General features: G+C 69.2%; 57 protein-coding genes and 1 tRNA gene (2 of these 58 only partly in view). 28 read left to right on the plus strand and 30 right to left on the minus strand.

Going from position 1 to position 53,428, the window contains the following annotated elements; all coding sequences use genetic code 11:
* From ftsB to ACO2TI_RS17045, 9 genes are all read right to left on the minus strand, one after another.
* A protein-coding gene (gene ftsB / locus ACO2TI_RS17005; protein WP_423286138.1) for a cell division protein FtsB crosses the window boundary here: on the minus strand, positions 1-153 show its 5' portion. It extends 123 nt beyond the left edge of the window; 153 of the gene's 276 nt are visible here — the first part of the coding sequence; the start codon lies at positions 151-153; its stop codon lies beyond the left edge, outside the window.
* Positions 154-186: 33 nt separating this feature from the next.
* On the minus strand, positions 187-1,470 hold the full coding sequence (eno, locus tag ACO2TI_RS17010; RefSeq protein ID WP_423286139.1) for a phosphopyruvate hydratase: 1,284 nt from the start codon (positions 1,468-1,470) through the stop codon (positions 187-189).
* A gap of 31 nt (positions 1,471-1,501) precedes the next feature.
* Positions 1,502-1,807 (minus strand): DUF1330 domain-containing protein, encoded by a 306-nt coding sequence (locus ACO2TI_RS17015; protein ID WP_423286140.1) that lies wholly within the window; start codon positions 1,805-1,807, stop codon positions 1,502-1,504.
* Between the two features lie 14 nt (positions 1,808-1,821).
* Positions 1,822-2,679, minus strand: coding sequence for a 3-deoxy-8-phosphooctulonate synthase (gene kdsA / locus ACO2TI_RS17020; RefSeq protein WP_423286141.1), 858 nt, complete (start codon positions 2,677-2,679; stop codon positions 1,822-1,824).
* A 30-nt stretch (positions 2,680-2,709) separates the two neighbouring features.
* Positions 2,710-4,374, minus strand: a complete 1,665-nt coding sequence (locus tag ACO2TI_RS17025; RefSeq protein ID WP_423286142.1) for a CTP synthase — start codon at positions 4,372-4,374, stop codon at positions 2,710-2,712.
* A gap of 190 nt (positions 4,375-4,564) precedes the next feature.
* A complete protein-coding gene (locus ACO2TI_RS17030) occupies positions 4,565-5,470 on the minus strand; it encodes an alpha/beta hydrolase (protein WP_423286143.1) in 906 nt (301 codons plus the stop codon).
* The gene (locus tag ACO2TI_RS17035) at positions 5,463-6,338 is read right to left on the minus strand and encodes a peptidase (RefSeq protein WP_423286144.1); all 876 of its coding nucleotides are present in this window, start codon (positions 6,336-6,338) and stop codon (positions 5,463-5,465) included. The genes ACO2TI_RS17030 and ACO2TI_RS17035 overlap by 8 nt, the downstream gene beginning before the upstream one ends.
* Positions 6,335-8,947, minus strand: coding sequence for a DNA mismatch repair protein MutS (mutS, locus tag ACO2TI_RS17040; protein WP_423286145.1), 2,613 nt, complete (start codon positions 8,945-8,947; stop codon positions 6,335-6,337). Before mutS ends, ACO2TI_RS17035 begins: the two co-directional genes overlap by 4 nt.
* Before the next feature lie 16 nt (positions 8,948-8,963).
* A complete protein-coding gene (locus ACO2TI_RS17045; RefSeq protein ID WP_423286146.1) occupies positions 8,964-9,941 on the minus strand; it encodes an inositol monophosphatase family protein in 978 nt (325 codons plus the stop codon).
* Positions 9,942-10,054: 113 nt separating this feature from the next.
* On the opposite strand from ACO2TI_RS17045, the gene ACO2TI_RS17050 reads away from it, so the two are divergent.
* On the plus strand, positions 10,055-10,786 hold the full coding sequence (locus ACO2TI_RS17050) for an RNA methyltransferase (protein WP_423286147.1): 732 nt from the start codon (positions 10,055-10,057) through the stop codon (positions 10,784-10,786).
* 139 nt (positions 10,787-10,925) lie between these two features.
* Positions 10,926-11,705, plus strand: coding sequence for a serine O-acetyltransferase (cysE, locus tag ACO2TI_RS17055; protein WP_423286384.1), 780 nt, complete (start codon positions 10,926-10,928; stop codon positions 11,703-11,705).
* 34 nt (positions 11,706-11,739) lie between these two features.
* Here the strand turns inward: cysE and mog are convergent, their stop codons facing one another.
* Together mog and yjgA are read right to left on the minus strand one after the other, a co-directional pair.
* On the minus strand, positions 11,740-12,330 hold the full coding sequence (gene mog / locus ACO2TI_RS17060) for a molybdopterin adenylyltransferase (protein WP_423286148.1): 591 nt from the start codon (positions 12,328-12,330) through the stop codon (positions 11,740-11,742).
* On the minus strand, positions 12,323-12,916 hold the full coding sequence (gene yjgA, locus ACO2TI_RS17065) for a ribosome biogenesis factor YjgA (RefSeq protein ID WP_423286149.1): 594 nt from the start codon (positions 12,914-12,916) through the stop codon (positions 12,323-12,325). The genes mog and yjgA overlap by 8 nt, the downstream gene beginning before the upstream one ends.
* Positions 12,917-12,957: 41 nt before the next feature.
* Here yjgA and pmbA point away from each other — a divergent pair, with 41 nt between their 5' ends.
* The 3 genes from pmbA (at position 12,958) to ACO2TI_RS17080 (ending at position 16,777) form a co-directional block, all read left to right on the plus strand.
* On the plus strand, positions 12,958-14,331 hold the full coding sequence (gene pmbA / locus ACO2TI_RS17070) for a metalloprotease PmbA (RefSeq protein WP_423286150.1): 1,374 nt from the start codon (positions 12,958-12,960) through the stop codon (positions 14,329-14,331).
* A gap of 121 nt (positions 14,332-14,452) precedes the next feature.
* Entirely contained in the window at positions 14,453-15,535 is a 1,083-nt protein-coding gene (locus ACO2TI_RS17075) for a TRAP transporter substrate-binding protein (RefSeq protein ID WP_423286151.1), read from the plus strand.
* Between the two features lie 159 nt (positions 15,536-15,694).
* Positions 15,695-16,777, plus strand: coding sequence for a TRAP transporter substrate-binding protein (locus ACO2TI_RS17080; RefSeq protein WP_423286153.1), 1,083 nt, complete (start codon positions 15,695-15,697; stop codon positions 16,775-16,777).
* Between the two features lie 62 nt (positions 16,778-16,839).
* Here ACO2TI_RS17080 and ACO2TI_RS17085 read toward each other — a convergent pair whose 3' ends face one another.
* From ACO2TI_RS17085 to ACO2TI_RS17095, 3 genes are read right to left on the minus strand one after another with little or no spacing between them, the layout of a single operon-like run.
* Positions 16,840-17,331: a hypothetical protein gene (locus ACO2TI_RS17085; RefSeq protein WP_423286155.1), complete on the minus strand. Its 492-nt coding sequence runs from the start codon at positions 17,329-17,331 to the stop codon at positions 16,840-16,842.
* 4 nt (positions 17,332-17,335) lie between these two features.
* Positions 17,336-19,102 (minus strand): TRAP transporter large permease, encoded by a 1,767-nt coding sequence (locus ACO2TI_RS17090; RefSeq protein ID WP_423286157.1) that lies wholly within the window; start codon positions 19,100-19,102, stop codon positions 17,336-17,338.
* A gap of 3 nt (positions 19,103-19,105) precedes the next feature.
* Positions 19,106-19,714 carry a TRAP transporter small permease subunit gene (locus ACO2TI_RS17095; RefSeq protein WP_423286159.1) on the minus strand — a complete coding sequence of 203 codons (609 nt, stop codon included), beginning with the start codon at positions 19,712-19,714 and terminating at the stop codon, positions 19,106-19,108.
* A gap of 188 nt (positions 19,715-19,902) precedes the next feature.
* On the opposite strand from ACO2TI_RS17095, the gene greB reads away from it, so the two are divergent.
* Positions 19,903-20,466 (plus strand): transcription elongation factor GreB, encoded by a 564-nt coding sequence (gene greB / locus ACO2TI_RS17100; RefSeq protein ID WP_423286160.1) that lies wholly within the window; start codon positions 19,903-19,905, stop codon positions 20,464-20,466.
* A 6-nt stretch (positions 20,467-20,472) separates the two neighbouring features.
* On the opposite strand, the gene ACO2TI_RS17105 is transcribed toward greB, so the two are convergent.
* The 4 genes from ACO2TI_RS17105 to ACO2TI_RS17120 form a co-directional block, all read right to left on the minus strand.
* Complete coding sequence (locus ACO2TI_RS17105) at positions 20,473-22,782, minus strand: RelA/SpoT family protein (protein WP_423286162.1); 2,310 nt, start codon at positions 22,780-22,782, stop codon at positions 20,473-20,475.
* Between the two features lie 118 nt (positions 22,783-22,900).
* Positions 22,901-23,104 carry a DNA-directed RNA polymerase subunit omega gene (rpoZ, locus tag ACO2TI_RS17110; protein WP_423286163.1) on the minus strand — a complete coding sequence of 68 codons (204 nt, stop codon included), beginning with the start codon at positions 23,102-23,104 and terminating at the stop codon, positions 22,901-22,903.
* A gap of 29 nt (positions 23,105-23,133) precedes the next feature.
* Complete coding sequence (gene gmk, locus ACO2TI_RS17115) at positions 23,134-23,754, minus strand: guanylate kinase (RefSeq protein ID WP_423286386.1); 621 nt, start codon at positions 23,752-23,754, stop codon at positions 23,134-23,136.
* Between the two features lie 14 nt (positions 23,755-23,768).
* Positions 23,769-24,662, minus strand: a complete 894-nt coding sequence (locus tag ACO2TI_RS17120; RefSeq protein ID WP_423286164.1) for a YicC/YloC family endoribonuclease — start codon at positions 24,660-24,662, stop codon at positions 23,769-23,771.
* Between the two features lie 25 nt (positions 24,663-24,687).
* Between ACO2TI_RS17120 and ACO2TI_RS17125 the strand changes: the two genes are divergently transcribed.
* The 5 genes from ACO2TI_RS17125 (at position 24,688) to hemW (ending at position 29,305) form a co-directional block, all read left to right on the plus strand.
* The gene (locus ACO2TI_RS17125; protein ID WP_423286165.1) at positions 24,688-25,656 is read left to right on the plus strand and encodes a serine/threonine protein kinase; all 969 of its coding nucleotides are present in this window, start codon (positions 24,688-24,690) and stop codon (positions 25,654-25,656) included.
* A 25-nt stretch (positions 25,657-25,681) separates the two neighbouring features.
* Positions 25,682-26,602 carry a PP2C family protein-serine/threonine phosphatase gene (locus ACO2TI_RS17130; protein WP_423286167.1) on the plus strand — a complete coding sequence of 307 codons (921 nt, stop codon included), beginning with the start codon at positions 25,682-25,684 and terminating at the stop codon, positions 26,600-26,602.
* Between the two features lie 87 nt (positions 26,603-26,689).
* A complete protein-coding gene (gene rph, locus ACO2TI_RS17135) occupies positions 26,690-27,415 on the plus strand; it encodes a ribonuclease PH (protein WP_423286169.1) in 726 nt (241 codons plus the stop codon).
* A 5-nt stretch (positions 27,416-27,420) separates the two neighbouring features.
* The gene (locus ACO2TI_RS17140) at positions 27,421-28,062 is read left to right on the plus strand and encodes a non-canonical purine NTP pyrophosphatase (RefSeq protein ID WP_423286170.1); all 642 of its coding nucleotides are present in this window, start codon (positions 27,421-27,423) and stop codon (positions 28,060-28,062) included.
* A 19-nt stretch (positions 28,063-28,081) separates the two neighbouring features.
* The gene (gene hemW, locus ACO2TI_RS17145) at positions 28,082-29,305 is read left to right on the plus strand and encodes a radical SAM family heme chaperone HemW (protein ID WP_423286389.1); all 1,224 of its coding nucleotides are present in this window, start codon (positions 28,082-28,084) and stop codon (positions 29,303-29,305) included.
* Here the strand turns inward: hemW and ACO2TI_RS17150 are convergent.
* Genes ACO2TI_RS17150 through ACO2TI_RS17160 form a run of 3 tightly spaced genes read right to left on the minus strand, consistent with a single transcriptional unit; the run spans position 29,292 to position 31,946 of the window.
* The gene (locus ACO2TI_RS17150; protein ID WP_423286171.1) at positions 29,292-30,377 is read right to left on the minus strand and encodes a protein-glutamate methylesterase/protein-glutamine glutaminase; all 1,086 of its coding nucleotides are present in this window, start codon (positions 30,375-30,377) and stop codon (positions 29,292-29,294) included. The two genes, hemW and ACO2TI_RS17150, sit on opposite strands and share 14 nt — an antisense overlap.
* A 56-nt stretch (positions 30,378-30,433) precedes the next feature.
* A complete protein-coding gene (gene cheD, locus ACO2TI_RS17155; protein WP_423286173.1) occupies positions 30,434-31,081 on the minus strand; it encodes a chemoreceptor glutamine deamidase CheD in 648 nt (215 codons plus the stop codon).
* A gap of 7 nt (positions 31,082-31,088) precedes the next feature.
* Positions 31,089-31,946 carry a CheR family methyltransferase gene (locus tag ACO2TI_RS17160; protein WP_423286174.1) on the minus strand — a complete coding sequence of 286 codons (858 nt, stop codon included), beginning with the start codon at positions 31,944-31,946 and terminating at the stop codon, positions 31,089-31,091.
* 172 nt (positions 31,947-32,118) lie between these two features.
* Here ACO2TI_RS17160 and ACO2TI_RS17165 point away from each other — a divergent pair, with 172 nt between their 5' ends.
* The 3 genes from ACO2TI_RS17165 to ACO2TI_RS17175 are packed head-to-tail and all read left to right on the plus strand — an operon-like array spanning position 32,119 to position 34,117.
* On the plus strand, positions 32,119-32,865 hold the full coding sequence (locus ACO2TI_RS17165) for a diguanylate cyclase (protein WP_423286175.1): 747 nt from the start codon (positions 32,119-32,121) through the stop codon (positions 32,863-32,865).
* Positions 32,862-33,653, plus strand: a complete 792-nt coding sequence (locus ACO2TI_RS17170; protein WP_423286178.1) for a MinD/ParA family protein — start codon at positions 32,862-32,864, stop codon at positions 33,651-33,653. The genes ACO2TI_RS17165 and ACO2TI_RS17170 overlap by 4 nt, the downstream gene beginning before the upstream one ends.
* A gap of 59 nt (positions 33,654-33,712) precedes the next feature.
* Positions 33,713-34,117, plus strand: coding sequence for a group II truncated hemoglobin (locus ACO2TI_RS17175; protein WP_423286179.1), 405 nt, complete (start codon positions 33,713-33,715; stop codon positions 34,115-34,117).
* A gap of 16 nt (positions 34,118-34,133) precedes the next feature.
* Here ACO2TI_RS17175 and ACO2TI_RS17180 read toward each other — a convergent pair whose 3' ends face one another.
* Both ACO2TI_RS17180 and ACO2TI_RS17185 read right to left on the minus strand, forming a co-directional pair.
* Positions 34,134-34,307: a hypothetical protein gene (locus tag ACO2TI_RS17180; protein ID WP_423286182.1), complete on the minus strand. Its 174-nt coding sequence runs from the start codon at positions 34,305-34,307 to the stop codon at positions 34,134-34,136.
* A gap of 660 nt (positions 34,308-34,967) precedes the next feature.
* Positions 34,968-35,915, minus strand: a complete 948-nt coding sequence (locus ACO2TI_RS17185; protein WP_423286183.1) for a LysR family transcriptional regulator — start codon at positions 35,913-35,915, stop codon at positions 34,968-34,970.
* A 103-nt stretch (positions 35,916-36,018) separates the two neighbouring features.
* On the opposite strand from ACO2TI_RS17185, the gene wrbA reads away from it, so the two are divergent.
* Both wrbA and ACO2TI_RS17195 read left to right on the plus strand, forming a co-directional pair.
* A complete protein-coding gene (wrbA, locus tag ACO2TI_RS17190; protein WP_423286185.1) occupies positions 36,019-36,654 on the plus strand; it encodes an NAD(P)H:quinone oxidoreductase in 636 nt (211 codons plus the stop codon).
* A complete protein-coding gene (locus tag ACO2TI_RS17195) occupies positions 36,654-37,853 on the plus strand; it encodes an MFS transporter (RefSeq protein WP_423286187.1) in 1,200 nt (399 codons plus the stop codon). The genes wrbA and ACO2TI_RS17195 overlap by 1 nt, the downstream gene beginning before the upstream one ends.
* A 155-nt stretch (positions 37,854-38,008) precedes the next feature.
* Here the strand turns inward: ACO2TI_RS17195 and ACO2TI_RS17200 are convergent, their stop codons facing one another.
* Positions 38,009-38,686, minus strand: a complete 678-nt coding sequence (locus tag ACO2TI_RS17200; protein WP_423286190.1) for a Smr/MutS family protein — start codon at positions 38,684-38,686, stop codon at positions 38,009-38,011.
* Positions 38,683-39,357: a RadC family protein gene (gene radC / locus ACO2TI_RS17205; RefSeq protein ID WP_423286191.1), complete on the minus strand. Its 675-nt coding sequence runs from the start codon at positions 39,355-39,357 to the stop codon at positions 38,683-38,685. Before radC ends, ACO2TI_RS17200 begins: the two co-directional genes overlap by 4 nt.
* Before the next feature lie 58 nt (positions 39,358-39,415).
* Here radC and ACO2TI_RS17210 point away from each other — a divergent pair, with 58 nt between their 5' ends.
* From ACO2TI_RS17210 to ACO2TI_RS17225, 4 genes are all read left to right on the plus strand, one after another.
* On the plus strand, positions 39,416-39,868 hold the full coding sequence (locus ACO2TI_RS17210; RefSeq protein WP_423286193.1) for an FKBP-type peptidyl-prolyl cis-trans isomerase: 453 nt from the start codon (positions 39,416-39,418) through the stop codon (positions 39,866-39,868).
* The gene (ispH, locus tag ACO2TI_RS17215) at positions 39,868-40,860 is read left to right on the plus strand and encodes a 4-hydroxy-3-methylbut-2-enyl diphosphate reductase (protein ID WP_423286195.1); all 993 of its coding nucleotides are present in this window, start codon (positions 39,868-39,870) and stop codon (positions 40,858-40,860) included. Before ACO2TI_RS17210 ends, ispH begins: the two co-directional genes overlap by 1 nt.
* Before the next feature lie 66 nt (positions 40,861-40,926).
* Complete coding sequence (gene serS / locus ACO2TI_RS17220) at positions 40,927-42,222, plus strand: serine--tRNA ligase (protein ID WP_423286196.1); 1,296 nt, start codon at positions 40,927-40,929, stop codon at positions 42,220-42,222.
* A gap of 59 nt (positions 42,223-42,281) precedes the next feature.
* A tRNA-Ser gene (locus ACO2TI_RS17225) sits at positions 42,282-42,372 on the plus strand.
* 256 nt (positions 42,373-42,628) lie between these two features.
* Here the strand turns inward: ACO2TI_RS17225 and ycaC are convergent.
* A complete protein-coding gene (gene ycaC / locus ACO2TI_RS17230; protein WP_423286198.1) occupies positions 42,629-43,261 on the minus strand; it encodes an isochorismate family cysteine hydrolase YcaC in 633 nt (210 codons plus the stop codon).
* 84 nt (positions 43,262-43,345) lie between these two features.
* Positions 43,346-44,212, minus strand: a complete 867-nt coding sequence (locus ACO2TI_RS17235; protein WP_423286200.1) for a pirin family protein — start codon at positions 44,210-44,212, stop codon at positions 43,346-43,348.
* A 114-nt stretch (positions 44,213-44,326) separates the two neighbouring features.
* Between ACO2TI_RS17235 and ACO2TI_RS17240 the strand changes: the two genes are divergently transcribed.
* The gene (locus tag ACO2TI_RS17240; RefSeq protein WP_423286202.1) at positions 44,327-45,298 is read left to right on the plus strand and encodes a LysR substrate-binding domain-containing protein; all 972 of its coding nucleotides are present in this window, start codon (positions 44,327-44,329) and stop codon (positions 45,296-45,298) included.
* 99 nt (positions 45,299-45,397) lie between these two features.
* On the opposite strand, the gene ACO2TI_RS17245 is transcribed toward ACO2TI_RS17240, so the two are convergent.
* Complete coding sequence (locus ACO2TI_RS17245; protein ID WP_423286204.1) at positions 45,398-46,405, minus strand: helix-turn-helix domain-containing protein; 1,008 nt, start codon at positions 46,403-46,405, stop codon at positions 45,398-45,400.
* A 47-nt stretch (positions 46,406-46,452) separates the two neighbouring features.
* Between ACO2TI_RS17245 and ACO2TI_RS17250 the strand changes: the two genes are divergently transcribed.
* From ACO2TI_RS17250 to ACO2TI_RS17280, 7 genes are all read left to right on the plus strand, one after another.
* The gene (locus ACO2TI_RS17250; protein WP_423286206.1) at positions 46,453-46,599 is read left to right on the plus strand and encodes a hypothetical protein; all 147 of its coding nucleotides are present in this window, start codon (positions 46,453-46,455) and stop codon (positions 46,597-46,599) included.
* A 121-nt stretch (positions 46,600-46,720) separates the two neighbouring features.
* A complete protein-coding gene (locus tag ACO2TI_RS17255; RefSeq protein WP_423286208.1) occupies positions 46,721-47,746 on the plus strand; it encodes a carbon-nitrogen hydrolase family protein in 1,026 nt (341 codons plus the stop codon).
* A 21-nt stretch (positions 47,747-47,767) separates the two neighbouring features.
* The gene (locus ACO2TI_RS17260; protein WP_423286210.1) at positions 47,768-48,802 is read left to right on the plus strand and encodes a phenylacetaldoxime dehydratase family protein; all 1,035 of its coding nucleotides are present in this window, start codon (positions 47,768-47,770) and stop codon (positions 48,800-48,802) included.
* A 170-nt stretch (positions 48,803-48,972) separates the two neighbouring features.
* Complete coding sequence (locus tag ACO2TI_RS17265; RefSeq protein WP_423286212.1) at positions 48,973-49,818, plus strand: transporter; 846 nt, start codon at positions 48,973-48,975, stop codon at positions 49,816-49,818.
* Between the two features lie 147 nt (positions 49,819-49,965).
* Positions 49,966-50,502 carry a Spy/CpxP family protein refolding chaperone gene (locus tag ACO2TI_RS17270; protein ID WP_423286214.1) on the plus strand — a complete coding sequence of 179 codons (537 nt, stop codon included), beginning with the start codon at positions 49,966-49,968 and terminating at the stop codon, positions 50,500-50,502.
* 92 nt (positions 50,503-50,594) lie between these two features.
* Positions 50,595-51,302: a response regulator gene (locus ACO2TI_RS17275; protein WP_423286392.1), complete on the plus strand. Its 708-nt coding sequence runs from the start codon at positions 50,595-50,597 to the stop codon at positions 51,300-51,302.
* 26 nt (positions 51,303-51,328) lie between these two features.
* Positions 51,329-52,798 carry a HAMP domain-containing sensor histidine kinase gene (locus ACO2TI_RS17280; RefSeq protein WP_423286217.1) on the plus strand — a complete coding sequence of 490 codons (1,470 nt, stop codon included), beginning with the start codon at positions 51,329-51,331 and terminating at the stop codon, positions 52,796-52,798.
* Here the strand turns inward: ACO2TI_RS17280 and ACO2TI_RS17285 are convergent.
* Together ACO2TI_RS17285 and ACO2TI_RS17290 are read right to left on the minus strand one after the other, a co-directional pair.
* Positions 52,776-53,258: a DUF3717 domain-containing protein gene (locus tag ACO2TI_RS17285; protein WP_423286394.1), complete on the minus strand. Its 483-nt coding sequence runs from the start codon at positions 53,256-53,258 to the stop codon at positions 52,776-52,778. The genes ACO2TI_RS17280 and ACO2TI_RS17285 overlap by 23 nt on opposite strands.
* A gap of 24 nt (positions 53,259-53,282) precedes the next feature.
* Positions 53,283-53,428 carry the final stretch of a tryptophan--tRNA ligase gene (locus ACO2TI_RS17290; RefSeq protein WP_423286219.1) on the minus strand. It continues 1,168 nt past the right edge of the window, so the window shows 146 of its 1,314 coding nt (coding positions 1,169-1,314); its start codon lies off the right edge, out of view — the gene reads right to left on this strand; it ends in the stop codon at positions 53,283-53,285.

A 53,428-nucleotide genomic window follows, 5' to 3' on the forward strand; every position in this document is an offset into this window, starting at 1 on the left:
GTCGTTGCGGGCCTGCGCCTGCTCGTTCTTGTGCTGCTGTTCGGCGAGCTGGCCGCGCAGCGCGGCCACGCGCAGCATGCCGCCCTTGCCGAACCACAGCTCCGCCTGCACGAGCGCGATCAGCACCGCGAGCACGAGGGTGACGATGCGCATCGCGGGCGGCGCTTCAGCTGACGGTGCGAGCGATCAACGCAGGTTGTAGAACGCCGCGCGGCCGGGGTAGACCGCGATGTCGCCGAGGTCTTCCTCGATGCGCAGCAGCTGGTTGTACTTGGCGATGCGGTCCGAGCGCGACATCGAGCCGGTCTTGATCTGGCCGGCGTTGGTGCCCACCGCGATGTCGGCGATCGTGGAGTCTTCCGTCTCGCCCGAGCGGTGCGAGATCACCGCGGTGTAGCCCGCGCGCTTGGCCATCTCGATCGCCGCGAAAGTCTCGGTCAGCGTGCCGATCTGGTTGATCTTGATCAGGATCGAGTTGGCGATGCGCTTCTCGATGCCCTCTTGCAGGATCTTGGTGTTGGTGACGAAGAGGTCGTCGCCCACCAGCTGCACCTTCTGGCCGAGAACGTCGGTCAGGTGCTTCCAGCCGTCCCAGTCGCCCTCGGCCATGCCGTCTTCGATCGACACGATCGGGTACTTGTCGGCCCAGCTGGCCAGCACGTTGGTCCATTCCTGGGCGGAGAGTGTGAGGCCCTCGCCTTCGAGGTGGTACTTGCCGTCCTTGAAGAACTCGCTGGCCGCGCAATCGAGGCCCAGCGCGATCTGCGTGCCGGGCGTGTAGCCGGCCTTGTCGATCGCCTCGAGGATCAGCTGGATCGCGGCTTCGTGGCTCGCGACGCTGGGCGCGAAGCCGCCTTCGTCGCCGACGGCCGTGCTCATGCCCTTGGCATCGATGATCTTCTTCAATGCGTGGAACACCTCGGCGCCCCAGCGCACCGACTCGCGAAAGCTCGTCGCGCCCACCGGCAGGATCATGAACTCCTGCAGGTCGAGGCTGTTGTTGGCGTGCGCGCCGCCGTTGATGACGTTCATCATCGGCACCGGCATCTGCACCGCGCCCATGCCGCCGAAGTAGCGGTACAGCGGCAGGCCCGACTCTTCCGCCGCGGCACGCGCCACGGCCATCGAGACAGCCAGCATCGCGTTGGCGCCGATGCGGCCCTTGTTCTCGGTGCCGTCGAGGTCGATCAGGGTCTTGTCGAGGAAGGCCTGTTCCGAAGCGTCGAGGCCCAGCACCGCTTCGCTGATCTCGGTGTTGACGTGCTCGACCGCCTTGATCACGCCCTTGCCGAGGTAGCGCGACTTGTCGCCGTCGCGCAGCTCGATCGCCTCGCGCGAGCCGGTCGAGGCGCCCGAGGGCACGGCCGCGCGGCCCATCACGCCGGACTCCAGGAGCACGTCGCACTCGACGGTGGGGTTGCCGCGGCTGTCCAGGATTTCTCGGCCGACGATGTCGACGATCGCGCTCATGCGTTTCCTTTCAGGGGGATTTGAAGATCAATCAGACCGGGGCGGCAACGCCCTCGACCAGGACCATGTTGAAGTAATCGGTGCAGCCTTCGCGCAGCTTGCGAACGCGCGTGTAGTGCTCGCCGTCGTAGAAGGCCTTGGCCTGCTCGTAGCTCGGAAAGCGCAGCATCGCGACGCGGTGCGGCTGCCAGTCGCCTTCGAGGGTTTCCTGCTTGCCGCCGCGCACGAGGTACTCGCCGCCGGCCGCCTTCACCGCCGCAGGCGCCTCCGCCATGTACTGCTTGTAGCGCTCGGGGTCGGTGATGTGCATCGTGACGATGAGGTAGCCGAATGCCATGGCCGTTCCCCGTTTCAGCAGCCGAAATCGTTCTCGAGCAGCGGCTGCGCCTTCACGACGCGGTCGATGCTCACCAGCTGCTCGAGCAGCGCGGCCATGTGCTTGAGCGGCACCGCATTCGGGCCGTCGGACAGCGCCTTGGCCGGGTCGGGGTGCGTTTCCATGAACACGCCCGCCACGCCGACCGCGATCGCCGCGCGCGAGAGCACCGGCACGAACTCGCGCTGGCCGCCCGAGCTGGTGCCCTGGCCGCCCGGCAGCTGCACGCTGTGCGTGGCGTCGAAGACGACCGGCGCGCCGGTCTCGCGCATGATCGCGAGGCTGCGCATGTCGGAGACCAGGTTGTTGTAGCCGAAGCTCGCGCCGCGCTCGCAGGCCATGAAGACGTCGTCGGGCAGGCCCTTCTCGCGAGCGGCCTCGCGCGCCTTGTCGATCACGTTCTTCATGTCGTGCGGCGCGAGGAACTGGCCCTTCTTGATGTTGACCGGCTTGCCCGATTGCGCGACCGCGCGGATGAAGTCGGTCTGGCGGCACAGGAAGGCGGGGGTCTGCAGCACGTCGACCACCTCGGCCACGGTCGGGATCTCGGCTTCGGTGTGCACGTCGGTCAGCACCGGGACCTTCAGTTCCTTGCGCACCTTGGCCAGGATTTCCAGGCCCTTCTCCATGCCCGGGCCGCGGAAGGACTTGCCGCTCGAGCGGTTGGCCTTGTCGTAGCTCGACTTGAAGATGAAGGGGATGCCCAGCTTGCCGGTGATCTCCTTCAGGCGGCCGGCCACGTCCATCTGCAGCTGTTCGCTTTCGACGACGCAGGGGCCGGAGATGAGGAAGAACGGCTTGTCGAGGCCAACGTCGAATCCGCACAGCTTCATGTCAATGAACTCCGTTGATGCCGCGCCCGATCAGGCCGCGGCCTTTTCCTTGCCCTGCGCCTGGTGGGCGAGCGCGGCCTTGACGTAGTTGGTGAACAGCGGATGGCCGCCCCACGGCGTGGACTTGAACTCGGGGTGGAACTGCACGCCCACGAACCACGGGTGCACGCTTTGCGGCAGCTCGACCATCTCGGTGAGTTTTTCGCGCTGCGTGATCGCGCTGATCACGAGGCCGGCGTCCTGCAGGCGCTGCAGGTAGTGCTCGTTGGCCTCGTAGCGGTGGCGGTGGCGCTCGGTCACGACGTCGCCGTAGATCTGGTGCGCGAGCGTGCCGGGCTTGACGTCGGAGCTTTGCGCGCCCAGGCGCATCGTGCCGCCGAGGTCGGAGTTGGCGTCGCGCTTTTGAATGCTGCCGTCGCGGTCCTGCCATTCGTCGATCAGCGCGATCACCGGATGCGGCGTCTCGGGATCGAACTCGGTGGAGTTGGCGTTCTCGAGGCCGGCCTTGTGGCGCGCGTACTCGATGGTCGCGACCTGCATGCCCAGGCAGATGCCGAGGTAGGGCAGCTTGTGCTCGCGGGCGTAGCGCGCCGCGAGGATCTTGCCCTCGATGCCGCGCTTGCCGAAGCCGCCCGGCACGAGGATCGCATCGAAGTTCGCGAGCTGGTCGATGTTGGCCGGCGTCAGCGACTCGGAGTCGACGTACTCGATCTTCACGCGCGCCGAGTTGTGGATGCCGGCGTGGCGCAGCGCCTCGTTGAGCGACTTGTAGGAGTCGGACAGGTCGGTGTACTTGCCGACCATCGCGATCGAGACCTGCGCGCTCGGATGCTCGACCGCGTGGACCAGGTCGTCCCAGCGCTTGAGGTTGGCCGGCGGCGTGGACAGGCGCAGCTTGTCGCAGATCAGGCCGTCGAGGCCTTGCTCGTGCAGCATGCGCGGCACCTTGTAGATGGTGTCGGCGTCCCACACCGAGATCACGCCCCACTGCGGCACGTTGGTGAAGAGCGAAATCTTTTCGCGCTCCTCGTCCGGAATCGCGCGGTCGGCGCGGCACAGCAGCGCATCGGGCTGGATGCCGATCTCGCGCATCTTCTGCACCGTGTGCTGCGTGGGCTTGGTCTTGAGCTCGCCGGCGGCCGCGATCCACGGCACGTAGGTCAGGTGCACGAAGGCGGTGTTGTTGGGCCCGAGCTTCAGGCTCATCTGGCGCACGGCTTCGAGGAAGGGCAGCGATTCGATGTCGCCCACCGTGCCGCCGATCTCGACGATCGCCACGTCCACGGCATCGGGCGAGCCGAAGCCGGCGCCGCGCTTGACGAACTCCTGGATCTCGTTGGTGACGTGCGGGATCACCTGCACCGTCTTGCCGAGATAGTCGCCGCGGCGTTCCTTCTCGAGCACCGACTTGTAGATCTGGCCGGTGGTGAAGTTGTTGGCCTTCTTCATCCGCGTGGTGATGAAGCGCTCGTAGTGGCCGAGGTCCAAGTCGGTCTCGGCGCCGTCGTCGGTGACGAACACCTCGCCGTGCTGGAACGGCGACATCGTGCCCGGATCGACGTTGAGGTACGGATCGAGCTTGATGAGGGTGACTTTGAGGCCGCGCGACTCGAGGATGGCCGCAAGCGAGGCCGACGCGATGCCCTTGCCGAGCGAGGACACCACACCGCCGGTGACGAAGACGAACTTGGTCATGTCGTGCCGCATGTCCCGGCGGCGCACGGATGTGGCGCGGGAATGCTTCGGTGGTAAAGCGGCATTATAGGCGCGCGGCCTGGGGGCTCGCGACGGCTGCCTTGTTGTGGAACGCGCGGGTTCGTGCGGTCGCGGCAGGCCGTGCTGATTCGAAGAGGGTCGAAGAGGGCTGGTGCGGGGTCCTCTGCCACTACCCGCGCATCTTCTCCAGCTGCTCGAGCACGATCCTGGCCGTCTCGTCGGGCCGCTCCATCGGGAACAGGTGCGAGCCCTCTACCTGCGCCATGCGCCCCTGCGTCAGCCGGCGCGTCGCGGCGAGGCCGACCTGGCGTACCTCGGCCGAGATCGTGCCGCCGATGAACGCGACTGGGCAATCCGGCGGCGCGCGGCGCACGAGCTTCTCGATGTGGTGGGGCAGCGTGTTGTAGATGGCCGTCTCCACGGCGCGATCGAAGGCCAGTTCGCGTTCGCCGCGCGAATCGACCGTGCCGCTGGCGACGTAGTCGGCCAGCACGCGCGCATCCCAGCGGGCGAAGGCTGGCTTGCTCTCGAAGTGGCGATGCACCTCGGCGGCGTCGCTCCAGCGGTCGCGGCGCTTGCGCGAGACGCGGCCGGGCGAGACCTGGCCGACCCAGCCGGTCGCCTTGGCGAGCTGCACCATGCGCGCCTTCCAGCCGTAGATCAGCGGCGAGTCGATCATCACCACGCCGGCGGCCAGCGGGCGATGCTCGAGCGCGACCATCAGGCTCAGGAAGCCGCCGAGCGAGTGGCCGACCAGGAAGGCCGGGCCGTCGGATTCGCGCAGCACGAAATCGGCCAACTGCTGACGCAGATGCGGCCAGTTGCTGGTCACCGGGTAGGCCGCGTCGTGGCCGATGCGCTCGATCGCGCGGACCTCGTAGCCGGCCGCGCGCCAGGCCTCGAACAGCACGCGGTAGGTGCCGGCCGGAAAGCCGTTGGCATGCGCGAAGACGATGGTGGGCTTGCGGCCGTCGCGCGCGACGGCACCGGGATTGATCGCGGGAAGCTGGGTGTCGACGAAGGGGATCTCGCTGGCCGCGTAGCGCGGCGCGTTCTTCTTCACGCGGTCAAGCATCGGGCGCCCTCACCACCGCGATCGGCGCCAGCGGCGAAGGGCCGTCGTCGGACGACTGCATCTGGCTGCCCGGGCCGTTGGACAGTGCCGGCGCGGCCGCAGGCAGTGTCAGCGGAAACTCGCTTTGCTCGCCATGCCACGTGGGGGCCGGCAGCGAGTCGAAGGCCTCGCGCAGCTTGCGGCCCCAGGCGGCGCGGATCATGCGGAAGTAGGCGTTGTTCTCGTCGATCTTGACCAGACGGTCGACCGCGAGCGAATCGGCCTCGTAGACCAGCAGGTCCAGCGGCAGGCCGACGCTGAGGTTGGACTTGAGCGTGGAATCCATCGACACCAGCGCGCACTTGGCCGCCTCGTCGAGCGGCGTCTCGGGCGTGACGACGCGGTCGATCACCGGCTTGCCGTACTTGCTCTCGCCGATCTGGAAGTAGCACACGCCGTCGACGCCGGCCTCGACGAAGTTGCCGGCCGCGTAGACGTTGAACAGTCGCATTGTCTCGCCGCCGATCTGGCCGCCGACGATCAGGTTGGCGTTGAACTCGATGCCGTGCTTCTTGAGCGCGGTGGCGTCACGGTCGTGCACCGTGCGCACCGCGGCCCCGACGATGCGCGCGACGTCAAACATCGTGGTGGCGGTCCAGATCGTCACCGGCGTGCCGTCGTGGTCGATCGTGGCGCTCTGCAGCACCTGGCGCACGGCCTGCGTGATCGCCAGGTTGCCGGCCGACAGCAGCACGATGACGCGGTCGCCGGGGCGCTCGTAGACCGTCATCTTGCGGAACGTGGAGATCTGGTCGAGGCCCGCGTTGGTACGCGAGTCCGACAGGAACACGAGGCCGGCGTTGAGCCGCATCGCGACGCAGTACGTCATGGTCGCTCCGCAGTGGAAGACAGAAGGGCGCGCAGGCGGTAGAGCGCGTCGAGCGCCTCGCGCGGAGTGAGCGTATCAGGGTCGATCGCCGCGAGCTCGGCCTCGAGCGCCCCCGGCGCGGCGGCCGCTGCGCTCGGCGGCTCGATGGGCGCGGCGAACAGGTCGATCTGCGCGTCGCGCTCGCGCTGCTGCGTCTCCAGCGCCTCGAGCGCAGCCCGGGCCTGGCGCAGCACGGCCGGCGGCATGCCGGCCAGGCGCGCGACCTGCACGCCGTAGCTGCGGCTCGCGGGCCCCGGCTGGATCTCGTGCAGGAAGACGATGTCGTCGCCGCCCGAGCCGTGGGTCTCGGTGGCGCTCACGTGCACGTTGATCGCGCGTTCGTGCTTTTCGGGAAAGGCGGTCAGCTCGAAGTAGTGCGTCGCGAACAAAGTGAAGGCGCGGCTGCGGTCGTGCAGGTGGGTCGCGATCGCGCCGGCGAGCGCGAGGCCGTCGAACGTGGAGGTGCCGCGGCCGATCTCGTCCATCAGCACCAGGCTGCGCTCGGTGGCGCCGTGCAGGATGGCCGCCGCCTCGGTCATCTCGAGCATGAAGGTGGACTGCGCGTTGGCGAGGTCGTCGGCCGCGCCGATGCGCGTGTGGATCGCATCGAAGGGCCCGAGCCGGCAGGCGCCGGCCGGCACGTAGGAGCCCATCGCGGCCAGCAGCACGGCGAGCGCGACCTGGCGCATGAAGGTGCTCTTGCCGCCCATGTTGGGGCCGGTGATGACGAGCATCTTCGTCTTCGCGTCGAGCCGGCAGTCGTTGGCGATGAAGGTGCCGCCGCCGGTCTCGGCCAGCCGCGCCTCGACCACCGGATGGCGGCCGGCCTCGATCTCGAGGCAGGGGTGGTTGACGAACTCGGGCCGCGTCCAGCCCAGCGTCGCGGCGCGCTCGGCCAGCGCGGCCAGCGCATCGATCGCCGCCAGCGCGCGCGCCAGCGCGCCAAGCGCGGCCACGTGGGGCTGCAGCGCGTCGAGCAACTGCTCGTAGAGCCACTTCTCGCGCGCCAGCGCGCGCTCCTGCGCCGACAGCGCCTTGTCCTCGAAGGCCTTGAGCTCGGGCGTGATGTAGCGCTCGGCGTTCTTCAGCGTCTGGCGGCGCTGGTAGTCGCTCGGCACCTTGTCGACCTGGCCCTGCGTGACCTCGATGTAGAAGCCGTGGACTTTGTTGAACTGCACGCGCAGGTTGGCGATGCCCGTGCGCGCGCGTTCGCGCGACTCGAGGTCGAGCAGGAAGGCGTCGCAGTTGTTCTGGATCGCGCGCAGCTCGTCGAGCTCGGCGTCGAAGCCGGGGGCGATGACGCCGCCGTCGCGCAGCAGCACGGCGGGCTCCTCGGCGAGGCTGCGGGCCAGCAGCTCGCCGATCGCGGCGTCGGGCGTCAACGTGCGTGCGAGGTCGTCGATGGCGGCGGCGCCCGCGGGCAGTGTCGCGCGCAGCGCGGGCAGCGCCGCCAGCGTCGCGCGCAGGCCGGCCAGTTCGCGCGGGCGCACCTGGCGCAGCGCGACGCGCGCGGTCGTGCGCTCGACGTCGCTGACACCGCGCAAGGCCGCGCGCAGCGGCTCGATGCCGGCGGCGATCAGCGCCTCGATCGCGTCGTGGCGGCCGGCTGCGACCGTGCGCTCGCGCAGCGGGTGCGTGAGCCAATGCCGCAGCGCGCGGCTGCCCATGCCGGTGACACAGACGTCGAGCAGCGACAGCAGCGTCGGCGCCCGCTCGCCGCGCAGCGTCTGCGTCAACTCGAGGTTGCGCAGCGTCGCCGGCGGCAGCTCGAGCAGGTCGCTCGCGCGCTCGACCGACAGCGTGCTCACATGCGCGAGCGCGCCGCCTTGCGTGTGCTCGACATAGCCCAGCAGCGCCCCGGCGGCGGCCTGCGCGACGGCCAAGTCCTGCGCATTGACGCCGGCCAGGCTCGCGACGCGCAGCTGTTCGCACAGCTTGCGCGTACCTAGCCCGGCGTCGAACTGCCACGGCGGGCGGCGCGTCAGCGCCGCGCCGCTGGCCGCGGCGGCGGCCTGCACCGCTGCCGGCAGCTCGTCGCTCGTGACCAGCAACTCGGCCGGCGACAGGCGCGCCAGCCAGCCGGCGAGCTCGCGTTCGCCGCATTCGGTGATGCCGAGCCGGCCGCTCGCCAGCCCCAGCCAGGCCAGGCCGATCGTGCCGCGCTGCGCGTGCATCGCGACCAGCAGCGTGTCGCTGCGCTCGTCCATCAGCTCGGTGTCGGTCACCGTGCCGGGCGTGACGACGCGCGTGACCTTGCGCTCGACCGGGCCCTTGGCAGTGGCGACATCGCCCACCTGCTCGGCGATGGCCACCGCCTCGCCGGCGCGGATCAGCTTGGCGAGGTAGCTCTCCAACGCGTGCACCGGCACGCCGGCCATCGGGATCGGCTCGCCGCCGCTCGCGCCGCGCGCGGTCAGCGTGATGTCGAGCAGGCGGTTGGCGCGCCGCGCGTCGTCGTAGAAGACTTCATAGAAGTCCCCCATGCGAAAGAACAGCAGCGTGTCCGGATGCTGCGACTTCAGCCGCAGGTACTGCTGCATGACCGGCGTGTGGCCGGCGAAGTCGTTCATGACGCGGCTCCCGGCGTCAGAACGGGGCGTCGTCGTCCTTGGGCGGGACCAGATCGGCCTTGCGGATGCGCGTGGGCGCCTTATTCGCCGCCGGCGGCTTCACGGCGGCGGCGAGCGCGCTTTCCGGTGTGGCCTCGACCGGGGCGTCGGCGGCGGCCGGCTTGTGCGCGGCGTCGCCGTCTTCCTTGATCACGCGGGTGTAGGGCGCGAGCATCTGTACCAGTTGCGCGTAGATGCGCGGGTTGCCCGCGACCAGCTCGCGCTGGTGCAGGAAATCCGATTCGCCGGTGAAGTTGCCGACCAGGCCGCCGGCCTCGGTGATGATCAGCGAGCCGGCCGCGCAGTCCCAGGGCGACAGGCCGGTCTCGAAGAAGCCGTCGTAGTAGCCGGCGGCCACGTAGCACAGGTCGAGCGCGGCGGCGCCCGGGCGGCGCAGGCCGGCGCAGGCGCTGCTGACCTCCTCGAACATCTTCAGGTAGCGCTTGAAGTTGTCGCCCTTGCGAAACGGGAAGCCGGTGCCGATCAGGCACTCGAGCATGCGCGTGCGCTTGCTGACGCGGATGCGCCGGTCGTTGAGGAAGGCGCCGCGGCCCTTGGAGGCGTAGAACAGGTCGTTGCGCGAGGGGTCGTAGACGACGGCCTGCTGGATCTGGCCGCGAAACGACAGCGCGATCGACACCGCGTAGACCGGAAAGCCGTGGATGAAGTTGGTGGTGCCGTCCAGCGGATCGATGATCCACAGGTAGTCGCTGTCCTTGGCGCCGTGGGCGCGGCCCGACTCTTCGGCGAGGATGCCGTGGCCCGGATAGGCGGTCAGCAGCGTCTCGATCACGGCCTGCTCGGCCGCCTGGTCCACCTCGGTGACGAAGTCGTTGTGCGACTTGGCCGTGACCTGCACCCGCTCGATGTCCAGCGCCGCGCGGTTGATCAGCGCACCGGCGGCCCGCGCGGCCTTCACGGCGGTGTTGAGCATGGGGTGAAGGGCTTGGGACATGGCGGTCTCGTGCGGCGGGCGCGAAGGTGAATGCAGGCTGGCGGGGGACAAAGAGCGCGAAGCCAGCACAAGGCCGGCTTCGATAATGGCGGCGATTTTAGCCGTAGCCCGCCATGACCGATTCCGCCGACCCGACCCGCTTCATCCTCATCGGCACCAGCCATGCCGGCAACGTCGGCGCGGCGGCGCGGGCGATGAAGGTGATGGGCTTTCGCGAACTGGTGCTCGTGGCGCCGCGTTTCGCTGACGTGCTGGTTCAGGAGGAGACCGTCGCGATGGCCAGCGGCGCGGCCGACATCCTGGTGCGCGCCAAGGTGGTCGGCAGCTTGGCCGAGGCGCTCGATGGCGTGCAGGTGGCCTGCGCGACAGCGATGACGCCGCGCGACTTTGGCCCGCCCACGCATGCGCCGCGCGACTGGCTGCCCACGCTGGCGGCCGCGCCGCGCCCGGTGGTCGGCTTCGTCTTCGGCTCCGAGCGCTACGGGCTGGCCAACGACGACGTCTATCGCTGCCACGCCACGCTGTCGATCCCGACCTCGCCCGACTACGGCTCGCTCAACCTCGCGCAGGCGGTGCAGATCGTGGCCTACGAGTGGCGCCAGGCGCTGGGCGGCTTTGCGGTCGAGGCGCGCACGCCCGAGCCGGCCTGGGCCGACGGCGCGGCGGTGCAGGGTCTGCTCGAGCACTGGCAGCGCGCGCTGGTGCACATCGGCTTCCTCGACCCCGACGCGCCGAAGAAGCTGGTGCCGCGGCTGAACCAGCTGGCCAACCGCGCCCGCCTCACGCAGGAAGAGGTGCACCTGCTGCGCGGCGTCGCCAAGGCGATGCTGGAAGGCCGGCGCTGAGCGGCACGGCGCCCGGCGGCCGTGCGGCCGGTCACGGACAAGGCCCCGCGCCCATCCCCGGAGTAGGCGGCGGCGTTCGTGACTGCGCGGCTTCATCGCTACACTGCCTTGCATCCTTGGTTCCCGCATGAGCTGTCCCATGTTCGGCAACCTGCGCGAAGACATCGCCTGCATCCTCGAGCGTGACCCCGCGGCACGCAGCACCTTCGAAGTGCTGACGTGTTACCCGGGCCTGCACGCCCTGGTTCTGCATCGCAAGGCGCACAAGTGCTGGAACCGCGGCTGGCGCTGGCTCGGGCGCTTCATCTCGCATGTTGCGCGCTTCCTGACCGGCATCGAGATCCACCCGGCGGCCAAGATCGGCCGGCGCGTGTTCATCGACCACGGCATGGGCGTCGTGATCGGCGAGACCGCCGAGGTCGGCGACGAATGCACGATCTACCAGGGTGTCACGCTCGGCGGCACCTCGCTCGCCAAGGGCGCCAAGCGCCACCCGACGCTTGGGCGCGGCGTGATTGTCGGCGCCAACGCGCAGGTGCTGGGCGGCTTCACGGTCGGCGAGGGCGCGCGCGTGGGCTCGAACGCGGTGGTCACCAAGCCGGTGCCGGCGGGCGCCACGGCGGTCGGCAACCCGGCGCGCATCATCCAGGCCGAAGGCGACGCGCAGCGCGAGGCGGCGGCGGCCAAGATGGGCTTCTCGGCCTACGGCGTCACGCAGGGCGACGATCCCGTAGCGCAGGCCATGAAGGGCCTGATCGACAACGCGGCCGGCCAGGAACACCAGATCGCCATGCTCTGGCAGGCGATCGAAAAGCTCTCCGGCGGCGCGCGCGAACTGCCCGGCGAGGAATGCGTTCCGCAGGACGCGCACACGACCGAGCAGTTCGACGCAGAGGCGCTGAACCGGCTGGTGAAGTGAGCCGCGGCCGCGCTGGTCGAGCGGTTGCGCGAACTCAGCCGCGCGCCGGGCGGATCGCCGACTTCGGCCTGAACGCCTTGCACACGGCCTCGTCGCACTCGAGGTAGGGTCCGCCGATCAGGTCGATGCAGTAGGGCACGGCCGCGAAGATGCCGTGCGCCGGCGGCTCGGCCTGCGGCAGGCCGGCCAGCGTCTCGGCGATCGACTTCGGCTGGCCCGGCAGGTTGACGATCAGCGCCTTGCCGCGGATCACCGCGACCTGACGCGACAGGATCGCGGTCGGCACGAAGCGCAGGCTGATCTGGCGCATCTGTTCGCCGAAGCCCGGCATGAGCTTGTCGGCCACCGCGAGCGTGGCCTCGGGCGTCACGTCGCGCGGCGCCGGACCGGTGCCGCCGGTCGTGAGCACGAGGTCGCAGTGCTCGTCGTCGACCAGCGCGCGCAGCGCGGCGCTGATGCCTTCCTGCTCGTCGGGGATCAGGCGCGTGACCCAGGTGATCGGGTTCTTCAGGGCGCGCGACAGCCAGTCTTGCAGTGCGGGAATGCCCTGGTCGGCGTAGACGCCGCTGGAGGCGCGGTCGCTCACCGACACGAGGCCGATGCGCACGGGGTCGAAGTCACTCATGGTCGGCACCTTGGTCGCCGGCGCGCGCGAGCGCCTCGCGCAGCAGCTGGAAGAGTTCGCGGAAGGCGCGGCCCTGGCGCTGGCCGACGCCGGGCGCGGCGTTGGGCACCGCGTCCTTGCGCGCGGCGCGCACCAGGCTGCGCAGCTGTTGCGCGTCGGTGGAGGGATGCGCCGCCATCCAGCGCGTCAGCGCGTCGTCGCCGGCGATCAGCTCGGCGCGCCAGCGCTCGGCCTCGTGCAGCGCGAGCGCGTCTTGCGCGTGCCCGAGCCGGAACGCCGCGACGGCCTCGCGCACGGGCTGCGGATCGACCTGGCGCATCAGTTTGCCGATCAGCTGCATCTGCCGGCGCTTGCCTTCGAAGGATTTCGTGCGGCGCGCCTCGTCGAGCGCGTCTTGCAGCGGCTCGGGCAGGGCGAGAGCAGCCACGCGCGCGGCGGGCAGCGTCAGCAACGCCTCGCCGAGCGACTGCAGCTCGTGCATCTGCTGCTTGAGCTGGGTCTTGCTCGGCCGCTCGGCGGCGGGCGAGGCCTCGTCGTCGAGGGGCTCGTCGTGCGCGGCTTGCTGCGCGCGGGAGAGGCGGCTCAAGGTGGTCGTGGGGTGAAACGGCGGGTCGATATCATAGGTTCATGACCCGCACGACCTCCGCCTCGGGCTTTGCCCACAGCACCGAACAGTTCCGCCAATTGATCGACGACGCGCTGGCGACCGCCAAGCGCCTGGGGGCCAGCGACGCGGCGGCCGAGATCAGCGAAGGCGCGGGCCTGTCGGTCTCGGTGCGCAAGGGCTCGGTCGAGACGGTCGAGCGCAACCGCGACAAGTCGCTCGGCATCACGGTCTACATTGGCCAGCGGCGCGGCAATGCGAGCACCTCCGACTTCTCGCGCGCGGCGATCGAGCAGACGGTGCGCGCGGCCTACGACATCGCGCGCTTCACCGCCGAAGACCCGGCCGCCGGCCTGCCCGACGCGCAAGACCTGGCCACGCCCGCCGAGGCGGCGCGCGACCTGGACCTCTACCACCCGTGGGCGATCGACGCCGCCCAGGCCGCCGAGATCGCGCTGCGCTGCGAGGCCGCAGCCTTCGCGACCGACCGGCGCATCACCAACTCCGAAGGCGCCGGCGTCTCGGCGCAGGCCTCGCACTTCGTCGCCGCCAACACGCGCGGCTTCGTCGGCGGCTATGCGAGTTCGCGGCATTCGATCTCGGTCGCGCCGATCGCCGGCCGCGGCGACGACATGCAGCGCGACGCCTGGTACAGCTCGATGCGCAGCCCCGACGAGCTGGCCGCGCCCGAGGCGATCGGCCGCTATGCTGCCGAGCGTGCGTTGGCGCGCCTGAAGGCCCGCAAGCTGCCGACCAGCGAGGTGGCGGTGCTGTTCGAGTCGCCGGTCGCGGCCGGACTGCTGGGCGCCTTCGTGCAGGCCACCAGCGGCGGCGCGCTCTATCGCAAGTCGAGCTTCCTCGACGGCAGCCTCGGCCAGGCGGTGTTCCCGGCGCACATCGACATCCTCGAAGACCCGCACCAGCCGCGCGGCAAGGGCAGTGCGCCGTTCGACGACGAAGGCGTGCGCACCCGCGCGCGCAGCGTCGTCGATGCCGGCGTGGTGCAGGGCTACTTCCTGTCGAGTTATTCGGCGCGCAAGCTCGGCATGAAGACCACGGGCCATGCCGGCGGCTCGCAGAACCTGGTGATGAGAAGCCGCCTTTCGCAGCCCGGCGACGACCTCGACGCGATGCTGCGCAAGCTCGGCCGCGGCCTCTTGGTCACCGAGCTGATGGGCCAGGGCGTCAACTACGTCACCGGCGACTACTCGCGCGGCGCGGCGGGCTACTGGGTCGAGGACGGGCGCATCGCGCACCCGGTCCACGAGATCACGATCGCCGGCAACCTGCGCGAGATGTTCAGGCAGATCGCCGCGATCGGCGCCGACGCCTACACGCTGGGCAGCAAGACCATCGGCTCCGTGCTCGTCGAGCGCATGAAACTGGCTGGCAGCTGACGCACGGCCCCTCCAGTGGGGCCTTTGGCATCGGGGACTTCCCCGTTCGTTGCGCAGGAGGCCGCTGGCAGAATGCCAGATCGTTGCCTAAGCAATCTTTTTTTCCTGAGGTATCGCAGTCATGGAACGTCGTTCGTTTGTGAAGCGCGCTGGCCTGGCCGGCGTGCTGGCCGCGGGGGCCGCGCCCGCCATCGTTCATGCGCAGGCCAATCTGCGCTGGCGCCTGGCGTCGAGCTTTCCGAAGTCGCTGGACACCATCTTCGGTGCGGCGGAAGTGTTCGCCAAGAAGGTCGGCGAGATGACCGGCGGCAAGTTCCAGATCTCGGTGCATGCGGCCGGCGAGCTGGTGCCGGCCTTCGGCGTGGTCGACGCGGTGCAGAACGCCACCGTCGAGATGACGCACACCGCGCCCTACTACTTCTACGGCAAGGACCCGACCTTCTGCCTCGGCTGCGCGGTGCCGTTCGGCCTGAACTCGCGCCAGATGACGGCGTGGATGTACGAGGGCAACGGCCTGAAGCTGATGCGCGAGTTCTACGCCAAGTTCAACATGATCAGCTTCCCCGGCGGCAACACCGGCGCGCAGATGGGCGGCTGGTTCCGCAAGGAGATCAAGTCGGTTGCCGACCTCAAAGGCCTGAAGTTCCGGTGCAACCCGTTCGCGGGCCGCGTGCTCGAGCCGTTCGGCGTCGTGCCGCAGAGCATCCCGGGCGGCGACATCTACCCGGCGCTGGAAAAGGGCACGATCGACGCGGCCGAGTGGGTGGGCCCCTACGACGACCAGAAGCTGGGCTTCAACAAGGTCGCGCCGAACTACTACTACCCCGGCTGGTGGGAGGGCGGCCCGCAGCTCGACTTCTTCATCAACACCAAGGCCTGGGAGGCGCTGCCCGCGGAGTACAAGGCGGCGGTCGAGGCCGCGGCCTCGCATGCCCACGTGGAGATGCAGGCGCGCTACGACGTGCGCAACCCCGCTGCGCTGAAGCAACTGGTCGGCTCGGGCACCAAGCTGCGCCCGTTCCCGGTCGATGTGATGAACGCGGCCTTCAAGTCGGCGCAGGACGTCTACGCCGACCTGTCGGCCAAGAACCCCGAGTGGAAAAAGGTGTGGGACGACTATTCCAAGTTCCGCGCCGACCAGAACCTGTGGTTCCGCTACACAGAAGCGATCTTCGACCGCTTCATGCAGGCCCAGAAGCTCTGAGCCTGGTCGCCTGACCATCACGGCCCGCTGACGGCGGGCTGTCGTCTGGCTCGCGGCGCGGGTTGCCCCGAACGGGGCAAACCCGCGCGGGCGCGCGCGCATCGCACTCCTAGAATCCGGCCCGCCTTCAGGCAGAAGGCCAGGCAATCAGGAGACAAGATGCAGCGTCGTTCGTTCGTTCAACAGGCCGGCCTCGCCGGCGTGCTCGCAGCTGGGATGGCGCCCGCGGTGGTGCATGCGCAGGCCAATCTGCGCTGGCGCCTGGCGTCGAGCTTCCCGAAGTCGCTCGACACGATCTACGGCGCGGCCGAGGTCTTCGCGAAGAAGGTCGGCGAGATCACCGGCGGCAAGTTCCAGATCTCCGTGCATGCGGCCGGCGAGCTGGTGCCGGCCTTCGGCGTGGTCGATGCGGTGCAGAACGCCACCGTCGAGATGGCGCATACCGCGCCGTACTACTTCTTCGGCAAGGATCCGACCTTTGCGCTGGGCTGCGCGATCCCGTTCGGCCTCAACAGCCGCCAGATGACGGCGTGGATGTACGAGGGCAACGGCCTGAAGCTGATGCGCGAGTTCTACGCCAAGTACAACATCGTCAGCTTCCCGGGCGGCAACACCGGCTCCCAGATGGGCGGCTGGTTCCGCAAGGAAATCAAGTCGGTCGCCGACCTGAAGGGCTTGAAGTTCCGCATCGGCGGCTTCGGCGGCAAGGTGCTCGAGCCCTTGGGCGTGATCCCGCAGAGCATCCCCGGCGGCGACATCTACCCGGCGCTGGAGAAGGGCACGATCGACGCGGCCGAGTGGGTGGGCCCGTACGACGACCAGAAGCTGGGCTTCAACAAGGTTGCGCCGTTCTACTACTACCCCGGTTGGTGGGAAGGCGGTCCGCAGCTCGACTTCTTCATCAACAACAAGGCCTGGGACGCCCTGTCGAGCGACTACAAGGCTGCCGTCGAGACGGCTGCGTCGCACGCGCACCTGGAGATGCAGTCGAAGTACGACGCCAAGAACCCGGCAGCGCTCAAGCAGCTGGTCGGCTCGGGCACCAAGCTGCGCCCGTTCCCGACCGACGTGATGAACGCCGCGTTCAAGTCGGCCATGTCGATCTACGAGGATCTGTCGAGCAAGAACCCGGACTGGAAGAAGGTCTACGACGACTACGCCAAGTTCCGCGCCGACCAGAACCTGTGGTTCCGCTACACCGAGGCGATCTTCGACCGCTTCATGCAGGCCCAGAAGCTCTGAGCCATCGCGGCCGTCGCGAAACGAACAAGGGGCCCCGCGAGGGGCCCTTGTTCTTTCTGCCTTCAGCCCTTGTGCCGCAGCGCCAGCGTGATCGCCGCAAACGCCGCCAGCACCGGCGGCTCGGCGGCGTTGAACTGCACGATGCGGCCCTCGTGCGTGCGAACGATCAGCCTCGGCGCGACGAGCCACGCGAGATAGGGCACGTAGACGAACTTCGCGTTGACGAGGCTGTCGAGCGCCGCCTCGCGCTGCCACAGCCAGCTCTGGCGGATGCGGCCGTCGGCCACGCCGGTTCGGCTGCGCAGGATCCAGCCGGCGAACAGCAGCATCAGTGCCAGTGCGGCCAGCAGGGCCGCCTTGACGGCGGCCGGCGCCTGGGCGATCTCCGCAGCGCCCGCCTGGCGTGCCGCGCCCACCAGCACCGCGGCGCACAGCGCGACGGCCAGGCACTTGGCCGTGCGCGTGAACGCGGCGCCTTCGACCGGCGCGGCGGCCTTCAGGTCCTCGATCGACAGCGTGCCGGGCGCAGCGTGCGCAGGGCTGCCGCGTGCCATGCGCTCAGTTCGCCGGCGCGCTGGCCGGCTCCGACGCGCCGTCGGCGGGCGGCGCGAACGGGTCTTCCATGCCCGGTGCCGAGCTGCCGAACTCGACCTCGGCCGGCGCTTCCATCTGCACCTTGTCGATGTCGATCTTCTGCTGCTCGCCCAGGCCCACGGTCACGAGCCGCGGGAAGGCGATCACGAGGCCGACCATGACCATCTGGATGATCACGAACGGCACCGCACCCCAGTAGATCTGGCCGGTGGTGACCGGCGCGATCCGCTTGGACGTGACCTTGTCGGTGTACTCGTTCTGCGGCGCGACGCTGCGCAGGTAGAACAGCGCGAAGCCGAACGGCGGATGCATGAACGAGGTCTGCATGTTCACGCCGAGCATCACGCCGAACCAGATCATCAGCGAGTTGACCGGGATGTCAGGGTACATCGTCTGCAGCAGCTTCTCGGCCACCGGGCCCAGCAGCGGGATGATGATGAAGCTCAGCTCGAAGAAGTCGAGGAAGAACGCCAGCACGAACACCATCAGGTTGACGACGATCAGGAAGCCGATCGCGCCGCCCGGCAGGTTGGTCAGCAGGTGCTCGACCCACTTCGGACCGTCGACGCCCTGGAAGGTGAGGCTGAAGACGGTGGAGCCGATCAGGATGAACACGACGAAGCACGACAGCTTGGCCGTGGTGTTCATCGCCTGCTTGAGCAGCGACAGGTTCACGCGTCGACGCATGATCGCCAGCAGCAGCGCGCCGGCCGCGCCCATCGCGCCGCCTTCGGTCGGCGTCGCGATGCCCAGGAAGATGGTTCCGAGCACGAGGAAGATCAGCAGCAGCGGCGGGATCAGCACGAAGGTGACCTGCTCGGCCATGCGCGACAGCAGTCCGAGCTTGGTCACGCGGTTGATCACGGCGAGCACGAAAGCGAAGATCACCGCGAGCGACATCGACACGACGATCTGCTCGTCCATCGGGGCCTCGGTGACGGCGTGGTTGCCCATCCACGCGAGCAGCCGCTCGTAGTTCAGGCCGACATAGACCGCCAGGCCGACCGACAGGGCCAGCAGCACGCCCAGCGAGGCCAGGCCGCTCTTGCCGTTGGGCTCGCGGATCGTGCGCGCCTCCGGCGGCAGCGCAGGCACCCAGTTCGGCTTGAACAGCGCGATCAGCAGGATGTAGCCGGCGTACAGGCCCGTCAGCACGAAGCCCGGAATGAACGCGCCCTTGTACATGTCGCCGACCGAGCGGCCGAGCTGGTCGGCCATGATGATCAGCACCAGCGAAGGCGGGATGATCTGCGCCAGCGTGCCCGACGCCGCGATCACGCCCGAGGCGACGCGCCGGTCGTAGCCGTAGCGCAGCATGATCGGCAGCGAGATCAGGCCCATCGAGATCACCGAGGCCGCGACCACGCCGGTGGTGGCGGCCAGCATCGCGCCGACGAAGATCACCGCGAAGGCGAGGCCGCCGCGCAGCGGGCCGAACAGCTGGCCGATCGTGTCGAGCAGGTCCTCGGCCATGCCGGAGCGCTCGAGGATCAGGCCCATGAAGGTGAAGAACGGGATCGCGAGCAGGGTGTCGTTGCCCATGATCCCGAAGATGCGCAGCGGCAGCGCCTGGAACAGCGACGCGGGCAGGATGCCCAGCTCGATGCCGACGAAGCCGAAGAACATGCCGCAGGCGGCCAGGCCGAAGGCGACCGGGAAGCCGAACAGCAGGAAGACGATCAGCGCCGAGAACATGATCGGCGCGATGTTGTTGATGATGAACTGGGTCATGGCTCAGGCCGCCTTGTTCTCGTTGTTCTGTCCTTCGGTCTGGCGGCGAATCGCCTCGGCGAGCTCTTCTTCCGGCGACTTCTCGCGTGCCTTCAGCGTCGGGTCGGGAATCAGGTCCATCAGGAAGGCCACGCGCTTGGTCAGCTCGGAGATGCCCTGCAGCCCGAGCAGCGCGAAGCCCAGCGGCATCAGCAGATACACCGGCCAGCGGATCAGGCCGCCTGCGTTGGACGACATCTCGCCGCTTTGGAAGCCCTGCCAGAAGAACGGCACCGCCAGCCACAGCGTCAGCACCACCATCGGCATCAGGAAGCACACCAAGCCGATGATGTCGATCCAGATCTGCTTGCGCTTGGACAGCCGCCCGCTGACGACGTCGATGCGCACGTGCTCGTTGTGCAGCAGCGTGTAGCCCGCGCACAGCAGGAACACGGCGGCGAACAGGTACCACTGGATCTCGAGCCAGGCGTTCGAGCTCGTGTTGAAGACCTTGCGGACGGTGGCGTTGCCGGCGCTGATCAGCGCCGAGAACAGCACCAGCCACATCACCAGCTTGCCGACGCGCTCGTTCAGCGCGTCGATCAGCCTCGAAAGGCTCAGCAGAAGATTCATCTCGGCAGGGTGTTATCGGTGGGACGGCCGCCCGCGCGAAGCCGCCGTGCGGGCAAACGCGCGATTCTAGTCAGCCGCCTCTAGGCGTCGCGGCGGGGGAAACGCGCGTGGCGGACCGCCGCGGCCAGGGCCGACAGGAACTCCCACGGCGATCCGTCGGCCTAAACTGCCTGGATCGAGGCATCACGATGAGCAAGGCCTTCACCAGGGAATCCGACGCAGCGGACGAGGACGATGACCTCGCGCTGCCCGCGCTGCCGCCGGGCGGCAAGAACTACATCACGCCGCAGGGCTATGCGCGCCTGCGCGCGGAGCTGCTGCAGCTGCTCGACGAGGAGCGCCCCAAGGTGGTCGAGACCGTGTCGTGGGCCGCGAAGAACGGCGACCGCTCCGAGAACGGCGACTACCTCTACGGCAAGAAGCGCCTGCGCGAGATCGACCGCCGCATCCGCTTCCTCACCAAGCGCCTGGACATCGCCGAGGTCACCGATCCGAGCCTTCACCACGGCAGCGATCAGATCTTCTTCGGCGCGACCGTGACCTATGCCGACGCGCAGGGCCACGAGCGCACGATCACGATCAAGGGCATCGACGAAGCCGACAACCAGGCCGGCGAGGTGAGCTGGGTCGCCCCGGTGGCGCGCGCATTGCTGAAGGCGCGCGAGGGCGACGAGGTGAGCCTGATGACGCCGGGCGGCGCGCAGACGCTCGAGGTGCTGAAGGTGGTCTATCCGAAGCCGAGGCCGCAATGAGCGGCTTCAGCCCTTCACGCGCGCCGCGCGCAGCACCACCGGTGTGCGCTTGAGGGTGCGCAGCACGTCCGCCAGGTGCAGGCGATCGCGCACTGCGATCAGCATGCGCAGTTCGGCGGTCTCGGCCGAGCGGGTGTCGCTCATGTCCAGGTGCACGATGTCGGCCTCGGCGCCGCTGACCGCCGAGGCCACCTGCGCCAGCACGCCCTTGCCGTTCTTCACCAGCACGCTGACCGCGGTTTCGAACGCCTGCTCGGGCGCCTCGGCCCATTCGACCGTGATCCACTGTTCGCTGTCGCGCGTGGCCAGTCGCTTGGCGACGCTGCAGTCGGTGGTGTGGACCACCAGGCCCTCGCCGCGGCCCAGGTAGCCGGCGATCGCGTCGCCCGGGATCGGACGGCAGCATTGCGCGAGCTGCAGCGTCGCGCCCTCGCTGCCGTCGATCACCACGGTGCCGTGGCCGGGCTGGCTCTCGTCGGCGATGTAGCGCCCGGCGGTGAGCGTCAGCGCGTCGGGCCGTGCCCCGCGCTCGGCCAGCAGCGCCGCCAGGCGCTTGGCGACGATGCCGGGAATCTTCTTGCCTAGGCCGATGTCGATCAGCAGCTCGTCGCGCGTCTTGTTCGCGCTCCAGCGCAGCAGCGCCTGCCACAGCGGTGCCTGGCCGGGGTCGTCGGTGGTCTCGTCGCCGCCCGGCAGCGTCAGGCCCTCGGCGCGCAGCGCCTGCGCGAGCATCTTCTCGCCCAGGCGCAGCGACTCCTCGGCCTCCATGGTCTTAAGGTAGTGGCGGATCTTCGAGCGCGCGCGGCCGGTGCGCACGAAGTTCAGCCAGGCCGGATTGGGCCGCGCGCTCGGCGCGGTGACGACCTCGACCACGTCACCCGAGCGCAGCTCGGTGCGCAGCGCGACCGCTTCGCCGTTGACCTTGGCGGCGATGCAATGGTCGCCCACGTCGCTGTGGATCGCGTAGGCGAAGTCCACCGGCGTCGCGCCCTTGGGCAGGGCGAGGATCTGGCTCTTGGGCGTGAACACGTAGACCGAGTCGGGGAACAGGTCGATCTTCACGTGCTCGAGGAACTCGGCCGCGTCGCGCGTCTCGTCCTGGATGTCGAGCAGGCTTTGCAGCCACATCGCGCCCAGCGCCTGCGCGTCCGAACTGCCGGCGCCGTGCGCCTTGTAGAGCCAGTGCGCGGCAATGCCCTTCTCCGCCACCAGGTGCATCGCCTCGGTGCGGATCTGGAACTCGACCGCGGTGCCCAGCGGACTCACCAGCGTGGTATGAAGCGACTGGTAGCCGTTGGCCTTGGGGATCGCGATGTAGTCCTTGAAGCGCCCGGGCAGCGGCTTGTAGAGCTGGTGCAGCACGCCCAGCGCGAGATAGCACTCGGGCAGCGTCGTCACGACGATGCGAAAGCCGAACACGTCGTTCACCTGGGCGAAGCTCAGGTGCTTGTCGTGCATCTTGCGGTAGATGGAGTACAGCGTCTTCTCGCGGCCCCAGACCTGCACGCTGAGCTTGGCTTCCTTGAACGAGCGCTCGACGTCGCGCTGCACGCGCTCGACGATGTCGCGGCGATTGCCGCGCGCACGCGCCAGCGCCTTGGCCAGCGCGCCATGGCGCCAGGGCTTGAGGTACTGGAACGAGAGCTCCTGCAGCTCGCGGTAGGTCTGGTTCAGGCCCAGCCGGTGCGCGATCGGCGCATAGATGTCGAGCGTTTCGCGCGCGATGCGTCCGCGCTTGGCCACCGCCATCGCGTCCATCGTGCGCATGTTGTGCAGCCGGTCGGCGAGCTTGATCAGGATGACGCGCACGTCGCGCGACATCGCCAGCAGCATCTTGCGAAACGACTCCGCCTGCGATTCCTCGCGCGTCGAGAACTGCAGCTTGTCCAGCTTGGTGAGGCCGTCGACCAGGTCGGCGACCGGCGCCCCGAAGCGCTCGATCAGCTCCGGCTTGGTGATGCCGCAGTCCTCCATCGCGTCGTGCATCAGCGCGGCCTGGATGGCCTGGGCGTCGAGCTTCCAGTCGGCGCACAGGCCGGCGACCGCGATCGGATGGGTGATGTAGGGCTCGCCGCTGGCGCGGAACTGGCCCAGGTGGGCCTCGTCGGCGAAGCGGTAGGCGTCGCGCACCTGGCGCAACTCGGCGGCGTCGAGGTAGTCGAGCTTGATCTTCAGCGCGCCGAAGCTGCCGGCTTCGGGCGCCGGCGGGTCGGGCGCGGCCACGACGGCGCCGGGCGGGGTCGAGCCGCCGAGCATGAAGGCCGGCAGCGCCTCGCTCAGCTTCTTGCGAACAGCGGAAACCGCACGGGAGGGCATGGCCTCATGGTAGCGGAGGCCGCGCGGCCGCCAATGCGCATGGGCTTGGCACCGACGCTCGTGCCGCCAAGCAAAACGGCCCGCACAGGGCGGGCCGTCAGGGCGGGAGGCGGGCGGCTTAGACCGGCACCTTCTTCAGCATCTCGATGCCGACCTGGCCGGCGGCAATCTCGCGCAGGGCCGTGACGCCCGGCTTGTTCTTGGTCTCGACCTTGGGCGCGTGGCCCTGGCTCAGCATGCGCGCGCGGTAGGTGGCAGCCAGCACCAGCTGGAAGCGGTTGGGGATCTTGTTCAGGCAGTCTTCGACGGTGATGCGGGCCATGCGGGCGCTCCAAGGCAGAGGGGAGGGAATCAGTCCAGGTGCAGTGCCTGGAACACGGCCGCCTTGCTGCGGCGCTGACGACCGTATTTTAGCCGCTGGGCGTGGACGATCGCCTTGAGGTCGAAAAGCGCGGTCTCGAATACCGCGTTGATCACCACGTAGTCGAAGTGACGCGCCTGCGCGACCTCCTCGCGGGCGTTGGCCATGCGCGTCTCGATGACCTCCGGCGCATCTTCGCCGCGGCGGTGCAGGCGCTGCAAGAGCTCGTCCCAGCTCGGCGGCAGGATGAAGATCAGGGTCGCGTTCGGGAACAGCTTCTTGATCTGCAGCGCGCCTTGCCAGTCGATCTCGAGCACGACGTCCTCGCCGTCTTGCAGGCGCTTCTCGATCGCCAGCCGCGAGGTGCCGTAGAGGTTGCCATGCACCTCGGCCCACTCGAAGAACGCGCCCTTGGCGATCATGTCGCGAAATACCGGCTCGGCGACGAAGTGGTACTCGCGGCCGTCGACCTCCTGGCCGCGCGGCGGGCGCGTCGTGTGCGAGACCGACACCGCCAGGTGCGCGTCGAGCTCGAGCAGCGCCTTGACCAGGCTGGACTTGCCGGCCCCGCTGGGGGCGGCGACGACGAAGAGGTTGCCGGGGTAGTCCATGGCGCTTGTGCTGCTCATTCGATGTTTTGCACCTGCTCGCGCATCTGCTCGATCGCGACCTTCATCTCGACGGAGATCTGCGTCAGCTCGAGCGCGGCCGACTTCGAGCCCAGCGTGTTGGCCTCGCGATGCAGCTCCTGGATCAGGAAGTCCAGCCGCTTGCCGATCTCGCCGCCGGCGGCGAGCAGGCGGTCCACCTCTTCCAGATGCGCGCGCAGCCGGGCCAGTTCCTCGGCCACGTCGATGCGCAGAGCGAACGCCGCGGCCTCGCCCAGCGCGCGCTCCTGCAGCGCCTCGGCCGGCACGCTCTGCGCCGCACCGGTGGTTTCGAGCGCGGCGCGCCAGCGCTCGAGGAAGCGCTGCTGCTGGCGCTCGACGACCTGGGGCAGCAGAGGTTCGGCCTCGGTGGCCAGTTCGCGCAGGCGCGCGATGCGCTGCGACAGGATCGTGACCAGCTTGGCGCCTTCGCGCCGACGCGCCTCGTTGAGCGCCGCCACCGCCTTGCGCGCGATCTCGATCACGGCTTCGTCGCTGCGCGGCGCCGAGGTGCCGGCGCGGCACCACTGCAGCGCTTCGTGCACCGACAGCGGCTGGGCCTTGGGCAGCCAGCCCTGGACGGTGCCTTCGAGGCGCGCGAGCGCGCTGAGCTGTTCCGGATGCGGATGCGGCAGGCCGCTGTCGGCCGAATCGCGCGTCGCCACGCGGACTTCGACCTTGCCGCGGCGCAGCGAGGCCGTGAGCAACTCGCGCAGCGCCGGCTCGATCGGGCGCATTTCGTCAGGCATGCGAAATGCGAGGTCGAGGAAGCGGCTGTTGACCGAGCGCAGCTCGATGGCCATGCCCGGCTCGCCGGGCGCATTGGCCTCGCCCATCGCCTGGGCGTAGCCGGTCATGCTGTAGACTGACATCGCTATCGCATTGCAAAATCCGATTATGTCAAAGGCGAAACCCGCCCCCTTGCCAGCTGGCACCGTGGTCGGGGGCTACCAGATCGTCAAGAAGCTGGCAGCCGGCGGCTTTGGCGTCGTCTACCTCGCCGAGGACGCCGAGCGCCGACTCGTCGCGCTGAAGGAATACCTGCCCGCTTCGCTGGCCGAACGACAGCCCGGCGAACTGACCCCGCGGGTCAAGCCCGAGAAACAGCCGCTGTACCGCCTGGGCCTGAAGAGTTTCTTCGAGGAGGGCCGCTCGCTCGCGCAGATCTCGCACCCGAGCGTGGTCTCGGTGCTGAACTTCTTCCGCGAGAACGAAACCGTCTACATGGTGATGAACTACCTGCAGGGCGACACCCTGCAGGACTTCATCGTCACCGCGCGCGATCTCAAGCGCGACAAGGTGTTTCGCGAATCGACGATCCGCAGCCTGTTCGACGAGATCCTGCGCGGCTTGCGCATCGTTCACCAGCACAAGATGCTGCACCTGGACATCAAGCCGGCCAACATCTTCATCACCAACGACAACAAGGCGGTGATGCTCGACTTCGGCGCGGCGCGCGAGGTGCTGAGCAAGGAAGGCAACTTCATCCGCCCGATGTACACGCCCGGCTTCGCGGCGCCCGAGATGTACCGCCGCGACGGCACGCTGGGCCCGTGGACCGACATCTACGCAATCGGCGCGTGCATCTACGCCTGCATGCAAGGCTACCCGCCCAACGACGCCCCGCAGCGCCTCGACAAGGACCGCCTGGGCCTGTCGCTGTCGCGGCTGCGCAATGTCTACTCGGACAACCTGATCGAGGTCACCGAGTGGTGCATGTCGCTCGATCCGCTGTCGCGCCCGCAAAGCGTGTTCGCGTTGCAAAAGGAGCTTGCGCGCGAGACCGAGCGGCGCTACACCAAGCTCAGCTTCAGCGAACGCCTGAAGCTGCAGCTCGAGAACATCAAGACCGGAGCCAAGGCCTGAGCCTGGCCCATCGCGAGGAAAGCGCATGAGGTTCTCCGTCTACCAGGTCAGCCGCAAGGGCGGACGCGAGAAGAACGAAGACCGCATGGGCTATTGCTACACGCGCGACTCGGGCTTGTTCGCATTGGCCGACGGCATGGGCGGCCACCCGGAAGGCGAGGTCGCCTCGCAGCTTGCGCTGCAGACGCTGGCGGCGATCTTCCAGCGCGACGCCAAGCCGGTGCTCAAGGATCCGACGCGCTTCCTGCACGACGCCGTCATCGCGGGCCACCACCAGCTGATCCGCTACGCGACCGAAAAAGCGCTGATCGACACGCCGCGCACGACCGTGGTGGCGGTGGTGCTGCAGGGCAACTCGGCCTACTGGGCGCACTGCGGCGACTCGCGGCTGTATCTCGTGCGCGGCGACAAGCTCATCGCGCGCACGCGCGACCACAGCTACTCCGAACTGCAAGAGACGATGGCCCAGGTTGTGCCGATGGGCGAGCGCTTCAACCGCAACGTGCTGTTCACCTGCCTCGGCAGCCCGGGCAAGCCGGTGGTCGACACGGTCGGCCCGATGATCCTGCAAGGCGGCGACAAGCTGCTGCTGTGCTCGGACGGCCTGTGGGGCAGCGTCTCGGACGAAGAGATCACCGCCCAGCTCGCACAGAAGCCGATCGCCGACGCGGTGCCCGAACTCGTCGAGCAGGCCCTGCGCAACGGTGGCCCGAAGAGCGACAACGTCACCGTGATCGCCGTCGAATGGGAGGCGGCCGAGGACTTCGAGACCTCGCGCGGCATCTCGACACAGACGCTCGGCGAAGAAGTGTTCGCCTCGACCATTCAGGCCAGCGTCGGCGCCGGCACCGGCGAGCCCGACGAGCTGGATGAAGCCGAGATCGAGCGCTCGATCCGCGAGATCAACGAGGCGATCCGCCGCTCGGCCCAGCAGAAGAAGTCCTAGCCGCGCTGCGCGACAATCGCACCCGAACCACCCAGCGGGGCCCAGGATGAACGTCCCGGGCCCCGCGGCCTTTCAAGGACCCCATCGATGAGCTTCACCCGCCCCGCCGGCCGCGCCGCCGACTCGCTGCGCAAGGTCAGCCTGCAGCGCCACTACACCAAGCACGCCGAAGGCTCCGTCCTGGTCACCTTCGGCGACACGCAGGTGCTGTGCACCGCCTCGGTCGAGGAGCGCGTGCCCCCGCACAAGAAGGGTTCGGGCGAGGGCTGGGTCACGGCCGAGTACGGCATGCTGCCGCGCTCCACGCACACGCGCAGCGACCGCGAGGCCGCGCGTGGCAAGCAAAGCGGGCGCACGCAGGAGATCCAGCGCCTGATCGGGCGCTCGCTGCGCGCGGTGGTCGACCTCGCCGCGCTGGGCGAGCGCACCATCCACCTCGACTGCGACGTGATCCAGGCAGACGGCGGCACGCGCACCGCCGCGATCACCGGTGCCTACGTCGCGCTGGCCGACGCGATCACCTGGCTGCTCTCGCAGGGCAAGATCACCGCCAGCCCGCTGCGCGACGCGGTCGCCGCGATCAGCGTGGGCATCGTCGAGGGCACGCCGCTGCTCGACCTCGAGTACGTCGAAGACGTGGCCTGCGACACCGACATGAACGTCGTGATGACCGGCGCCGGCCACTTCGTCGAGGTGCAGGGCACGGCCGAGGGCGCGGCCTTCACGCGCGCCGAGATGGACCGCCTGCTGGCGCTGGCCGAGGCCGGCATCGGCCGGCTGATCGCCTTGCAGCGCGAAGCACTCGCCCAGTGAAGCCGATGAAGCTCGTCCTCGCCTCCAACAACGCCAAGAAGCTCGCCGAGCTGCGTGCGCTGTTCGCGTCGTTGCCGATCGAGCTGCTGCCGCAGGGCGAGCTCGGCATCGCCGAGGCCGACGAGCCGCACCATACGTTCATCGAGAACGCGCTCGCGAAGGCGCGTCACGCGTCATTGGCCAGCGGCCTCGCGGCGATCGCCGACGACTCCGGCCTGTGCGTCGACGCGCTCGGCGGCGCGCCGGGCGTGCAGTCGGCGGTCTACGCGCCGCTGCCGTTGGTGCCGGGCGAGCGCGAGCAGCGCCGCGCCGCGCAGGACGCCGCGAACAATGCGCTGCTGCTCGAACGCCTGGCCGGCGCGACCGATCGCGCCGCGCGCTTCGTCAGCGTGCTGGTCGCGGTGCGCAGCGCCGACGACCCCGAGCCCTTGGTCGCGATGGGCCGGTGGGGCGGCGAGATCCTCGCGGCGCCGCGTGGTACGGGCGGCTTCGGCTACGACCCGCTGATGTTCATTCCCTCGCTGAAGTCCACGGTCGCCGAGCTCGACGCCGAGATCAAGAACGCGATGAGCCATCGCGCGCGCGCAGCCGCGCAGATGTTCGGCCTGATGCGCGAGGCCTGGCGGCTGGAGTCGCGCGGTGGCTGATGCCCCCCAAGGCAAGCGCGTGCCGATCCCGCTGCGGGTGTCGGGGCATGAGCAGGCCGTCTCGCTGCACCTGACGCCCGGCGCGCTGCGCCTGCCGGCGCCACCGCCGCTGGCGCTGTACGTGCACCTGCCGTGGTGCCTGCGCAAGTGCCCCTACTGCGACTTCAATTCCCACGAGGTCCGCTCGCAGGAGCTGCCCGAGCGGCGTTATCTCGACGCGCTGGTCGCCGACCTGGAGGCCTCGCTGCCGGCCGTCTGGGGCCGCCGCATCGTCAGCGTCTTCATCGGCGGCGGCACGCCCAGCCTGTTCTCGCCCGACGGCATCGCGCGGCTGATCCCCGACCTGCGCGCGCGCCTGCCGTTCGAGCCCGGCTGCGAGATCACGCTCGAGGCCAATCCCGGCACCTTCGAGCGCGAGCGCTTCCGTGCGTTTCGCGAGGCCGGCGTCACGCGCTTGTCGGTCGGCGTGCAAAGCTTCGACGACGCCAAGCTGAAGGCGCTGGGCCGCGTGCACGATCGCGCCCAGGCCCTGGCCGCCGTCGAGGAGGTCGCGGCCTGCTTCGAGACCTGGAACCTCGACCTGATGTACGCGCTGCCGGGCCAGTCGCTGGCGGATCTGGAGGCCGACTTGTCGCAGGCGCTGGCGTTCGCGCCGCCGCACCTGTCGCTCTATCACCTGACGATGGAGCCGAACACGGTGTTCGGATCGCGTCCGCCGCCGGGGCTGCCCGACGACGATCTTGCATCGGAGATGCTCGATCTCGTCACGGCGCGCACCGACGGCGCCGGCATGGAGCGCTACGAGATCTCGGCCTACGCGCGCCCGGGGCACCGATGCCTGCACAACCTCAACTACTGGCGCTTCGGCGACTACCTCGGCATCGGCGCCGGCGCGCACGGCAAGCTGAGCTATGCCGAGCGCGTCGTGCGCCAGGTGCGCTGGCGCGAGCCGGCCAAGTACATGGAACAGGCGCTGGCCGGCCAACCGGTGTCGAACGAGCACGAGGTCGCGGCCGACGATCTGCCGTTCGAGTTCATGCTCAACGCGCTGCGGCTGAAGGACGGCTTCGAGTTCGCGCGCTACATCGAGCGCACCGGGCTGCCGCTGAACAGCATCCTCGCCGGCCTCGACGAGGCGGAGAGCAAGGGCCTGCTCGCGCGCGATGCTCAGCGCGCCTGGCCCACCGACCGCGGCTTCGACTTCCTGAGCGACCTGCAGTCGCTCTTCCTCAAACCCGGTTGAGCGACATGCCGGCCGTGGCGCGCAAGCGCTCGACCAGGTGGCCGGCGATCTTCGCCAGCGGCAGCACCTCGTGCGCGGCGCCTGCCGCCACCGCTTCGCGCGGCATGCCGTAGACCACGCAGCTCGCCTCGTCCTGGCAGACGTTGTAGGCGCCGGCGTCGCGCATCTCGCGCATCGCCCGCGCGCCGTCGGCGCCCATTCCGGTGAGCATCACGCCAACCGCGTTGGGCCCGACCACTCGCGCGGCGCTCTTGAACAGCACCTCCACGCTGGGCTTGTGGCGGTTGACCGGCTCGCCGTCCTGCACGCGCGCGATGTAGTTCGCACCCGAGCGCTCGACCGACAGATGCATGCCGCCCGGCGCGATGTAGGCATGGCCCGGAAGCACCCGTTCGCCGTCGCTGGCTTCCTTGACGCGGATGCGGCACAAGCCGTCGAGCCGCGTCGCGTAGCTCTTGGTGAAGCCGGCCGGCATGTGCTGCGTGATCATCACCGCGGGGCTGTCCGCCGGCAGGTTCACCAACACCTCGCGCGTGGCCTCGGTTCCACCGGTCGACGCGCCGATGAAGATGATCTTCTCGGTCGACAGACGCCCGAGCGATGGCACCGGCGTGATCGGCCGGGACGTGCCGCTGTCGGCCGCGGGCGCGGCCAGCTTCTTGACCTGAGCGCCCGAGGCGGTGCGGATCTTGTCGGTGATGTCGGCGCCGAGCTGGCGCAGGCCGTCGGAGACGCCGATCTTGGGCTTGGCGACGAAGTCGATCGCACCGAGCTCCAGCGCGCGCAGCGTGACCTCGGCGCCGCGCTCGGTCAGCGTGGAGACCATCACCACGGGCATCGGCCGCAGGCGCATCAGCTTGCCGAGGAAGTCGAGGCCGTCCATGCGCGGCATCTCGACGTCGAGCGTGATCACGTCGGGGTCGAGGTTGCGAATCATCTCGCGCGCGACGAAGGGGTCGCTCGCCGCGCCCACGCACTCCATGTCGCGCTCGCGATTGATGATCTCGGTGAGAAGGCTGCGCACGAGAGCGGAGTCGTCCACCACCACCACGCGCGTCTTCTTGGCTGCCATGCGTTCGGTCCTTGTCGTTGTTGCGGTCGTTGTCGCGCTCGTTCGTCGCGACGGCGTCAGAACAGGTCGATCGAGCCCCCGGCGCCGGCGGCCGGCACCGACCTGGCCGCCGCGCGCTCCTGGGCGACGAGGTCGGGCGCGCTGGCCGCGAGCCGCTTGACCACCGCCTTGCCGCTGGCCGGGAAGAAGCCGACCTTGCGCGGGTAGACGTCGAGTACGTCCTTGCTGACCACCGGGATGCGCTCGGTCTTCAGGTAGTCGATCACGAAGGCGGTGTTGCGCTCGCCGACGTTGATCGTGTTCATGCCGCTGATCACCGCGCCGCCGCCGAACACCTTGGCCTCGAGCGCGAGCCGGCTCGCGCCGCGCTTCATCATCTCGTTGATCAGCAGCTCCATCGCGAAGCTGCCGTAGCGCCCGCTGTCGGCGCCGGCACCGCCCTCGGGCAGCATGAAGTGGTTCATGCCGCCGATGCGGCGCTCGCGGTCCCACAGGCAGCAGGCGATGCACGAACCCAGCGTGGTCATGATGAGCACGTCCTCGTCGTGCACGAAGTACTCGCCGGGCAGCACCTTGACCGTGTCGGTCTTGAAGTGCGCGTCGAAGAAGAAGAACGAGGCCTCGCCGGGCTTGCGCGGCGCGGCCTTGAGGGCATCAAGGCGCGAGGGTGGGCGCGCGGCGGCGGTGCTGGCGAGCAGGCTCATGGGATTCTCAGCTGTCCACGCGCTCGTAGACGGTCTTGCCGCGAAGGCGGAACAGGTCGCGCGAGTCGGTGAAGTTCTCGGAATGCCCGACGAACAGCAGCGAGCCCGGCTTCATCACGCGGTGCATGCCCTCGAGCACGCGGCGCTGCGTCGGTGCGTCGAAGTAGATCATCACGTTGCGGCAGAACACGATGTCGAACGGCTCGCCGAGCGACCAGCTCGCGCTCATCAGGTTGAACGTGCGGAACTCGATCAGCCGCGCCAGCTCGGGCTTGACGCGGATGCTCCCGGCGTTGGGGCCCGTGCCGCGAAGAAAGTGCTGGCGCAGCCGTTCCGGCGACAGGCCGCGCGAGTCGGCGCCATAGACGCCGCGGCGCGCGCGGTCGAGCACGTTGGTGTCGATGTCGCTGGCGACGATGCGCGCGTTCGGCTGCGCGCCGAGCGATTCGACGACCGTCATCGCCAGCGAGTAGGGCTCCTCGCCGGTCGAGGCGGCGTTGCACCAGATCCGCTGCGACTGGCCGCGGCGTTGCGACAGCGCCTGCGCCAGCAGGGGAAAGTGGTGCTCCTCGCGGAAGAAGGCGGTCAGGTTGGTGGTCAGGCAATTGATGAACTGCTGCCACTCCTGCTCGGCGGTCGCGCCGTGCGCCTGCTCGAGCCACTGCAGGTAGCTGGCGAACGAGCGGTGGCCGGTCTCGCGCAGCCGGCGCGACAGCCTGCTGTAAACCATGGCCTGCTTGCCGGGCTGCAGGTGGATGCCTGCGCGCTCGTAGATCAGGCGCTTGACGCGTTCGAAGTCGCTCGGGGCGAAGTCGAACTCCCGATCGGCAACGGCGGGAACAGATGCGGACAGGACGGCGCTCATCGGCAACGGGACAGTGCTGGCCCGTGGGAGACGGGCGTCAGCGGGTTATCGGCTGCCAGTGTGGGGAGCTTGAGAGCCGCATATCTCGGAAGATGGGGTACCTCGGTGGCGCAGTTCGAAGGCTGGCGCGTGCCGGTCACCGCTAGACTGACCGCGAACAGAACCTGCCCCGATGACCGACCGTTCCGCCGACGTGCCTGCCGAGTTGCGCCTGGATGCCGCGCTGCAGCTGCTCGGGCGTTCCGGCGTCGCGTTGCCGTCGGGCGGCGATCCGCGCGATCCGCAGTGGCTGCAGCAGGTCATTGACGGCCTGATCGAAGTCTCCAGCCGCGATGCGCTGACCGGCCTGGCCAACCGTCGCCAGTTCGAGCTGGCGCTCGAGCGCGAGGCCGATCGCGTGGCCCGTGCCGGCGAGCCGGCGCTGCTGCTCCTGCTCGACCTCGATCACTTCAAGTCGATCAACGACACCCACGGTCACGCGGCCGGCGACCTGGTGCTGCAGGCCGTGGCCCAGGCACTGCTCGACTGCGTGCGCCCGATGGATACCGTCGCGCGCTACGGCGGCGAGGAGTTCGCGGTCATCCTGCCCAACTGCCCGCCGGCCTTTGGTGCCACCGTGGCCGAGCGCGTGCGCCGGCGCATCGAGTCGCGACCGGTGCCCATCTCCAACAGCCTGGCGCTCAAGGTGACCGCCAGCGTCGGCGGTGCGTTCGCGCCGCCATGGGTGCGCTCGTCGGCCAGCCTGTGGATCGAGCGCGCCGATCGCCAGCTCTACGAAGCCAAGGCGGCCGGTCGCAACCGCGCCTGCCTCGAAACGACCGCCACGACCGAAGTCAGTGCCGAGGAGAAGGGCCTGCTGTTCGGCCTGTCCGCACCGATGCCGCTCGACGAACCGGCCCAGCACTTCCCCAAGCCATGACCGCGACCCCCACCGAAGCACCCGCTCGCGGCCGCCGCGCGCGCATCGTTGCCGTCACCAGCGGCAAGGGCGGCGTCGGCAAGACCTTCATCTCCGCCAACCTCGCCGCGGCGCTGGCCCGGCGTGGCCTGCAAGTGCTGGTGCTTGACGCCGACCTGGGGCTGGCGAACCTCGACGTGGTGCTCAACCTGCACCCCAAGATCACCTTGCATGACGTGTTCACCGAGCGCGCCACGCTGGAGCAGGCCACGCTGGCCGCGCCGGGCGGCTTCTCGGTGCTGCTGGCCGGTTCGGGCCTGGTCGAGTACTCGCGGCTGACGCCCGACGTGCGCGACAAGCTTCAGGCCATCGTCGACCAGGTTCGCCCGCGCTTCGACGTGGTGATCCTCGACACTGGCGCCGGCATTTCCGACGTGGTGCTGCACGCCGTGTCGCTCGCCGACGAGGTGCTCGTGGTCGCGACGCCCGAGCCGACCGCGCTGACCGACGCCTACGCGACGATCAAGGTCCTGGCGACGCAGCAGCAGCGTCATGAGCTGCGCCTCGTGGTCAATCAGGTCGCGCGCAGCGGCGACGGCCGTGCGGTCGCCGCCCAGCTGCAGCAGGTGGTCGACCGCTTCGTCGCGCCGGCCGTCGGTACGGCGGTGCGCCTGAACCTGCTGGGCGACGTGCCGAGCGACCCGGCGGTGCGCGAGGCGGTGCAGCGCCGCCAGCTGCTGGTGGAGGCGATGCCGGGCGCCGCGGCGGCCCAGGCCTTTGCGCCGCTGGCGCAGCGGCTGGCTGACTGAGGCGTCGACGCCTGACCCTGCACAAGCCGCCGATCGGCACGGCCGGCGACAATTCCGCCATGACGAGCGAAGCGACCGACACCGCGGCGACCGCCTATGACCTGCTCGGCGGCGATGCCGCCGTGCGCGCGCTGGTGGACCGCTTCTACGACCTGATGGACCTCGAGCCGGCGTACCGCGATCTGCGCGCGGTGCATCCGCACGAGCTGACCGGCTCTCGCGACAAGCTCTACTGGTTCCTGAGCGGCTGGCTCGGCGGGCCCGGCCTCTACATCGAGCGCTTCGGCCACCCGCGCCTGCGCGCGCGCCATCTGCCGTATTCGATCGGCATCCGCGAGCGCGACCAGTGGCTGGCCTGCATGGCACAGGCGATGGACGAACTGGCCATCGACGTGCCGCTGCGCGAGCGCCTGGCTGCCGCGTTCGCGAACACGGCCGACTGGATGCGCAACCGCGGCGGCTGAGGGGCAGCTCGCCGGGTCAGTCGCGCCGGCCGCGCCCGCCGAGGTAGAGGCCGACCGCCAGCGCCGCCAGCAGCAGCGCGAAGCCGGGCGACAGCACGCCGGTGGCGGTGCCGGCGATCTCGGCCGGATCGTTCAGCAGGGCGTCGGCAGGCGCCGCGGTCGTTGCCGAAGCCGCCGTGGACGAATGCATGGCCACCGGGGCCGACGTTGCGGCCGAAGTCGGTGCCGCCACCAGGCAACAGCCTGCCGCAACGGCGAGCGCAGCGACGCTGACCCGGCCGCCCGGCCACAACGGTTTTCGATTCATGGGCCCCCCGATTGCGGCGACCGGCCCGCCGGCGCCGATGAACGGAGCTTATCGGCCGACGAGCGGTTGTTCGACCCCGCGGCCAGGGGTGAGGGCTGGGATGAGGGCCCGGCAGGCCCCGGGGTTCTGCACACCAGGACAAAGAGGCAGGAGCGTTCGGACCCCTGCCTCTCTTCTATTGCTTGGCACGGAAGCGGCCGTCAGCCTTGTTGCCAGTTGCTGGCGATCAAGGGTTGCAGCGAGGACTGATAGATGCCGACCTCCGACTTCCAGGTCCGATCCGGTGCGCCGCAGCCGGATCTACTCGGCGGAGCACCCGTTGCCGAGCTCGATGCGGTTGCTTGTCCCGCCGCCGTCGAGCATTCAGTCCTGCCCGCCGCCCAGGTCAAGTCGGTAGATGTCGCCTTCGTTGCCTCGCGGCTGTCGAGCACGTCTTTGCCGCCCCAACGTGTCATGGCATCACCGGTTCGGAAGCATGCGGGGTGGCAGGTGGTCACCATGAGCAATGAGCAGGCGGCAATAGCGCAGCTCAACTGCGCCGAATCAGCGGTCGCGCGGTCGGCGCGGCCTCGCTGCCGGGGCCGGTTTCCCATGCTGCAGCAGCCAGTCGCGGATGAATCGCGCGGCCGGTCCGAACGGGTGGTCGATGCGGTGCGCCACGTAGGAGGGCTCCGTCGTTTCCCCGTCGCTGCCGAAGGCGGCGGCGGGCACGCGCACCAGGTGCCCCGCGCCGAGATCGCGCTCAACCGACCACAGCGGCAGGCGGCCCCAGCCCACGCCACCGAAGATCAGGGCCCGCTTGGTGTCCTGCCCGGAGACCCGCCAGGTCTGCGGTGACAACACGCCGAAGTCGCGCCCTTCGGACAGCCGCGACGGATCCTCCTGCACGATCTGCAGGTGCTCGGCGAGTTCGGCGCTGCGCAGCCGTGCGCGTCGCCGGGCGATCTCGGCCAGGGGGTGCGAGGCCGCAACGACCGCCACGAAGGGCACTGGCAGCACCGACGCCAGTTCGATGCGCGGGTCGCTGAAGCCCTGACCTACCGTGATGCCGAGGGTGCAGCGGCCCTCGGCCAGCGCCTCGAACGGACCGCCCAGCGCCGCCACTTCGATGCGCACGCGCACCGTCGGGAGCGCCTGGTTGAGCTCGCGCAGCGCAGCAGCCACCAGCGGCATCGGGAAGAGCGTGTCGACGACGATGGACAGCTCCATCTCGAGCCCCTCCGAGAGTGCGCGTGCGCGTGCGCGCATGAAGTCCACCTTCAGGAGGACCGCGCGCGCGTCCTCCAGCAGTGCCTTCCCGTGGGACGTGAGGACCGGACGCCGGCCCGTGCGATCAAAGACCAGCACACCCAGTTGCGACTCGAGCGAGGCGATGGCATGGCTGACCGCGGACTGTGCGCGCAGCAGCTTCGCGGCGCCCGCGCGGAAGCTGCCGGCGTCCGCGATCGCGACGAACGTGCGGATCTGGCCCAGCGTCATTCCATCGAGCATTGATCTACTCCATCGATCGAGAGAGTCGAAATTTTGTCACTTCTGTCGATCGATCGTTGGCGCCACAGTGACGGTCTGTCTAACCGATGAAAGAGGTCCTTCGATGGTCAAGGTGCTCGTCCTCTACTACTCGTCCTACGGTCATGTCGAAGCCATGGCCCATGAAGTCGCGACCGGCGCCCGGGAGGCGGGCGCCGAGGCGACCGTGAAGCGCGTGCCGGAACTGGTGCCGCCGCAGGTCAGGGCGGACGCAGGCTACAAGCTCGACCAGCCGGCGGAGATCGCGTCGGTGGAGGAACTGGCCGGGTACGACGCGATCGTGTTCGGCACGCCGACGCGGTTCGGCACGATGGCCGCCCAGATGAAGAACTTCATCGACCGCCTGGGCGGTGTCTGGTCGCGCGATGCGCTGGTCGGCAAGGTGGGCAGCGTCTTCACGTCCACCGGCAGTCAGCACGGCGGCCAGGAAGCCACGGTGCTGACCACGCACGTGGTGCTGCTGCACCTCGGCATGGTGGTGGTCGGGCTGCCCTACACCTTCAAGGGCCAGAGCCGCATGGACGAGGTGAGTGGCTGCAGCCCTTACGGCGCCTCGACGATCGCCGACGACGGGCACGGCGGCCACCGGGCCCCGAGCGCCAACGAGCGCGCCGGCGCGCGCTTCCAGGGTGCGCACGTGGCGCGCACAGCGCAGGCGCTCGCGTACGGTCGCCGCCACCTGGCGGGCGCCCGCATGTGATGGTGCGCTCGCCGATCACCGTGGGCCCTCCGGTGGAGGGCGCCTGGCGCACCGTCGCGCTGTCCGTCCTGGCCGGCATCGTGTCGGCGTTTCAGGCGGGCAAGGCGCCCGTCGCGCTCGACCTGCTGCGATCGGACCTCCAGCTCACGCTCACCGCGGCCTCGGGGCTGCTGTCGGCCTTCGCCATCGTCGGTGCGCTCGCCGGCGTCGCGACCGGCGTGCTGGTCGATCGCGTCGGCGCACGCCGGCTGGTGCTGGCGGGTCTCGCGCTGCAGGCACTCGCCAGCGCGCTCGGAGCGGCCGCTGCAGGCGCGGTCACGCTGCTGGCCACCCGAGTTGTCGAAGGCGTGGGGTTCCTGGCGGTGGCCGTCGCGGCGCCAGCCCTGATCGAGGCGGCCACCGCGCCGGCGCAGCGAACTCGCGCCTTCGCCGCCTGGAGCACCTTCATGCCGCTCGGCATGGCGACGGTCATGCTCGGCGCGCCGTGGTTGCACGCCGTGGGATGGCGCGCCTACTGGCTGCTGAACGCGGCCGTCCTGATCGCCGTCGCAGCCGCGCTGCTCGTGGGAACCGCCCGGCCCATCGCAGCGGTGCGTGCGCAGGGCCTGGCACGCGCCGATCTTCACGCGCTGCTGCGCGCCCGGGCGCCGCGGCGACTGGCGCTCCTGTTCACCCTCTTTTCGGCCGCCTTTTTCGCCGTCGTCACGTTCCTTCCGATGGTGCTTGCCGAACGTTGGGGACTGCCGGGACCGACGGCCGGCGTGCTCACCGCGCTGGCGGTCGCGCTGGGCGCGGCGGGCAACCTCGCGGCCGGGGCCTTGCTGGCGCGCGGAGTGCCGCCTCGCCGCCTGCTCGCGGCGGCCTTCGCGGGCCTGGCCCCGTGCGCCCTCGTGGTGTTCCTTCCTGCGATGCCGGCACCGGGTGCCTATGTGGCCTGCCTGGCCTTCTCCGCCGTGGGCGGCCTCGTGCCCACAGTGCTGTTCAGTCTCGCGCCGGCGGCTGCGCCCCGGCCGGCACTGGTCGGCGCCACGCTGGGAGGGCTGATGCAGGGCAACAATCTCGGCCTGGTGATCGGCCCGCTCGCCGCCGGCAGCCTGGCGTCCACCTGGGGGTGGCCGGTGGTGTCCTGGTGTGTCGGCGGCCTGTGTGCCGTGGCCGCTGGGCTGGCTGCAGGGAGGGGCCGCTCGCATGGGACCTGACGGCATGCTGGACGGCGATCATGCCCACCCCGGAGGTCCAGGGCCTCCAACTCGCCATAGCTAGCTGGCGCTGCCCCTTACCCCCCGTCGCCCCGTGGTGGGGGCAAGGGAGCCCAAGCCTTGCTCTCTTCCGTGCGCGGGAGGGCCGCTCGGGCTCAGCGGCTCGGTGCGTCGGGCCCGCCGTCGAGCAGCACGACGAGCGCGCCGGCGCCGCCGTCGCTCGGGCGCGCCTGCGCATAGGCCATGACCTCGTTCTTCTGGGCCAGCCAGCGCCGCACCTTGTCGCGCAGCACCGATTCGCGGCCCGGCGAGCCGTTGCCCTTGCCGTGCACGACGCGCACGCAGCGCAGGCCATGACGCTGGGCGTCGCGCAGGAAGTCGCCCAGCGCCTCGCGCGCCTCGTCGCGGCGCAGGCCGTGCAGGTCGAGCTGGGCCTGGATCGCCCAGATGCCGCGGCGCAGCTTGCGCACGACGTCCGGCCCCACGCCCGGGCGCCGGAAGGCCAGGCCCTCGTCGGTGTCGAGCAGGGTTTCGACATCGAAGTCGTCCGACAGCGCCTGGCGCAACACGGCTTGCTCGTCGCGTTCGCGCTGCGCCGCGCGTGCCTCGCGGCGGGGGCGCGGCACGTGGGCGCGATCGCGCGCAGGCAGCGCCGTCACCGGGCCGACCGTGCGCGCGAACAGGTCGCGCTCGCGCGTGGCCGCGGCCTCGCGTTCGCGCCGCTCGGCCTCGAGCCGCGCGGCTTCGCGCCGCTGCGCTTCGAGCCGGCGCTGCAGCTCGCCGAGATCGGACAGGCTGTGCAGCGGCCTGGGCGTGGGGCGGCGCGTGGTCACAGCAGGCCTCGCTCGGCGAAGGACACGCTGCCGCCGCGCGCGATCACCATGTGGTCGAGCACGTGCACGTCGACCAGCGCCAGCGCGTCGCGCAATGCGCGGGTCAGGGTCTCGTCGGCGCGCGAAGGCTCGGCGACGCCGGAGGGATGGTTGTGCGCCAGGATCACCGCACCGGCATTGAGCGCCAGCGCGCGCTTGACCACCTCGCGCGGGTAGACGCTGGTCTGCGTCAGCGTGCCGCGAAACAGCGTCTCGAAGGCCAGCAGCCGGTGCTGCGAATCGAGGAACAGTGCGGCGAAGACCTCGTGGTCGAGCGCCGCGAGCTGCAGCCGCAGGTAATCGCGCACCGCTTCGGGCGACTCGAAGACCGGCCGCGCCGCCAGCTGGGCCGCGATGGCCCGGCGCGCCAGTTCCAGCACGGCGACCAGCTCGGCGCGCTTGGCCTGGCCGAGTCCCTTGACCTTGGCCAGCGCCTCGGCCGGCAGCGCGAGCAGGCCGGCCAGACCGCCAAAGCCGTCGAGCAGGTGCTGCGACAGCTGCAGCACGTCGCGCTGCGGCGTGCCGGTGCGCAGCAGCAGCGCCAGCAGCTCGGCGTCGGCGAGCGCCGCGGCGCCGCGCGCCAGCAGCTTCTCGCGCGGGCGCGCCTCGGGTGGCAAGTCCTTCAGGGGCATCGTGTCGGGGCCGAAACCTACAATCCGCGGTCAGTCTATCGAACGCCCTCCAAGTCCCGTGGCCACTGTCCGATCCGGTTCCTTCCTGACCTTGCACTACCGCCTGAGCGGCGCCGACGGCCAGGCCGTCGTCGACACCTTCGGCGGCCCGCCGGCGACGCTGTCGCTGGGCGCCGGCGAGCTGTCGCCGGCCATCGAGGCGCGCCTGATGGGCCTGGAGGAGGGCAGCAGCGCGCGGTTCGAGCTCGAACCCGGCGAGGCCTTCGGCCAGCGCAGCCCCGAACTGCTGCAACGCGTGAAGCTCGCCCTGCTGCGCGAGCTGGGCGATCCCGACGAGGTCTACAGCGTCGGCGACGTGGTGCAGTTCCCGACGCCCGACGGCCAGGGCAGCTATGCCGGCGTGGTGCGCGAGGTCGGGCCGGCGGAGGAAGACTGGGCGCTGTTCGACTTCAACCACCCGCTCGCCGGCCAGGCCGTGCGCTTCGAGGTGCAGCTGATCGGGGTGCTGTGATGACGCAGGAAGCCAACGCTGGCCAGCCGCTCGTGGATGAAGTGCTGCTGGCCGAGCCGCGCGGCTTCTGCGCCGGCGTGGACCGGGCGATCGAGATCGTCGAGCGCGCGCTGACCAGGTTCGGCGCGCCGATCTACGTGCGCCACGAGATCGTGCACAACACCTACGTGGTCAACGACCTCAAGGCCAAGGGCGCGATCTTCATCGAAGACCTCGCCGAGGTGCCGCCCGGCGCGACGCTGGTGTTCAGCGCGCACGGCGTGAGCCAGGCGGTGCGCCGCGAGGCGGCCGAGCGCGGATTCAGCGTCTTCGATGCGACCTGCCCGCTGGTGACCAAGGTGCATGTCGAGGTCGCCAAGCTCGCCAAGGAAGGCTACGAGTTCGTGATGATCGGCCACAAGGGCCACCCCGAAGTCGAAGGCACGATGGGCCAGCTCAGCGACGGCATCTACCTGGTCGAGGAGGTTGCCGACGTAGAGCACGTGCAGGTGCGCGATGCGGCCAAGCTCGCGGTCGTGACCCAGACCACCTTGAGCGTCGACGACGCGGCCGAGATCCTTGCCGCGGTGAAGCGCCGCTTCCCGCAGGTGCGCGAGCCGAAGAAGCAGGACATCTGCTACGCGACGCAGAACCGCCAGGACGCGGTCAAGCTGATGTCGCCGCAGGTCGACGTCGTGGTGGTGGTCGGCAGCCCCACCAGCTCCAACAGCAACCGCCTGCGCGAGCTCGCCGAGCGCCTGGGCACGACAGCCTACATGATCGACAGCCCCGACGACCTGCGCGAGGAATGGTTCGCCCATCCGCAAGGCCAGGCGCTGCGCGTGGGCCTGACCGCCGGCGCCTCGGCGCCCGACATCCTGGTGCAGCAGGTGATCGCGCGCCTCAAGGCGCTCGGCGCGGTGTCGGTGCGCAAGATGGACGGCGTGCAGGAGACCGTGCACTTTCCGCTGCCCAAGGGCCTGGGCGACAAGTCGATGGCCTCGGTGCGCTGACGCGCACGCAGGCCGCCCCGACCCGCACTTTTACAATCCGGCGCTTTCCCGCCGGAACCCGCACCGATGCTCGACATCAACCTGCTGCGCAAGGACCTCGACGGCGTCGTCGAGCGCCTCTCGCGCCGCCAGCATCCGCAGCCCTTCCTCGACGTCGAGCGCTTTCGCGCGCTCGAGGCCGAGCGCAAGACCATCCAGACCCGCACCGAGGAACTGCAGGCCAGGCGCAACTCGCTGTCCAAGCAGATCGGCCAGCTCAAGCAAAAGGGCGAGGACAGCTCGGCGGTGATGGCCGAGGTCGGCGGCATCGGCGATGCGCTCAAGGCCAGCGCCGAGCGGCTCGAGGTGATCCAGTCGGAGCTGTCGTCGCTGCTGATGAACGTGCCCAACCTGCCGCAGGACGACGTGCCGGTGGGCGCCGACGAGCAGGCCAACCTCGAGGTGCGCCGCTGGGGCACGCCGAGTGAGCTAGGCTTCGCGCCCAAGGACCACGTCGATCTCGGCGCGCCGCTGGGGCTGGACTTCGAGACCGGCGTCAAGCTCTCGGGCGCGCGCTTCTCGTTCCTGCGCGGCCCCGCTGCCCGGTTGCACCGTGCCCTCGCGCAGTTCATGCTCGACGTGCAGACGCAGGAGCACGGCTACACCGAGTGCTACACGCCCTACATCGTCAACCGCGAGATCCTCGAAGGCACCGGCCAGCTGCCCAAGTTCAAGGAAGACATGTTCTGGGTGCTCCGGGGCGGCGACGAGGCGCAGCCTGAGCAGTACCTGATCTCCACTTCGGAGATCTCGCTGACCAACACCGTGCGCGAGCAGATCCTCGACGCGGCCGCGCTGCCCATCAAACTGACCGCGCATTCGCCGTGCTTTCGCAGCGAGGCCGGCAGCGCCGGGCGCGACACGCGCGGCATGATCCGCCAGCACCAGTTCGACAAGGTCGAGATGGTGCAGATCGTGCAGCCCGAGCAATCGAACGCCGCGCTCGAGCAGATGGTCGGCCACGCCGAGGCGGTGCTGCAAAAGCTCGAACTGCCTTATCGCGTGATGCTGCTGTCGACCGGCGACATGGGCTTCGGCGCTGCCAAGACCTACGACCTCGAGGTCTGGCTTCCCGCGCAGAACACCTACCGCGAGATCAGCTCGTGCTCGAACTGCGAGGCCTTCCAGGCGCGGCGCATGCAGGCGCGCTATCGCAACGCGCAGGGCAAGCCCGAGCTCGTGCACACGCTCAACGGCTCGGGCCTCGCGGTCGGCCGCACGCTCGTCGCCGTGCTCGAGAACCATCAGCGCGCCGACGGCTCGATCGGCGTGCCGCCGGCCTTGCGTCCTTACCTGGGAGGCGCGACGGAACTGCGCGCGTGATCAGCTATACTGAGCGGCTTCGCCGATGACCACCGGCGAAGCCGCATCAGGCAACACCAGGAGAGGTGGCAGAGTGGTCGAATGCGCCGGACTCGAAATCCGGTATACGTGAATAACGTATCGTGGGTTCGAATCCCACCCTCTCCGCCAAGACATCAAGCAAGACGGGCCCTTCGGGGCCCGTCTTGCTTTCTAGCCAACATCCCGCTCCGCAAGCACCCCCGACTCTTCATCGATCCGGGTTTGCTGCGCGGCTTTGCTGTCGCTCGGTTCGGCCGGGGAGTGCGGGCCTGAATGATCGGCATGGGCGATTGAGGAGTCATTCGCCCCTGTCTTGCGTCGGCTGCGCGTGGCACCCCCATCAACCCATCTCCGGTCGGGTTGAAGGGGCCGCCCGCCCAACGCCTCAGCGCGAGTTGCCCGCCGTCAGCGTCGTGTAGCTGTTGATCAGGTTGCGGTAGTCGGGGATGTGCTTGGAGAACAGCGCACCCAGGCCCTCAATGTCGTTGCGCCAGTCGCGGTGCAACTCGCAGGCCACGCCGAACCAGGTCATCAGCTGGGCGCCGGCTTCGGCCATGCGATTCCAGGCCGAGTGCCGGGTCAGCTCATTGAAGGTGCCTGAGGCGTCGGTGACGACGAAGACATCGAAGTCTTCGGCCAGTGCCGACAACGTCGGGAAGGCCACGCAGACCTCGGTGACCACGCCGGCGACGATCAGCTGTTTCTTGCCGGTGGCCTTGACCGCCTTCACGAAGTCCTCGTTGTCCCAGGCGTTGATCTGGCCGGGGCGGGCGATATAGGGCGCGTCGGGGAAGGTTTCCTTCAGCTCGGGCACCAGCGGGCCGTTGGGGCCGCTTTCGAAGCTGGTGGTCAGGATGGTCGGCAGCCCGAAGTACTTGGCCAGGTCGGCCAGGGCCAGCACGTTGTTCTTGAACTTGTCGGGATCGATGTCCCGCACCAGGGACAGCAGGCCGGTCTGGTGGTCGACCAGCAGCACGGCGGCGTTGTTCTTGTCCAGACGGACATAGGGCTTGCTCATCAGGGTCTCCTTGTGCCGCGCATCGGCGGCGGGGGGGCGCCGGCAACCGGCCGGCGAACGGGTTTGCTCGGTGGACTCGGTGACTCAGACCCGCATGCGCCCGAACTTCCCGCTCTTGAAGTCGGCCATCGCCTGATGGATCTCGGCGGCGTTGTTCATCACGAAGGGGCCTTGGCCGACGATGGGCTCGTCGATCGGCTCGCCGCTGAGCAGCAGCACGCTGGCATCGTCATTGGCCTCCAGGCCGATCGCGTCGCCGCTGCGGTCCAGCAGCACCATCTGCGCGTCCCGCGCCACTTGGCTGGCATTGACAAGCACCGTTCCGCGCAGCACGACGACAGCAGCGGTGTGCCCATCGGGGAGCATCAGTTGCAGCTCTCCGTCGCGCCGCAGCTTCAGGTCCCAGACATTGAGCGGCGTGAAGGTGCGGGCTGGCCCGCGCCGCCCGTGGTGATCGCCGGCAATCACGCGCAGGCTGCCGGCCGCGCCGGGCAACTGAACGACCGGGATGTCGGCTGACGCGATCGCCTGGTAGCCGGGCGCGCTCATCTTGTCCTTGGCCGGCAGATTGACCCACAGCTGCACCATCTCCAGCCGGCCGCCGCGCTGGGTGAATGCGGGCGTGTGGAACTCCTCGTGCAGGATGCCGGCGCCAGCCGTCATCCACTGCACATCACCCGGACCAATTACGCCGCCCTCGCCGGTCGAGTCGCGGTGCGCAACCTCGCCCTCGTAGACGATGGTCACCGTCTCGAATCCCCGGTGCGGGTGCGTGCCCACGCCGCGCGGCCGGGCTGCCGGCGCGAAGTCCGCCGGACCGGCGTAGTCGAGCAGCAGGAAGGGGCTGAGATGGGCACCCAGGCTCTGGTAGCTGAACAGCGAGCGCACCGGAAAGCCGTCGCCCACCCAGTGCGGCCGGGTGTTTCCGTAGAGACCGAGAACCTTTTTCATGCGCCGCTCCTTGGAGGTCGCCAGCCGATCCGGCAGCGACGACAGAACGTTATTCATGAAACACTGGATCGACTAGACGGCAGAAATCGGCCACAGAGTTCTGAAATCAGAACGATGATCTCGTCCATGCAGAACCTCAACGATCTCTACTTCTATGCCCGCGTCGTCGAGCACGGCGGTTTTGCGGCCGCCAGTCGCGCACTGGGCGTGCCCAAGTCCAAGCTGAGCCGACGCATCGCGCAGCTGGAGGAGCGCCTGGGCACGCGACTCATTCACCGCTCGACGCGGCGCTTTGCGGTGACCGAGATCGGCCAGGAGTACTTCCGCCATTGCCAGGCGCTGCTGGTGCAAGCCGAGGCGGCGCAGGAGGTCATCGAGCGCACGTTGAGCGGACCGCACGGCCTGGTGCGGCTGAGCTGCCCAGTGGCGCTGCTCGACTACCAGGTGGGCGAGATGCTCGCCCGCTACCTGCAGCAATGTCCCGGGGTGCAGCTGCACGTGGAAAGCACGAACCGCCGCGTCGACGTGATCGCCGAAGGCTTCGACCTGGCGATCCGCGTGCGGTTTCCGCCGCTGGAGGATTCCGATCTCGTGATGAAGCAGCTCGGCCTCAGCACCCAGCGGCTGGTGGCCAGTCCGACGCTGCTGCAGGGCCTGCGGCAGCCGCTGACTCCGGCCGATCTACCCGGCCTGCCCAGCCTCGACGAAGGGCCGCCGCACCGCCAGCACGCCTGGCAGTTGGACGCGGCAGACGGCGCCAGTGCGAATGTGCCGCACCAGCCCCGACTGGTCACCGACGACCGCCTGGCGCTGCGTATTGCGGCGCTCCACGGCGTCGGCGTCGTGCAGCTGCCGACCATGATGGTTCGGGAGGATCTGCGCGCAGGGCGCCTGGTCGATGTCCTCCCCGGTTGGCGTCCCCGGCCCGCCATCGCGCATCTGGTCTTCCCGTCGCGGCGCGGCCTGCTGCCCGCGGTGCGGCAACTGATCGATTTCCTCGCCGCAGAGTTCGAGGTTCTGGCTGCGCTGGAGCAGAAGCAGGAGCGCGTGGCGCTGCGTCGGCAACGGGCCAGCGGGGTAGGTTGAAACGTCGAGCTTGCGCGCGATGCGGTTTGCGCTGCTCATTGACCGTTGTACATGTGAGCGATTCGTTCGGCGGCCCTGCAGCCCGCAGACTTGGCGGTCTCACACGCCACCGGCTGTGAGCTGGTCTCCCGCATGGACAAGGTCGGCTTGCCGAGTGCCTCCGCTCGCGCGCCATTCGCGTGGCGAGCACCCGAAGCGATCACGGAAGGCTCGACTGAAGTGAGCCGCGTCGTTGAAACCCCAGTTGAAAGCGATCTCTGCAACGGAGGCTCGCGCTCGGCGCGGATCCAACAGATCCCGGCTGCACTGGTCAAGTCGACGGCCCCACAGATACTGCGACGGTGACTGGGGCTCGGATTTGAAGAGTCGGTGCAGATGTCCGGGCGACATGTGCAGGCTCGACGCAATGGACTCGATCGTGAGCGTCGGATCCTGCAGCCGCTCGTCGATGCAGCGGCGAATGCGGGCCACGTGATAGGCGCTCATCGTCGATGGCTCGACATTGCGGCAAGCCGGAAGTGATCTGAGCCCGGCGACGAGCAGATTGACGATGCCCTCGGCCACGGCCCCTGCCGACGCCGGAACGAGACTGTCGACCTCGGTCTGCAGCGTGTTGATCATTTCGATCAACAGCCGGCCGGCGCCCGTGCGACCGCACACGGTGGTGGCTGTGAGCTTGTGGGTGTCGCGAACCAGGGACCGCAGATGGTCTCCTCGCATCTTCAGCACGATCTCACCGAAGTCGTCGTCGAAGCGCAGCGTGTAGGGCCGTGTGCTGTCGTAGATGGCGAAGTCGCCGGGCGACAGGACGGCCTCCCTGCCGTCCTGAATGATCGTGCCGCCGCCGTGCGTCTGCAGGCTGACGATGAAGTAGTCGTCGCTGGCCGTGGAGATTGTCCGTGGCGTGCGCATCACCCGCTGACTGCGCGACTTGACGACAGAAACGTCGAGACCTGGCAACTGATGGCGGAGGATCGAGCCGGCAAACCCGCTCCCCTTCTCGAGTGGGTCGCACTCGAGCTTCACGTAGGTTGCGCAGATCAGGTCGGTCCAGAACGCAGCGCGCTGAGGAGGGCTGACGACGTCGGTGGTCAACAACTGGCTCATCGGGCTTTCCTAAGGTATCGCCTACCCGCCGAGGAGCGGCTAGGCAAATGCACATCTTCGTCCTCGGCGAGGCCATCCTCAAGCAATTGATCCTTCTGGAAACACCAAGGCGAGACCCTGAGTCAAGTGATCTGTTCCTGATGGGCAAGGCGGACGGACTCGCGGAGGTGTGTGGAGGGAAGTTCACGTCGTGAACCGAGGTCAAGAGGGCGCGACTCCAGGGCAAGACGTCACGCTGGGGGGCACGCAGCATTCGGACACCACGGCTGCAGCACTCCGTGGCATCCGTTCGACATTCGCAAGGAAGGAAGTCGCATGCCCAGTCAGAACCACCCCAAGCTTCGTGTGGCCGCCGTCCAGGCTGCGCCAGTCTTCCTCGATATCGACGGCACGGTCGAGAAGACGATTCAGCTGATGAAGCAGGCCGCTAGCGACGGCGTCCGGCTGATTGCCTTTCCGGAGACCTGGATTCCCGGCTACCCCTGGTGGATCTGGCTGACTGCACCGGCAATCGGCATGCAGTTCGTGCAACGCTACAGCGACAACTCACTGGTGGTCGGCAGCAAGGAGTTCGAGCGCATCGCCCAGGCCGCCCGCGAACTGGAGATCTGGGTCTCGATCGGCTTCAGCGAGCGTGCGGGCGGCAGCCTCTACATCGCCCAGGCCCTCTTCGATGACGAGGGCCGCCTGGTCAAGGCGCGCCGCAAGCTCAAGCCGACCCACGTCGAGCGCACCGTGTTCGGCGAAGGTGACGGCAGCGATCTGGCCGTGATGGAAACGCCCATCGGCAATGTCGGCATGCTGGCTTGCTGGGAGCATCTGCAGCCGCTCAGCAAGTACGCGATGTATGCCCAGAACGAGCAGATCCATATCGCCGCGTGGCCAAGCTTCTCGCTCTATCGAGGCGGAGCCTACGCGCTCGGGGCGGAAGTCAACAACGCCGTGAGCCAGGTCTACGCGGCGGAGGGGCAATGCTTCGTGGTGGCTCCCTGCGCAACGGTGTCCAAGCAGATGCACGACATGCTCTGTACCGACGATCTCCAGCGTCAGCTGCTGCTCCAGGGTGGGGGCTTTGCCCGCATCTATGGGCCGGACGGGTCGCCTCTGGGTCGCCCGATCCCCGAGAACGAAGAGGGGATCGTCGTCGCGGACATCGACCTGGGCGTGATTTCGCTTGCCAAGGCAGCGGCCGATCCCGCGGGTCACTACGCGCGCCCCGACGTGACGCGGTTGCTGCTCAACAAGACGCCTGGGGATCGCGTCGTCTCGCATGTTCCGCGCGGCATGGTCGAGGTGCTTCCCGAAACCAATCCGGACGTCGACCCGGCTTCTGCGAACTGAGAGCGCCCTAAGGAGGTTGCCATGGACTCTGCAATTCCCAAGCATCTGCAATGTCTGCGTACGAGGCAGCGACGCGTCCCCGATGACTTCACGCCGCCGTATCCGTCAAGCGTGGCGCGCTTCGCCCCCGGCGTGAAGCGTGTCGTGATGGCCTACTTCGGTGTCCAGCATGCCGAAGGGCACGCTCCCAGCGGTGTCGGTCACGCGCTAGGTTGGCTCACGTCAAGTCTTACGGCCTCGAACGGGCCCGGACACTGGGACCGTGCCCAGCACACGGACGAAGCCGGCTACAAGAACATCGTCAGCATTGCGTACTGGAACGATCCAGCCAAGTTCGACCGGTGGTTTGCCGAGCATGGTGTGAAGTGGGCGGGCGGTGGCGTGGTTCATCCGGGGATCGGCACCTTCACCGAGGTGCTGCGTCCTGCCGCGGAGCGCTTCGAGACGCTGTTCTCGTCCAACGTTCCGGAGGGCGTGGCGGTCGTTTCTGACGGATGGAGCGACCACGTTCTTGAGCACGCGTACTGGGGCGGCATGCGCGATCGCATTCCCCTTTCCCAGACCCATGACATGGCGCCGGTTGGCGAACCGAGCGTCCTAACCACGGGCAAGCACCGGCGTGTGATCCCGCACGAGAACATCTGCCTGATCCGGTCAGGTCAGGACTGGACGGCCACCGAGAGCGAAGAGCGTCGCATGTACATGGAGGACGTCGAACCCGTTCTGCATGCCGGCATGAACTACCTGCGTGACGAGGGCATCAAGGTCGGCTGCTATACGAACCGGTACATGACCGTGGTGGATGCCGACGGTTCTCCCGTCGAGAAGAGCTTCGGCATGAGCTGGTGGCGAAGCCTTGCCGACTTGGAGCGTTGGGCCGAATCGCATCCCACCCACGTGGCCATATTCGGCGCGGCGATGAAGTACCTCGGCACGCTCGGCCCGGCGGCCAAGCTGAAGCTCTACCACGAGGTGACCGTAGCCGCCGCCGATGAGCAGTTCTTCGAGTACTACGACTGTCATCGCCAAACCGGCATGTTGCGCAGCACAGGCTGACCCCGCCGGTCGCCCCCCAACAAGCGCGAACCCGCAGCTCTGGCGCGCGGGTGAGGGTCGTGCGCGCTCAATTGATCAGCAACTCAATCGTGAGGAGGAATTCTGTGAGTACTTGCAGCAACAGACTTGGGCACCTGAGCAAGCTTGCGCTGGCGTGCCTCGGGGTCGCCATGAGTCTCGGTCTTGGCACGGCGGCGCAGGCCCTCGAAGTCACTGCCGGTGACTACGAGATCTACCCGGCGGGCGTCAACATCGGCGTCCTCTATTACCAGCATGCCACTCGTTCGGACCTCTACGCCAACGGCACCAAGGTCTTGGGCAACGCAAAGCTCACAAGCGATATCGGCATTGCCCGATACATCCGGCCGATCGCGCTGAGTGAAACGGCGACGCTTGACATCAACGTGATTCAGCCCTTCGGGCATCTGCACGCCAAGGACGATGTGGCCTTCCTGGGTAGTCGCAGTGGGGCGGCCGATCTCATTCTGGGCGCGCCGGTCAAGTTCCTGATGGACCCGGCGACCCGCGATGCCTTCAGCGTCGGCCCCTACCTCTATCTGCCCACCGGCACCTACGATCGAAACAAGCCCTTGAACCTCGGGGAGAACCGCTGGAAGTTCCTGCTGCAGCTGGCTTACGTGAAGCACTTCAACCCAAACTGGGCGCTTGATGTGGTTGGTGACGTGGAGGTCAATCGCAAGAACGACGATTTCGGTCCCGCCGGCGACACGATGAAGCAGGATCCGCGCAAGGAGATCCAAGCACACCTGCGTTACATGCCCTCGCAGGCGACCGCGTTCTCGGTAGGGGTGGGCCGCTACTGGGTGGCCGACCAGGAAGTCAATGGCGCGACGGTCATGGAGGGAGCGCGCAACACCTATGGCCGACTGACGGTGACCCATTTCCTCGACCAGACCACGCAGTTCCAGGCCCAGCTCGGGCGGGATCTGGCCGTGGACCGTGGTGGATTCAAAGAGAGTGCCCGACTGAACCTGCGCCTCGGCAAAATCTTCTGATCACGCGCGTCCCAGAACGAAAGCGCGGCAGAGGACGTCCGGGCTCATCGCCACAGAACTTTACGTTCAACGCGCGGCCGGGATACAGCCCAGCGTCAACATGCTCCCCGGGTTGCTCACGCGAGCAACCGCGAAAGGAGCTTTTGAATGAACGCGAAGCTGGCAAGAAAGCCCTTGCTCGTCTGGCTGGCCGTCATGGCGACTGGCGCTGCGTCGGTGACGGCGCTGCAGGCGCAGCCCATGGGCGAAGCCCACCGCATGCAGATCGATGGGCCGATGTGGCACCGCGGCGGTCCACGCGTCGACCACATGGTCGATCGCTGGCTGTCCGGGGCATCCAACGTGACGCAGGCTCAGCGCGACGAGGTGCGCAAGATTGCCGAGGCCGCTCGAAGTGATCTGCGCGCGCAGCACGAGACCGGCCGTGCACTGCACGAGCAGATGCGCGACCTGCTCGCCCAGCCATCCATCGACGCCGACGCGATCGAGGCGCTGCGCCAGAAGATGCTCGCGCAGCACGACCAGGCGTCGCGCCGCATGACGCAGGCGATGGTCGACGCCGCGCGCGTGCTGACGCCCGAGCAGCGCGCGCAGGCGGCCGCCAAGGCGAAGGCCCGCCGCGACATGATGGAGCGCCACATGCGCGAGCGACGCCAGCTCGAAACGCCAACCGGCAAGGGCTGAGCATGGCCGCGTTCCCTGACGCGCGCGGCGTATCCTTCGCGGCCTCGGGGGCGCGCTCGCGCGCCTCGCCCGCCACGCCGACCGACCTGCCGATGACGCCCCGCCTGCTGCTGATCGACGACGACGCGCGCCTGTCCGCGATGCTGCGCGACTACCTCTCCCAGGCCGGCTACGCGGTCGAGTGCGCCGAGTCGCTCGCGGCAGGCCGCGAGCGACTGCTGCGCGAGAACTACGACGCGCTCGTGCTCGACCTGATGCTGCCGGACGGCGACGGTCTCGATCTCACGCGCGAACTGCGCGCCAACCCGGCCACGCGCTCGCTGCCTCTGCTGATGCTGACCGCGCGCGGCGAGCCGATGGACCGCATCCTCGGCCTCGAGCTGGGCGCCGATGACTATCTGCCCAAGCCCTTCGAGCCGCGCGAGCTGCTGGCCCGGCTGAAGGCGCTGCTGCGCCGCGCGGCGCCCAGCAGCGACGACGAGGTGCTGCGCTTCGGCCGGCTCGAGATCGACCTCGCGGCGCGCCAGGCGCGCATCGACGCCAAACCCTGCGAGCTCACGAGCTACCAGTTCGACCTGCTCGTCGTGCTGGCGCGCTCGGCCGGCCGCGTGCTGACGCGCGACCAGATCATGGACGCGCTCAAGGGCCACGCGCTGGAGGCCTTCGACCGCTCGATCGACGTCCACGTCTCGCGCATCCGCGCGGCGATCGAGGAAGACGTCAAGACGCCGCGGCGCATCCTGACCGTGCGCGGCGCGGGCTACGTGTTCGCCAAGAAGCAGGACGCCGACGCGGCCTGACGCGCGGCGTCTTCGCGCGAGCTTGCATGCGGACGCTGTACCTGCGCATCTACGCGACCGTGGTCGCGGTGCTGCTGCTGTTCGCGCTGTTCTCCGGCTGGCTGCTGCAGCACAAGCTGGAGCAGGAGCGCGCGCAGTTCCAGCAGGCCTCGAGCGAGCGCCTGCAGGCTTGGGCCGAGCTGCTGCAAGGCGCATTGCCCTCGGCCGACGCGCCGCCCGACGAGCAGGCGCAGGCGCTGCTCGAGTGGTCGCAGCGTCTGCGCTGGCCGCTGGCGCTGGATGACGTGCGCGGCGAGCGCATCGCCACCTCGCCGAGCTTCGAGCGCGCGCAGCGGCTGTGGGCGGAGATCCCGCTCGGCGGCGACGGCGCGCTGCGCGAGCGGCGCGTGCCGGTGCGCCTGGCGCTGAGCGACGGGCGCGTGCTGTGGCTGCTGCGCCCGCCGCTGCGGGGCATGCTGCGCCCGGACGGGCCGCCGCCGGAAGGACCGGGCGGGCGGCCGATGCCGCCGCCCGACGGGCCCTTCGGTGGACCGCCGCGCGCAGGCCCTCCGCCGGACGAGCGGGGCGCCGACGTGGCACTGCGCCTGCGCCTGCCCGAGCCGCCGTGGTTCGCCGGCGGCGCGGGGCTCGCGGTCACGCTGGTGGTGCTGTTCTTCGCGGTGGCCGTCGGCGCCTGGCCGGTGGTGCGCCGCCTGACGCGCCGCCTCGAGGCGCTCAAGCAGGGCGTCGAGGCCTTCGGCGCCGGCGCCTTGCACCAGCGCGTCGACGAGGGCGGGCGCGACGAGGTCGCGGCCGTGGCGCAGAGCTTCAACCGCGCTGCCGAGCGCATCGAGACGCTGCTGCGCGCCAACCAGTCGCTGCTGGCCAATGCCAGCCATGAGCTGCGCTCGCCGCTCGCGCGGCTGAAGATGGCGCTGGCGATGGACGAGCACAGCGAGGATCCCGCGCAGCGCGCGGCGCTGCGCGTCGAGATCGACCGCAACATCGCGGAGCTCGATGCGCTGGTCGAGGAGGTCTTGCTCGCCAGCCGCCTCGACGCGCGGCCCGAGCCGGCGCGAGATCCTGTCGACTTGCTCGGCCTGGCGGTCGAGGAGGGCGCGCGCGTCGGCGCCGACATCGACGCGCAGGCCTCGGCCGCGCCCGACGCCTGGGTCGTGACCGGCGACGAGCGCCTGCTGCGCCGCGCCTTGCGCAACCTGCTCGAGAACGCTCGCCGCTACGGCGGCGCGGCCGCACCGACGGTGGTGCTGTCATTGCGGGCGGGGCAGCTCGTGCTGGCCGTGTGCGACCGCGGCCCGGGTGTGCCGGACAGCGAGCGCGAACGCATCTTCGAGCCGTTCTACCGCCTGGCCGGCCATGCCGAGCGCGCCGGCGGCGTGGGCCTGGGCCTGAGCCTGGTGCGCCAAATCGCGCGCGTGCACGGCGGCGAGGTGCGCTGCCTGGCGCGCGAAGGCGGCGGCAGCTGCTTCGAGATCAGCTTGCCGAGCCGGCGCTGATCCCGCCTCCGGCGGCGGCTTCGAGGCTGGCCGCTGGCGGATGGTCCTCGCCGGTCGCCAGCCGCGCGCGCTCGGCGTAGCGGTTGAAGCGCCAGGCCGTGCCTTCCATCGTGATGCGTCGCCAGGTGACGCGCTTGGCGGCCGGCGTCATCTGTGTCCAGTGCTGCACTTCCGAGAACGTGCGGCCGCAGCCCTTGCAGACCGCGTCGCCCTGGCTCGTCGAACAGATCGCGATGCAGGGCGCGTCGGGCGTCGTGGCGTACCACGCCAGCCACGCCGCCTTGGCCTTGGCGGGCATCGTGTCCTCGTCGCACTCGGGCTCGCGGTAATAGACCATCAGCGCGTAGACCTCGGCCAGCGCGCGCACCTCGGCGCAGGCGCTCACGCCGTCGGGCGACGGTGCGCGCTCGCGCCACCAGTTGATGGCGGACTCGATGTCGGTGATGTGGATGCCGGCCACGGCCGATTCCTCGCGGTCGGGCATTCAGCCCTGCTCGGCGGCGGCCAGCGCGGCCAGCGCGGACTCCACGGCCGCGCGATCGACGCCGTCGCCCAGCGTCGCCGGCGCCACGGCCAGCGCGGCCGCGCCCTCGGCCTTGAGGCGCTTGACCCAGGCGCCGGCCTCGCGGC

The organism is Caldimonas sp. KR1-144 (assembly GCF_049446155.1).
Lineage (GTDB): Bacteria > Pseudomonadota > Gammaproteobacteria > Burkholderiales > Burkholderiaceae_C > Rivibacter.

What these genes read in the sequence shown, in the direction of transcription:
- eno (WP_423286139.1), bottom strand. Translation starts at nt 1,470, where the DNA reads ATGAGCGCGATCGTCGACATCGTCGGCCGAGAAATCCTGGACAGCCGC.
- ACO2TI_RS17015 (WP_423286140.1), bottom strand. Translation starts at nt 1,807, where the DNA reads ATGGCATTCGGCTACCTCATCGTCACGATGCACATCACCGACCCCGAG.
- kdsA (WP_423286141.1), bottom strand. Translation starts at nt 2,679, where the DNA reads ATGAAGCTGTGCGGATTCGACGTTGGCCTCGACAAGCCGTTCTTCCTC.
- ACO2TI_RS17025 (WP_423286142.1), bottom strand. Translation starts at nt 4,374, where the DNA reads ATGACCAAGTTCGTCTTCGTCACCGGCGGTGTGGTGTCCTCGCTCGGC.
- ACO2TI_RS17030 (WP_423286143.1), bottom strand. Translation starts at nt 5,470, where the DNA reads ATGCTTGACCGCGTGAAGAAGAACGCGCCGCGCTACGCGGCCAGCGAG.
- ACO2TI_RS17035 (WP_423286144.1), bottom strand. Translation starts at nt 6,338, where the DNA reads ATGACGTACTGCGTCGCGATGCGGCTCAACGCCGGCCTCGTGTTCCTG.
- mutS (WP_423286145.1), bottom strand. Translation starts at nt 8,947, where the DNA reads ATGAACGACTTCGCCGGCCACACGCCGGTCATGCAGCAGTACCTGCGG.
- ACO2TI_RS17045 (WP_423286146.1), bottom strand. Translation starts at nt 9,941, where the DNA reads ATGTCCCAAGCCCTTCACCCCATGCTCAACACCGCCGTGAAGGCCGCG.
- ACO2TI_RS17050 (WP_423286147.1), top strand. Translation starts at nt 10,055, where the DNA reads ATGACCGATTCCGCCGACCCGACCCGCTTCATCCTCATCGGCACCAGC.
- cysE (WP_423286384.1), top strand. Translation starts at nt 10,926, where the DNA reads ATGTTCGGCAACCTGCGCGAAGACATCGCCTGCATCCTCGAGCGTGAC.
- mog (WP_423286148.1), bottom strand. Translation starts at nt 12,330, where the DNA reads ATGAGTGACTTCGACCCCGTGCGCATCGGCCTCGTGTCGGTGAGCGAC.
- pmbA (WP_423286150.1), top strand. Translation starts at nt 12,958, where the DNA reads ATGACCCGCACGACCTCCGCCTCGGGCTTTGCCCACAGCACCGAACAG.
- ACO2TI_RS17075 (WP_423286151.1), top strand. Translation starts at nt 14,453, where the DNA reads ATGGAACGTCGTTCGTTTGTGAAGCGCGCTGGCCTGGCCGGCGTGCTG.
- ACO2TI_RS17080 (WP_423286153.1), top strand. Translation starts at nt 15,695, where the DNA reads ATGCAGCGTCGTTCGTTCGTTCAACAGGCCGGCCTCGCCGGCGTGCTC.
- ACO2TI_RS17085 (WP_423286155.1), bottom strand. Translation starts at nt 17,331, where the DNA reads ATGGCACGCGGCAGCCCTGCGCACGCTGCGCCCGGCACGCTGTCGATC.
- ACO2TI_RS17090 (WP_423286157.1), bottom strand. Translation starts at nt 19,102, where the DNA reads ATGACCCAGTTCATCATCAACAACATCGCGCCGATCATGTTCTCGGCG.
- ACO2TI_RS17095 (WP_423286159.1), bottom strand. Translation starts at nt 19,714, where the DNA reads ATGAATCTTCTGCTGAGCCTTTCGAGGCTGATCGACGCGCTGAACGAG.
- greB (WP_423286160.1), top strand. Translation starts at nt 19,903, where the DNA reads ATGAGCAAGGCCTTCACCAGGGAATCCGACGCAGCGGACGAGGACGAT.
- ACO2TI_RS17105 (WP_423286162.1), bottom strand. Translation starts at nt 22,782, where the DNA reads ATGCCCTCCCGTGCGGTTTCCGCTGTTCGCAAGAAGCTGAGCGAGGCG.
- rpoZ (WP_423286163.1), bottom strand. Translation starts at nt 23,104, where the DNA reads ATGGCCCGCATCACCGTCGAAGACTGCCTGAACAAGATCCCCAACCGC.
- gmk (WP_423286386.1), bottom strand. Translation starts at nt 23,754, where the DNA reads ATGGACTACCCCGGCAACCTCTTCGTCGTCGCCGCCCCCAGCGGGGCC.
- ACO2TI_RS17120 (WP_423286164.1), bottom strand. Translation starts at nt 24,662, where the DNA reads ATGTCAGTCTACAGCATGACCGGCTACGCCCAGGCGATGGGCGAGGCC.
- ACO2TI_RS17125 (WP_423286165.1), top strand. Translation starts at nt 24,688, where the DNA reads ATGTCAAAGGCGAAACCCGCCCCCTTGCCAGCTGGCACCGTGGTCGGG.
- ACO2TI_RS17130 (WP_423286167.1), top strand. Translation starts at nt 25,682, where the DNA reads ATGAGGTTCTCCGTCTACCAGGTCAGCCGCAAGGGCGGACGCGAGAAG.
- rph (WP_423286169.1), top strand. Translation starts at nt 26,690, where the DNA reads ATGAGCTTCACCCGCCCCGCCGGCCGCGCCGCCGACTCGCTGCGCAAG.
- ACO2TI_RS17140 (WP_423286170.1), top strand. Translation starts at nt 27,421, where the DNA reads ATGAAGCTCGTCCTCGCCTCCAACAACGCCAAGAAGCTCGCCGAGCTG.
- ACO2TI_RS17150 (WP_423286171.1), bottom strand. Translation starts at nt 30,377, where the DNA reads ATGGCAGCCAAGAAGACGCGCGTGGTGGTGGTGGACGACTCCGCTCTC.
- cheD (WP_423286173.1), bottom strand. Translation starts at nt 31,081, where the DNA reads ATGAGCCTGCTCGCCAGCACCGCCGCCGCGCGCCCACCCTCGCGCCTT.
- ACO2TI_RS17160 (WP_423286174.1), bottom strand. Translation starts at nt 31,946, where the DNA reads ATGAGCGCCGTCCTGTCCGCATCTGTTCCCGCCGTTGCCGATCGGGAG.
- ACO2TI_RS17165 (WP_423286175.1), top strand. Translation starts at nt 32,119, where the DNA reads ATGACCGACCGTTCCGCCGACGTGCCTGCCGAGTTGCGCCTGGATGCC.
- ACO2TI_RS17170 (WP_423286178.1), top strand. Translation starts at nt 32,862, where the DNA reads ATGACCGCGACCCCCACCGAAGCACCCGCTCGCGGCCGCCGCGCGCGC.
- ACO2TI_RS17175 (WP_423286179.1), top strand. Translation starts at nt 33,713, where the DNA reads ATGACGAGCGAAGCGACCGACACCGCGGCGACCGCCTATGACCTGCTC.
- ACO2TI_RS17180 (WP_423286182.1), bottom strand. Translation starts at nt 34,307, where the DNA reads ATGCATTCGTCCACGGCGGCTTCGGCAACGACCGCGGCGCCTGCCGAC.
- ACO2TI_RS17185 (WP_423286183.1), bottom strand. Translation starts at nt 35,915, where the DNA reads ATGCTCGATGGAATGACGCTGGGCCAGATCCGCACGTTCGTCGCGATC.
- wrbA (WP_423286185.1), top strand. Translation starts at nt 36,019, where the DNA reads ATGGTCAAGGTGCTCGTCCTCTACTACTCGTCCTACGGTCATGTCGAA.
- ACO2TI_RS17195 (WP_423286187.1), top strand. Translation starts at nt 36,654, where the DNA reads ATGGTGCGCTCGCCGATCACCGTGGGCCCTCCGGTGGAGGGCGCCTGG.
- radC (WP_423286191.1), bottom strand. Translation starts at nt 39,357, where the DNA reads ATGCCCCTGAAGGACTTGCCACCCGAGGCGCGCCCGCGCGAGAAGCTG.
- ispH (WP_423286195.1), top strand. Translation starts at nt 39,868, where the DNA reads ATGACGCAGGAAGCCAACGCTGGCCAGCCGCTCGTGGATGAAGTGCTG.
- serS (WP_423286196.1), top strand. Translation starts at nt 40,927, where the DNA reads ATGCTCGACATCAACCTGCTGCGCAAGGACCTCGACGGCGTCGTCGAG.
- ycaC (WP_423286198.1), bottom strand. Translation starts at nt 43,261, where the DNA reads ATGAGCAAGCCCTATGTCCGTCTGGACAAGAACAACGCCGCCGTGCTG.
- ACO2TI_RS17235 (WP_423286200.1), bottom strand. Translation starts at nt 44,212, where the DNA reads ATGAAAAAGGTTCTCGGTCTCTACGGAAACACCCGGCCGCACTGGGTG.
- ACO2TI_RS17240 (WP_423286202.1), top strand. Translation starts at nt 44,327, where the DNA reads ATGATCTCGTCCATGCAGAACCTCAACGATCTCTACTTCTATGCCCGC.
- ACO2TI_RS17245 (WP_423286204.1), bottom strand. Translation starts at nt 46,405, where the DNA reads ATGAGCCAGTTGTTGACCACCGACGTCGTCAGCCCTCCTCAGCGCGCT.
- ACO2TI_RS17250 (WP_423286206.1), top strand. Translation starts at nt 46,453, where the DNA reads ATGCACATCTTCGTCCTCGGCGAGGCCATCCTCAAGCAATTGATCCTT.
- ACO2TI_RS17255 (WP_423286208.1), top strand. Translation starts at nt 46,721, where the DNA reads ATGCCCAGTCAGAACCACCCCAAGCTTCGTGTGGCCGCCGTCCAGGCT.
- ACO2TI_RS17260 (WP_423286210.1), top strand. Translation starts at nt 47,768, where the DNA reads ATGGACTCTGCAATTCCCAAGCATCTGCAATGTCTGCGTACGAGGCAG.
- ACO2TI_RS17265 (WP_423286212.1), top strand. Translation starts at nt 48,973, where the DNA reads ATGAGTCTCGGTCTTGGCACGGCGGCGCAGGCCCTCGAAGTCACTGCC.
- ACO2TI_RS17270 (WP_423286214.1), top strand. Translation starts at nt 49,966, where the DNA reads ATGAACGCGAAGCTGGCAAGAAAGCCCTTGCTCGTCTGGCTGGCCGTC.
- ACO2TI_RS17275 (WP_423286392.1), top strand. Translation starts at nt 50,595, where the DNA reads ATGACGCCCCGCCTGCTGCTGATCGACGACGACGCGCGCCTGTCCGCG.
- ACO2TI_RS17280 (WP_423286217.1), top strand. Translation starts at nt 51,329, where the DNA reads ATGCGGACGCTGTACCTGCGCATCTACGCGACCGTGGTCGCGGTGCTG.